Genomic DNA, 46,780 nt, shown 5'->3' on the forward strand with positions numbered 1-46,780 from the left:
AAGGTACTGTAGATATCAATCCTGCGAGTGCCCACACAGATTGTCTGATAAATTGTTAAAGAGCAGTGCGACTGTGCTTTTCAGCTTGCTGTCGCGAGGTGGCGTATATTACGCTTTCCTCTTTCAGAGTCAACCCCTAACTTCAGGATTTTTAACTCTTATCGTTCACGTTAATTTGTGAAGTGATTCACATGTTCCGTGTCGATGGAGGCGCATTATAGGGAGTTATTCTCAGCTGACAACCCCTATTTTAAAATAATTTACCGAGTGGGTTCTTTTTCAACAATATGCTCATTAAGCCCGCACATTACGGGTTAATTTGGCTATTTCAGCCGCAAACTGTGAGACTTGCTGCCAGTCGGTATAAACCACCTCTTTACTGGTGTCTGTTTCGCCATCTGTCATTTTCATAATTAGGCGAATCATTAACTTGTCCAGCCAGCCATAACGCGGATAACGCAGAGCACCAGCGAAAACAGCACAGTAACTTGGATGCCACGGGGAGTTTTCCAGAAACTTACGCGTATAGGCGTTGGTCTCCGGCGTACTCTTCTCCGGCTTGCGTGCGACCAGGTTTACAGAGAAAAAGGCACTGGGTACCTTATTAAGCTGCTGCTGATACTTTGCAATAAATTGATTTACTGAACGGTTAAAATGGCCGTAATGAATAGAAGCACCGATCACAACCAGGTCATACTCCCCCCAGGGAATATCATCACACCCATGCAGATTGAGAACATCACTTTCCCGGCCCAATGCTTGCAGCTCAGTACCGAGACGGGTTGCTATCTCACGAGTTTGACCTTCACGGGTCGAATACAGAATTAAGGTTTTCACATATGCTCCCTTTATTCTCGCCAGAATGTTGGCGTGAATAGCACTAATAAAGTAAAGACTTCAAGGCGTCCAAATAGCATGTTCACAATCAGGATCCATTTTGCCGTCGAATTCATACTGGCAAAGTTATCCGCTACTACGCCAAGGCCAGGACCAAGGTTATTCAGCGTAGCAACCACTGAAGCAAATGCCGAAAAATTATCTATGCCCGTGGCAATAATCGCCAGCATGCTAACGATAAACACAAGTGCATAGGCGGAAAAAAAGCCCCATACAGCTTCAATAATACGTTCTGGCAATGCCCTGTTACCCAGCTTAATGCTGTAGACCGCATTTGGGTGAACCAGTCTTTTCAATTCACGGTTTCCCTGTTTGAATAACAACAGGATACGAATAACTTTTAAGCCTCCCCCCGTTGAACCGGCACAGCCACCAATAAAAGCTGAACAGAGCAACAGCATTGGCAAAAAGAGCGGCCAGCGCGAGAAGCTATCGGTAGTAAAGCCGGCGGTGGTTGCCATCGACACAACCTGGAAGAAGGCCTGATTAATTGTTTGCACTGCCAGTTGATAAGTATTGTGAAACCACAAAACCAGAGTACAGACCGCAACCAGTGTCAGCTGCACCGTGATGAACATCCGGAATTCGGGGTCACGCCAATACACCTTCAGGCTGCGACCACTGAGTAAAGAGAAGTGCAAACCATAATTACAGCCAGAAATGAGCAGAAAGATGGCAATGATAGTGTTAATTGTCGGGCTATCAAAATAGCCTACGCTGGCATCATGGGTAGAAAACCCACCTATCGAAATCGTCGCAAAACTGTGCCCAATAGCATCAAATGCCGACATACCCGCAAACCACAGTGCCAGTGCACAGGCGATGGTGAGCAAGACATAGATAAACCAGAGTGTTTTTGCTGTTTCGGCTATTCGTGGGCGCATCTTATTATCTTTCAGGGGCCCGGGCATTTCTGCGCGATAAAGCTGCATCCCCCCGACACCTAATATAGGAAGAATTGCCACCGCCAGTACGATGATCCCCATCCCCCCGAACCACTGAAGCATCTGGCGATAAAACAAAATCGCGTGGGGTAAAGTGTCAAGCCCCACTAGGGTTGTCGCTCCCGTGGTGGTTAAACCGGAAAACGATTCAAAAAAAGCATCGGTAATCGTCAGATTAGGTCGTTCAGCAAAAATAAAAGGCAACGCACCGACGCTACCCAGCACCGTCCAGAACAATACAACGATCAGGAAGCCTTCCCGGGGTTTTAGCTCGCTTTTACTGCGTCTGTTAGGCCACCAGAGAAAAGTACCGATAATAATAGCGACCAGGAAGGTCTGCGTAAAAGCACGGCCGGCCCCATCACGGTAAATGAGCGCCACTAAGCCAGGTAATATCATGGTGCCAGAAAAGAGGATAATGAGCAGGCCGACAATTCGGGTTATGGCACGAAAATGCATTTTTCAGCCGCGTCCTTAAACATGAGTAAATATAAGAAGAGATATGATGATCATCGCGGCGATAATCGCAGTGAACCGCGGCTCAGGTCGCCAAGTTTAGCATTGAAGATTGCCAGCTGAGTCTGCGGTAATGCAACCTTCAGCATAATCATTGCCTGGAAATCGCTTTCGACGATAAGCCCCCCCGCCTGTTTTAACAATGCTTCGATACCAGTCAGCTGAGAGTAGTCACACTGCAAAGTATATTCAGTTAACGCGACTTTGCGCTCCGTCGGTAATTGACTAAGCGCCTGTTGTACCCCACCACCGTAGGCTCTTACCAGGCCACCCGTACCCAGTTTAACACCGCCATAATAACGTATTACCACGGCGGTTATTTCGCCAATGCCACTGCCCTGCAATTGAGCCAGGATCGGTTTTCCGGCTGTACCGGCGGGCTCTCCATCATCCGAAAAGCCCAGCATTTGAGAGTCATTCGGAATACCTGCCACCCAAGCCCAGCAATAATGCCGGGCATCAGGATAGTCGATTCTTGTTTGTTCAAGAAACGCTTTACACGCTGAAATCCCATCTGTATGGGCCAGTCGCGTGATAAAGCGGCTCTTCTTTATCTCCTCGCTAAACGTGACAGGTCCAGCAGGTATCAGCCAGCTTTCCATTATGCAAGCTTCAGGTCACGTGTCATATTTTCGACCCCATGGGCATGGATAATCACATTATCTTCAATACGAATACCACCGAAAGGTTTCATGGCATCAATACGCTGCCAGTCAAAGTGCTGACGGTATTGGCCTTCACGCCATGGGGCTAATAACGATTCAATAAAGTACATACCAGGCTCAATGGTCAATACCATCTGTGGCTCAAGAATACGTGTGCAACGCAGGTAAGGATATGCCTCCGGTGCGGCAAGATGCGTTCCACTGTCATCCTGCATAAAACCACCCACATCATGTACCTGTAAGCCCAGCATGTGACCGATACCATGAGGCATGAAAGGACTGGTGATACCTGTTTCGACCATGGCCTCTTCACTGATACCCGTCACTAAATGATGACGGCTCAATAATTTAGCGATGCGCTGATGGAACTGAAAATGGTATTCAGTGTAACGAACACCGGCTTTCATTGTGTCTATCAGTGCCAACTGTTCAGCATTCATGTCTTTGATTAACTGAGCATAGTCACTACCGTCCTGCATGGCCCAGGTTCGAGTCAGGTCGGCGGCATAACCATGATACTCAGCACCAGCATCCAGTAAGAAACTGCGTATTTTGGCAGGTGGCTGATTGTCCAGACGGGTGTAATGCAGAACGGCAGCATGCTCATTGAGCGCCACAATATTGCCGTAAGGTACATCAGTATCACGATGCCCTGTCGCGGTAAGATAAGCCATATTAATATCGAACTCGCTCATCCCCGACAAAAAAGCTTCATGAGCAGCACGATGGCCTGTCACCGCAGTTTTTTGAGCCGCACGCATACAGGAGAGCTCATAATCCGTTTTAAAAGCACGATAATAATGCAAAAAATCGATAGTCGCTTTTGGATTAATATTGCTGGCGCGAATACCCAGTTGTGATGCACGTTCAGGCACCGGACCAATATAACCAACGTTGCTACGATCGGCAGGTAATAAACGATCAATGCCCTCTGCTTTAGGTAAAGCAACAACCTCAATTTCTTCAGTCCAGAAGGCTGTAGGCAAAGGCTCAACACAATTCCAGTAATCAACCGGAAGATAGAACCACAGCTTTGGCTTATTCACACCATCCACCAGTAACCAGCAATTAGGAACCTGCGTAACGGGTACCCAAGCTTTAAATTGCGGATTGACTTTAAAGGGGTAAGGATGGTCATCAAGAAACACATTAATCAACTCCCCTGAATGAATCAGCAGAGCATCAAGATCAGAACGCGCAAGCGCATCGCGGGTTCGTTGTTGTAAGGTTTCAATATGATGGTGATAAAGCGTAGCCAGCGATTCCATAATTTACCTTTCTATTCTGTGAACTGAACATATTGCATATTAACACACCGCGCCAGACACCGAGTTATTTCCACTACCTGTGACCTGGCCAGCAATTATTTAAAGATGAAATTGCATTTTATTAACACAAGACACACACTACATTTACCTGGTATGACCAGTAATTATGACTGGCTTCAGGAGACTGACAGTTGCTGTTAAGGTGGAGTATTACATCTCGACTGGCTAAAGAAAGGATTGCAGTACTGGTATTGGATGCCTCAGGAATAGTGAATATATTACATACGGATCCCCTTAACCGCTTTAGTGACGAACCAACGATACTTGGCAATCAGTCATCCTTTAATGGAGGGTCATCGTGTTCAGCTAAGTCTGCTTTTGTTGTTGACGTCGATATTAGTACGCTCTTCTCACCTTTCCCGTTTCCAACCCCGCAACCTACCATCTGGTGGCATACCACCAGCAGGCTTTCTGATCGTCCCGAAGCGTTATTCGTACCAATTTTTTTAGTGATAAGACACCATTCATTCCCCGGGTGGTGAATGTGTGTCTGGCTGGTCAATGGATCTGATTTATCTTCTGGTTACCCAGAACAGATGTAAATCATAGCCCTGGCCAATAAACCTTATTACCTTACCCACCAGTTGAACCTATTCACCTGGCTATGACTTAAAAAGTATCTCAGGAATATCAAGGAATGATGATGGAGAAAGTGGTTATTGTTGATGCTATTCGTACCCCTATGGGGCGATCTAAAGATGGAGTATTCCGTCATATTCAGGCTGAAGACCTGTCCGCTCATCTTATGCGCGCCCTGCTCACCCGTAATCAGTCGCTCCCTGCCGCCGAGGTGGATAATATTTATTGGGGCTGTGTTCAGCAAACGCTTGAGCAAGACTTTAATATTGCTCGCGATGCGGCACTGTTAGCAGATATTCCCCATACGGTTCCCGCTGTCACTGTTAATAGACTTTGTGGGTCATCAATGCAAGCCCTGCACAATGCCGCCAGAATCATTCAGACAGGTGGTGCCCATGCCTGCCTGGTCGGTGGAGTAGAGCATATGGGGCATATCCCCATGAACCAAGGTGCTGGCTTTCCTCCAGGGCTCAACCGTGAAATAGCGAAGTCTACTGGGATGATGGGCTTAACCGCAGAAATGCTGGCTTACATGCACAAAATCAGCCGTGAGATGCAGGATCAGTTTGCGGTCCGCTCCCATCAGTGTGCCTGGACCGCGACACAAACAGGCCGCTTCGCCAATGAAATTATTTCCACCCAGGGACATGATGCCAGTGGGGCTCTGACGATGGTCAGTTTTGACGAGGTCATTCGCCCACACACCACAATAGAAGAACTTGCAGAATTAAAACCCACCTTTGATCCACGAAATGGAACCGTGACAGCTGGAAACACCTCCGCCCTGGCTGATGGGGCTTCAGCAATGCTGGTGATGAGCGAACATCGGGCGAAATCGCTGGCGCTGCCAGTCCGGGCCTATATTCGTTCCATGGCTGTAGCTGGGTGCAGCCCGTCAGCCATGGGATATGGTCCGGTACCTGCCTCACAACAAGCATTGAAAAAAGCGGGGCTGACAATACAGGATATTGGATTGTTTGAAATGAATGAGGCCTTTTCAGCACAAATTCTGCCTTGTATTAAAGACCTTGGGTTGATGGAACAAATAGATGAACGAATCAACTTGAATGGCGGTGCTATTGCACTGGGTCATCCGTCAGGCTGTTCAGGCACACGGATCACGACGACCTTGCTAAACCTGATGGAGTACCGTGACACACAGTTTGGTCTCGCCACTATGTGCATCGGTTTGGGTCAGGGAATCGCCACGCTGCTGGAGCGCGCAGTATAACCTACATCAGTGAAGCGGCACCGGAGTGTTAACAGGACGTTTAACACTCCGGAGGAACATATAACAGGCAACCCCATGTCAGATAAAAGCAAACGCATCGCTAAACATGTGATCAGCCTGAGCGCCGTGTTCACCGCAGAAGAGATCACGAGCAATTTTTGCCATTTCAAAACGACCGGCAATATAAATGTCATACCCGGCCAGGGTGTCGTAGTCCTGCAATACTGCCGTTAATACCGTACCCGTCCGCCCAGTCCAGCCAGCTTCCGGTTGTTCAACAACACCTTCAATACGCAGATTCTTGTGCTTTAATGCCAGTTCATTCAGTTCTGAAATATCATAGAGGTGTTTGTCTTCCCGTCCTCCCCAGTAAATCGCGATTTCACGATCTGGATTACGCTCAAGTGCCGTCAGCAAAATCGAGCGAACATAAGAAAACCCGGTACCACCAGCAATCAAAATCAGCGGGCGATCAGCATCGTTACGCAGCCAGGCTTCACCATGTGGGAGGTCAACAACAACTTCTTTCGTTGTCAGAATACGATCCATCACAGCCATGGCATAAAGGTTAATTTCAGAAGCACCAATATGCAGTTCAATAAACTCGCTTTCACTTGGAGTCGATGCGATTGAGAACGGACGTTTGTCCCGCTCATCCATCACTACCATCAAGTACTGCCCGGCTTTAAATGAAAAAGCCGATTCTGGCAGTAAGCGGACACGGTAAACCGTATCCGTTATCGCTTCTACTGAGGTCACTTTACAGCTTAAGGTTGTCATGCGCTCCCTCTATCGGGTCAATAATACTAAGGTGTAAAGGGTATCTCTCAGCTGCCTTTACGGTTCTCGAATATAGCCAGTTCATCCCAAATTGCATCTATATGCGCACAAACCTGAGGGTCTTTCTGAATAGGACGCCCCCATTCGCGCTGAGTCTCACCTGGCCATTTATTGGTGGCATCCATTCCCATTTTTGAGCCTAACCCGGAAACCGGTGAGGCAAAATCCAGATAATCAATGGGAGTGTTATCAATCAATACTGTGTCACGGGATGGATCCATACGTGTGGTTATTGCCCAGATAACATCGTTCCAGTCCCGTGCATTGATATCGTCATCGCAGACAATAACAAACTTGGTGTACATGAATTGACGCAGGAACGACCACACGCCCATCATGACGCGTTTTGCATGGCCCGCGTACTGCTTTTTGATAGTAACAACAGCCAGACGATAAGAACAACCTTCTGGTGGAAGATAAAAGTCGATAATTTCCGGAAATTGCTTCTGTAATATAGGTACGAGCACTTCATTCAGTGCAACACCCAGAACAGCAGGCTCATCCGGCGGACGACCGGTATAAGTAGAGTGATAAATCGCATCACTCCGCTGAGTTATATGTGTGACAGTGAATACCGGGAAATTATCTATCTCATTATAGTAACCCGTATGGTCACCATAAGGCCCCTCTGGGGCCAGTTCACCCGGTTCAATGTAACCTTCGAGAATGATTTCAGCACTGGCCGGAACTTCCAAATCATTGGAAATACACTTCACCACTTCCGTTTTCGTTCCGCGTAACAGCCCGGCAAACGCATATTCAGACAGGGTGTCGGGAACGGGTGTTACCGCACCAAGAATCGTCGCAGGGTCAGCTCCTAATGCAACAGAGACCGGAAAACGCTCCCCAGGGTTTGCGGCACACCATTCCTGGAAATCCAGTGCTCCTCCCCGGTGGGATAGCCAGCGCATAATCAGTTTGTTCTTACCAATCAGCTGCTGACGGTATATGCCAAGATTCTGTCTCTCTTTATGAGGGCCTCGAGTAACCGTTAATCCCCAAGTAATTAGCGGGGCAGCATCATCAGGCCAGCAGGTCATAATCGGTAAGCGGGTTAAATCGACTTCATTCCCTTCAAAGATACGCTCCTGACAAGGCGCGCCACGCAAACGCTTAGTCGGCATATTGAGCACTTGTTTAAACTGGGGAAGCTTATCGAACAAGTCCCGGAACCCTTTCGGGGGCTCTGGCTCCTTCAAAAATGCCAGTAGCTTACCGACTTCCCGTAATGCTGAGACGTCCTCCTGCCCCATCCCCATGGCGACGCGTTTTGGCGTGCCAAACAGGTTACACAGCACAGGCATCTCAAAACCTTTAGGATTTTCAAATAGCAACGCAGGCCCGTTCGCACGTAAAGTACGATCAGCAATTTCAGTCATTTCCAGATGTGGATCGACGGGTAATTTGATACGTTTTAGCTCGCCTTGTTGCTCAAGCAATTCCAGGAAGTCACGTAGATCGTCGTATTTCATGTGATTTATTAAGATAGGGATGTTACTGCTATTATACGGACTTACTTCATTGGCACCATGCTGTATTTTTGTCAAATTAGCATCAATACTCCCCGACAGGTGGCTAAAAAGTGCCATTTATTGAGGGGATACCCCATGAGATACGGTGTATTATTCGTCTGATGGCATGGTGAATCAAAAAGAGAATTTATGAAATCCTGGTATCTTTTGTACTGTAAACGTGGCCAGCTACTACGCGCCAAAGAACATCTTGAACGGCAGACGGTCACATGCCTCACGCCCTTTATATCCATTGAAAAAGTCGTGCAGGGCAAAAGATCCGTGGTCAGTGAACCCTTGTTCCCTAATTACATGTTCGTTGCCTTTGATCCCGAATCGATTCATACCACCACCATAAATGCGACACGGGGTGTCAGCCACTTTGTTCGATTTGGTACACAACCGGCAACAGTTCCAGAAGCCGTTATTGAAGAATTGATGCAGGCAGAACACGATACGATCATTGATCCAGAAACGCCCTGTCCAGGGGATACCGTCATGATCACAGAAGGGTCATTTGAAGGAATACAGGCTATTTTTGCTGAAACGGATGGTGAGACACGCTCTATGTTATTGCTTAATCTGTTAAACAAACAAATTAAACAAAGTATAAAAAATACTGATTTTCGTAAGTTATGATCAAAAAAGCCCGGGTACTAACAGATGCCCCGGGCTTATCGCTTAATTAACAGCTTACTGCACTATCAACGCTGTTGCATATGCTCTTCATGCAGCCACTGGGCAACGCGCTTTGAGAAATAAGTTAATACCCCATCCGCCCCGGCGCGTTTAAAACACAGTAACGATTCCATAATGGATTCTTTTTCTGCCAGCCAGCCATTCTGAATCGCAGCCATATGCATGGCATACTCACCAGAGACCTGATAGGCAAAAGTGGGAACGCCAAATGTATTTTTAACCTGACGTACAACATCCAAATAAGGCATGCCAGGTTTAACCATTACCATGTCAGCCCCTTCCTGAAGATCCTGCGCGACCTCTTGCAGAGCCTCATCGCCATTGGCCGGGTCCATTTGATAGTTCTTTTTATTGCCGCCTTTCAAGTTACCGGCAGAACCAATTGCGTCACGGAATGGACCGTAATAGCAGGAAGCATATTTTGCCGCATAAGACATAATTTGGGTATTGACCAAACCTTCGGCTTCCAGCTGCTGGCGAATAGCACCAATACGCCCGTCCATCATATCGCTTGGCGCGAGAATTTCGGCCCCGGCTTCAGCGTGTGACAGAGCCTGGCGAACCAGAATATCCCGCGTGACATCATTAATGACATAGCCTGTCTCATCAATAATACCATCCTGCCCGTGAGTGGTATAAGGATCGAGAGCGACATCCGTTAACAGGCCTAACTCAGGCACTGCGTCTTTAAGTGCCCGTACAGCACGTTGCACCAGGCCATTCGGGTTATAAGCTTCTTCCGCATGGAGTGATTTGCCATCAGCTTCAATCACCGGAAACAAAGACAGTACCGGAATACCTAATTTTGCCACGGCTTCCGCTTCTTTAATGAGTAAATCCAGGGTTAAGCGATAAACCCCCGGCATCGAAGCAATTTCCTGCTTTCGATTATGTCCTTCCATGACAAACACCGGATAGATAAGATCATTAACCGTCAGCTGGTTTTCCGCCACCAGGCGACGACTAAAATCATGACGGCGTACCCGGCGCATGCGGCGGCCGGGGAAAGTACCGGGAAATGCGTAACTCATTTAACTCTCTCCTGGTTAAAAGCCCAGTCTGAATAAACGACGGGCATTATCTTCTGTTACCTGCGCAAGCCAGGCGGGGTCTTCCCCACGCCATTCAGCAACGCGATTCACAATGTGAGGCAGGTAGCAGGGTTCGTTGCGATGGGATGACGGTTTAGGGTCAAGATCCCTGGGCAACAAAAACGGCGCATCTGTTTCCAGTAATAGTTGATCGGCGGGGATAAGTGGTAATAACTCACGCAGTTCTAAACCACGGCGTTCATCACATACCCAACCCGTAATCCCGACGAATAAACCTCGGTGCAAGTAATCATGTAATTCAGATGCCGTACCGGTAAAACAGTGCACCACAACCCCCGGTAACCATTCAAGCCAAGGGTCGAGCAAAGCAAGGAAGCGGTCATGGGCATCACGACAGTGTAAAAAAACCGGCATCATCATCTCGGTCGCCAGCGCCAGCTGTTCCGTGAATGCGCGTTCCTGGTCTGCGGGAGTCGAAAAGTTACGATTGAAATCAAGCCCACATTCGCCAATGGCTACAACTTGTGGGGCATTTGCCATCTGACGAATGGCCTCAGCAGTAGTTTCATTCCAGCTACTGGCTTCATGGGGATGGATGCCCGCTGTCGCCCAACAATGCTCAAACTCCTGGGCCAGAGCCAGGGATTGAGCACTATCTTCAAGACTGGTTCCGGTTAATATCATGCCGTTAACACCCGCTCCATGAGCACGGGCAATGACTTCTGCATAATCTTGAGTAAATTGGGAATTGGTAAGATTGATACCGATATCAAACATGACATTCTCCAAACGACAACTGTTCCATTGAATAGTCTCGGTCTGTTGACAACGTATTGAATAATAAGATTTTTCAACACAAGAAAAATAGCCAGCGAGGGGCTGACCGTTGATCCTCCCCTCCAGCTCTATTTAACCGTAATAGTCAGGTTATTTTGCGCTCTCTTCAGAGCTGTCTTCGTCCGCGTCAGCCCGTCCCTTACCGACATAAAAACGTGAGAACAGAATACCAACCTCAAACAGGCAATACATCGGGATAGCCAGTAGCGTTTGTGAAAATACATCAGGTGGGGTCAGTAACATTCCAACAACGAACGCCCCGACCAACATATATGGACGTTTTTGTTTCAGTGACTCCGGGGTTGTCACACCCATCCAGCATAACAGGATAATGGCGATAGGGACTTCAAAAGCGACACCAAACGCCATAAAAAGCGTCATTACAAAATCAAGATACTTGGCGATATCAGTAGAAACGACGACCCCAATTGGCGCTGTTTTCGTTAAGAAACCAAAGGCCAGAGGAAACACCACAAAATAGGCAAAAGCGATCCCGATATAGAACAAAAAGGTACTTGAAAAAAGCAAAGGCATTAATAGCTTACGTTCATGCCGATACAGTGCCGGGGCGACAAAAGCCCAAACTTGATAGAGAATAACAGGCGCAGCCAAAAATACGGATACATATATGGTTAACTTGATTGGCGTAAAGAACGGTGACGCGACATCCGTGGCTATCATTGTCGAACCGAGAGGCATTTGCTCAATCAGCGGGGCTGCCACTAACTGATAGATATCATTGGCAAAGTAAACCAGTGCCAAAAAAACCACCAGTACCGCGATGATACTGTTTAACAGACGTTTACGCAGCTCTATCAGATGACTGATGAGCGGCTGAGTTTCTTCTACGGCCATGATTAACGTTTTTCGCTCAGTGGTTGCGTTGGCTCAGGATTTTTTGTGGGCTCAGGAACCGACACCGCTTGCAACGGAGGCCCGGCAACGGGGGATTCTGAGTCTTCCTGTGCGGCGGATGATACAACCTTATCTGGGTGAGCTTCCGCTACAGCGGCCGACTCCATCTCTTCACTGGGCTTTGCTGTTGCCGGATGATGAATGGTATGAGCCTCATCGCTCTCCTGCTCAGGGTCCCGTGCTGAAGGTGAATAGGCGCGCTTCATGGACTCTGTCGCTTCGCGCAACTCATCCATTGATGCTTTTAATTCCGGCGTCAGGTTGTTCATGCTGGCCTTTTCAACCTTTTTCAGGCTGTCCTGTAGCTCTTGCAGCTTAAGCTCATGCGCCAGCTCATGTTGTACACTCGTAGCCAGGGAGCGTAAAGCACGTATCCAGCCAACCACGGTTTTGACAGCCACGGGCAAGCGCTGGGGCCCCAGAACAATCAAGCCCAGCACGAAGACGACTAAGAGTTCGCCAAAACTAATATCGAACACGGTTTATGCCTGTTCTTTTTTATTCTTAGCGTCGTCTTTTTTCACGTCGCCAGGATTATCAGATAAAGACTTAGCTGCAAAATCAGCATCTGGTGCTGGTTTATCTTTCACTTCATCTTTGTCTTTTGCATCATCTTCGCTCATTGCTTTTTTAAAGCCCTTAATCGAAGCGCCTAAGTCGGAACCAATCGAACCCAACCTTTTGGTGCCAAACAGTAACACCACAATAACGGCAATAATAACGAGCTGCCAAATACCGATACTACCCATAATGTTGCCTCAATTTGATGTTAGAGAAGATAGGAATGACGCCACCATTATACGGTAATATTGCGTCATCATAGCTTAAATTTTAGACTGAACGTTTCCAGCCAACAATCCAGGTACCCACACCTGCCACCATCAACCATGCGGGCATCATATTCAGCTCGGGTTTATTAATCAGTAATAATGTCCCACTCAGAATCAGTGTGGCACCGACCCCAAACAGATAACGCGACTGCCCCTGTCGTACATGACTGTGCTGCAATTCATGCTGAATTTTATCAATGCTCAGTTGTAAGTTTTTGCTCTGGCGCAAGCTGTTATAAACAAGCTCAGGTAACTCTGGCATTTTTTCCACCCAGAACGGAGCTTTGTCCTTAAATGCACGTAACAATGAAGGGATCCCAACCTGATCTTTGATCCAATTTTCCAGAAAAGGTTTCGCGGTTTTCCACAAATCGAGCTGTGGATAAAGCTGTCTGCCAACACCTTCCACATACAGCAGTGTTTTTTGCAGCAAAACCAGTTGTGGCTGAACTTCCATATTAAAACGACGCGCCGTGTTAAACAGATTCAGCAACACGTGACCGAATGAAATTTCTGCTAGCGGCTTCTCAAAAATGGGTTCGCACACGGTACGGATAGCAAACTCAAACTCTTCCACATTGGTATCTGAAGGAACCCAACCAGAATCCACATGCAGTTCAGCCACTTTACGATAATCCCGGTTAAAAAAGGCAATAAAATTCTCGGCCAGATAACGTTTATCATCACGATTAAGTGAACCCACAATGCCACAGTCAATACCGATATATTGTGGATCTTCTGGATGCTCGTAACTGACAAAAATATTACCCGGGTGCATATCAGCATGGAAAAAACTGTCCCGAAAGACTTGGGTAAAGAAGACCTGAACCCCACGCTCCGCCAGCAGTTTCATGTTCGTGCCCTGTGCTTCCAGCGCTACGGTATCTGACACTGGAATTCCATAGATACGCTCCAGCACCATCATATTTTCACTACAGTAGTCAGAATACACTTCAGGAATGTACAGCAGAGGGCTATTTTCAAAATTACGTCGCAGCTGAATGGCGTTAGCCGCTTCACGCAGTAAATTGAGCTCATCGAGGAGCGTTTTCTCGTACTCACGCACCACTTCTACAGGGCGTAAACGGCGACCGTCAGGGAGTAAACGCGGCACCCAACGGGCGAAACGATAAATCAGTTTCATATCCGCTTTAATCACTGGCAGGATATCCGGGCGGATCACTTTGATCACTACCTCTTTACCGTTTTCCTTCAGTCGCGCAGTGTGCACCTGGGCTATGGAGGCGGAGGCTAAAGGCTCTATATCAAAATCATCAAACCACGTTTCAACGGGTATATCCCCCATCGCGTGCTCTATCTGTTTTTTCGCCAGCGCACCATCAAAGGGGGCAACCCGATCCTGAAGCATCGCCAGTTGATCAGCAATCAAGGGGGGAAAGAGGTCGCGCCGGGTAGAAAGCATCTGACCCAGCTTAATCCAGACTGGCCCCAGTTCTTGCAATGCAAGACGCAGACGTTCGCCCAATGGCTTATTACGATGACGATTAGGGATCCAGAACAAGCAACGCAGCCACAAGCGTAGAGGCAAGGTCAGGCGGCTTTTAGGGATTAACTCCTCAAGACCATAATTCAGGAAAATACGGATGATAAAATAGAACCGACGAAATTCTCCGGGCGTCATTTGCCCTCCAGTTTATCCAGTCTTGCACCCAGTGCAGACGTCGCACTGGCGAGTGCCTCGGCTTCTTCACTAAACCAGGCCACTTCTAAGGAACCTGGTGCCAGGCGCCATTCTTCAACAACAGCCTCAGAGAGATAACGCTGATTGCTACTGAAAGTCTTTTTTAACCACCGAGTGCTGCCCTGTACGACTTTATTGATACTTTCAGCCGCAATATCACCCAGATAGGGTGCGAGCAGGTCAGCAAAAGAGAACTCTGCCAGGGACGTAAGCGCCACCAGGTTTTGCACCAGTTGCAGATCCCCTAACACCTCCAGCTCCCCCTGACGAATGAGCATCATGAGTTGCTGACGGTCCCGCAATTCAGTCAGCACGCCTAAACGCGTGATGACGCAACAATCAGCCTCACCTTCCCAGGCACTTAACACATCCAGTCGTTGCTCGCTAAAAACCAGTACCAGAGGGGTGGAAAACTCTTTTATCTCAATGCGTAAAACTTTCCCATACAACCGTTGCCGGGCAGATTTAAGCGCACTGTCTTGCCAGAGAACAGTGTTCAGTACACCTTCAAGACTGGCATTAATAAGCGGTATAAATGGCATCACGACTTCCCGGGTTAGAATTTATAACCACGGTGGAGTGCAACAATACCCCCCGTCAAATTGTTATAGGTCGTGTTTTCAAAACCCGCCTCTTCCATCATCGCTTTCAGCGTTTCCTGGTCCGGGTGCATACGAATAGACTCAGCAAGATAACGATAGCTTTCTGCATCGCCCGCAATCAGCTGTCCCATGCGTGGTAAGATATGGAAGGAGTAAGCATCGTAGACTTTGTTCAGCGGTTCCAGTACTGGCTTACTGAACTCCAGCACCAGTAGACGTCCGCCAGGCTTAAGTACGCGGTACATAGAACGCAAGGCTTTGTCTTTATCGGTGACATTACGTAAACCGAAAGCAATGGTAATGCAGTCAAAGCTATTATCCGGGAATGGCAGTGCCTCAGCATTAGCCTGAACATAGCTGACGTTACCGATAATACCGATATTCCGCAGCTTTTCCCGGCCCATTTTCAACATTGATTCGTTGATATCTGCCAGTACCACTTCACCGGTTTCACCCACCAGGCGTGAAAACTTCGCCGTCAAATCGCCAGTACCGCCAGCAAGGTCAAGCACTCGCTGCCCACGACGGACACCACTGCAGTTAATGGTAAAGCGCTTCCACAGGCGATGAATACCCAGCGACATCACGTCATTCATCACATCATATTTTGCTGCGACAGAGTGAAATACATCAGCCACCATATCCGCTTTTTGGTCTGTTTCTACAGTACGATAGCCAAAATGCGTTGTATCTCTGGATTTATCAACCATCTCAGTGCCTGCTTTATCAAAAAATGTCGGTAAAGTGTAACAGAAGGGAGGGCAATACCCTACATTTCAGCGGCAACCCAATGACAGGATTCGTTGCGCCAGATTCTGTTACCCGTATAGGGAAAATAGTTACTGTGGCTACTTTATCACATCTTCGTTTTCGGACTCGGTCAACAGGTGATTTTCCGATGTGTCCGACTGCGCCTGCTCCACCAGCTCTGGGTTGATTTCACGTTTAACCTCAACCCCCAGATTGCGTAATGATTCAGCCAAAACCAGCACATTTCCACGCCCGGAAGCCAGCTTCTTCATCGCCTGCCGGTAGTTATCCTGAGCTTTATCAAGGCTTACCCCCAGCGCTGACATTTCATCAACAAACAGCCTGACCTTGTCATATAAACGCCCCGCACGCTCTGCAATATGTTGCGCATTACGGCTTTGATGCTCATAACGCCAGAGATTAGCAATGGTTCGTAATGCGACCAGGAGCGTCGTCGGGCTGACTAACATAATATTATGTTTCAGTGCTTCACTTATCAGTTCTGGCTGTTTATCAATAGCCAGTAAAAAAGCCGGCTCCACCGGAATAAACATCAAAACATAGTCCAGGGATCGTAACCCCGGCAGTTGCTGGTAATCTTTGCGCCCGAGCAACCTGATATGGTTCCGAATCGCAACAATATGCTCATTTAACGCACTTTCACGCAGCCGGTCATCGTCAGCGTTAAAGTAGCGTTCATAGGCCACCAGCGTCATTTTGGCATCAATCACCACATCCTTACCTTGTGGCAAACGGATGATGACATCGGGTTGCATGCGGCTGCTATTCTCAAGCTGAATATTAACCTGTGTCTGGTATTCATGCCCTTCACGCAGGCCAGAAGCTTCAAGCACACGGGCCAGAATAACTTCCCCCCAGTTCCCTTGAGTTTTATTATCCCCTTTTAACGCTTTAGTCAGGTTTAATGCTTCCTGTGCCATTTTTGCGTTAAGTTGCTGCAAGTTACGAATCTCATGGGTCAGTGTGTGACGTTCCCGGGCCTCCTGCCCGAAGCTTTCCTGCACCTGGCGACGGAAACCATCAAGCTGTTCACGCAGGGGGGAAAGCAGTCCATTCAGGCTCTGACGATTCTGTTCTTCAACCTTACGTCCACTCTGTTCAAAAATGCGATGGGCAAGATTTTCAAATTGTTCACTCAGCCGCTGCTCACTGTTCATCATCTGTCGCTGTTTATCATCAGCATTCAGTCGAGTCTGTTCAAGCAGGGTCGTCAATTCGCGAATATCAGCCTCCTGACCACTGTTTATTTCAAGCTGAGTACGCAGTTCACGATTCAGTTGTTCACATTCATCACGCCAGTGCTGGTTGAGTTGTAATTCCTGGCGTGCTGCAGTCAGTTCGCCATAAATTTCACGCTGATTTTCTTGTTGTAAAGCCTGACGCTGTGCAGCACGTAAACTGGCTCCGAGCCAGCCCGTCAATACCCCCAGAACAGCAATACCTGATAATACCCATATATCCATGCAGCCTCCTCTCCTCACTCTGACTACTCTACAGCCAGGTCTTTTTCAACATCAACATCCACGATGCGATATCAGACGCTTTATACTGGCAGCCGGTTAATGCAACACAAACCCTTGCCATTTCCCATATTAGAGATATTATCTCATATATGGACAACACGATAACCACTCAACATCAGGCTCTTGCCGGGCACCTGCGTAAGCTACGCACCGATCGCGGTTTAAGATTACAAGATCTTGCTAACCACAGCGGTGTCAGTCGGGCAACGCTTTCGCGTATAGAGAACGGCGAAGTCAGCCCAACAGCGGAAACTCTGGGTCGGTTAGCCTCGGCCTTAGCGCTGCCCCTTTCGCAATTGCTGGCCCCGATGGAGCCCGGCTTTCCCCCTTTGATCAGACGCGCAGAACAAAACGTCTGGGTCGACCATACCCATGGTTTCTCGCGGCGAACCCTTTCTCCCCCCAGTGGGCAACTACAGCTTGAGATGATTGAGTGCATTATTGAGCCGCATCAGCGTATCGCTTACACGTCTCCCGCCGTGCCTAACCACGAACACCATTTAGCCCTGCTTTCTGGGGCGCTCTCCCTCACGGTTGATGGCATTAAGTACGATCTGAGTGTGGGAGATTGTTTGAGGTACCGGCTTCAGGGTGCTTCGTTATTTGAAACTGGCCAGCAACCAGCACACTACATTATCTCAATGATCTGAGGTGCATACCATGGGAATACACATTGTAGAACTCGATGCCACGGCAATAACGCAACGACTGACAGCACTCTCGCACATTCTTGCTGACAGCGTGAATGCAGGGGCATCAATCAGTTTCATGTCACCCATGACCTATGGTCATGCCAGTCAGTTTTGGTCGCAGAACGTTCTCCCTGAAGTGGCTGCAGGGCGAAGAATCGTGCTGGGGGCACTGCGCGGGGACGAACTTCTCGGTACCGTACAATTGCTCACTGACATGCCTCCCAATCAGACTCATCGCGGCGAGGTAGCGAAGATGATTGTGCATCCAGACGCTCGCAAAATGGGAATTGGCCGTATGCTTATGGGCCATGTGATCCAAAAAGCAGATGAGTTGGGGAAAAGTCTGGTTACCCTTGATACAAGAACCGGTGATATAGCAGAGGCCTTATACACATCATTAGGGTTTGAAATCGCAGGAATGATCCCTGACTTTGCCTGGGATCCTGATGGTAAGGCACGGCATTCCACCACTTATATGTTTCGTCAACTATCGCCCTGCTAAACAGCAAAGGGAGAAAACCCTGTTTCCCCCTTTGTTTTAATTCACGCGTTTGAGTGTTTACAGCAGACGACGGGCTGCTTCAACAACGATTTTTACCGCATGACCTTCAGTTTTTTTCATGGTTTCAACGTCAGGGATCTCTTGCTGGGTACGATTCACAATCACCCCGGCAACCATCCCCGCACGTAGTCCCTGGCTTGCACACATGGTCAACAGCGTAGCAGACTCCATCTCATAGTTCATGACGCCCATTTGTTGCCACTCTTCCATAGAGTTTCTGAAACGGCTAACTACACGTCCAGAGAAGGTGTCATAACGCTCCTGACCTGGGTAGAAGGTATCAGAAGATGCAGTTACACCAATGTGAGTTGTCGCACCAATCGCTTTTGCGGCATCAACCAGAGCGGTGGTACAAGCAAAGTCAGCCACTGCCGGGAATTCCATTGGCGCGAAATGCAGGCTGGCACCATCCAGACGCACCGCTGCGGTAGTTACCAGAACATCACCCACATTGATATTTGGCTGAATTGCCCCAGTAGTACCAACCCGCAAGAAGGTACGAATACCCAATTGTGCCAGCTCTTCCACAGCAATGGAGGTGGATGGCCCACCAATACCGGTTGAACAAACAATAACAGCTTTGCCATCCAGTTCTGCACGCCAGGTAGTAAATTCACGGTGAGAGGCCAGTTTGACCGGATTATCCATCAGTGCCGCGATTCTCTCCACACGTTCCGGGTCTCCCGGGACAATGGCAAGTGTCGCACCCTGGAGATCGCTTTTAATCAGACCGAGATGGAAAACATCAGACTTGGACATAACAGACTCCTCTGTAGAGTAGGCTTCAGGAGAAGCAAAGTAATACTTTACCTAACCCCTGCGAATAATTTCGTGATGACCGTCACCATGAATGAAACAAGTTACATTATTCATTTCACGAATAGTGATCACGGTCACAATTCAATGACTTTCAGTTCAATAATTAATCATTGGTAGCGCTTTTTGCTCATCAAATTTGCTACTAATTCCTGACTCGTGTTTTCAAAACGCATTGATGCTGCTTTGGAGAAACCATGACTCAAAAAACAACAACACAAGAAAGAGTAGCAGCTGATTCGCTTTCCCTGCTTTCAACTGTGGTACATCCCCCGACAGATGTCATCTTATCGGGTGAAAAAATGATTCCGACCCAGGGTGAGAATATGCCGGCTTACTATGCAAAGCCGCAGAATTCTGCAGGCCCGCTACCGATAGTCATGGTTCTTCATGAAATATTTGGCGTTAATGAACATATCCGGAGTCTCTGCGATCGACTCGCTCACCAGGGTTACCTCGCGATTGCGCCTGAACTCTATTTTCGCCAGGGTGACCCGCAAGGGTATCCTGATATCGCCAGCCTGCTCAGTGGGCTTGTGTCCACAGTACCTGATATACAGGTTCTGGCTGACCTGGACCATGTTGCCAGTTGGGCATCACGTCATGGGGGAAATGCACACCGTTTAATGGTGACAGGATTTTGTTGGGGCGGACGTATTGCCTGGCTTTATGCAGCTCATAACCCACAGTTAAAAGCTGCGGTGGCATGGTATGGGAAGCTGGTTGCCGAGAAGACACTCAACTCACCACATCACCCTATAGATATTGCGACCGGGCTCAACGCTCCCGTTTTAGGCTTGTATGGCGGGCAAGATACCAGTATTCCTCTGGACAGTATTGAAGCGATGCGACGCGCCCTACAGATGGCAAATACAACGGCTGAAATCATTGTTTATCCCGAAGCCGGCCATGCTTTTAATGCGGACTATCGACCAAATTACCATGCGCCATCAGCGCAAGATGGCTGGCAACGCATGCTGAAATGGTTTACACGATATGGTGTTGACCATCGAAATCAAGCGACTCAGGACGAGTAGCCAGTAGGCTACTCGTCACGCATACTACTGTGCGCTACGCAGATTTTGCGCCGCTTTAACCATATTCGCCAGAGCTTGACGCGTTTCGCTCCAGCCACGTGTTTTCAGGCCACAATCCGGGTTTACCCACAGACGTTCAATGGGTATCCGGTTTGCGGCTTTTTTCAATAACGCTTCAATCCACTCAACATCTGGCACGTTAGGGGAATGAATATCATACACGCCAGGCCCAATTTCATTCGGATAATCAAAAACTTCAAACGATTGCAGGAGCTCCATATCCGAGCGTGATGTTTCAATGGTGATAACATCCGCATCCAGCGCAGCAATTGATGCCATAATGTCGTTAAACTCGCAGTAACACATATGCGTATGGATTTGTGTATCATCATTTACTGCAGCAGCACTGAGACGGAAAGCTTCAACCCCCCAATCCAGGTAAGCCTGCCAGTCAGCTTTACGTAGTGGTAGGCCTTCACGTAAGGCCGGCTCATCAATCTGGATGATACCAATACCAGCGGCCTCTAAATCTGTCACTTCATCACGCAGGGCAAGGGCTATTTGCCGGGCAATGGTTTCACGGGAAACATCCTCACGTGGGAAAGACCAACACAGGATAGTGACCGGGCCGGTGAGCATTCCTTTGACTGGTTTGTCAGTCAGGGACTGGGCATATTTCGCCCACTCAACTGTGATGGGTTCCGGGCGGCTAATATCACCAATAATAATCGGGGGTTTAACACAACGTGAGCCATAGCTCTGCACCCAGCCATTCTGGGTAAAAGCAAAACCATCCAGATGTTCACCGAAATATTCAACCATATCGTTACGTTCAGCTTCACCATGCACCAGTACGTCCAGCCCGAGGCGTTCTTGTTCCACAATGGCCTGCTTAATATGTTCAGCAATACCGGTACGATAATGATTACTGTCGAGGTTACCTTTCTTAAAGTCTAAACGCAGGCTACGAATTTCTGTGGTTTGTGGAAAGGAACCGATAGTGGTAGTCGGCCAGGCAGGAAGGTTAAAACGCTCACGCTGGGCAATGGCCCGGGCGCTATAAGCACTTTCGCGCTGGCTATCTGCGGCAGTAATTTTTGCCAGCCGCTGTTCAACCTCCGCATTATGTACCCGAGTAGAGTGACGGCGGGCCTGAACAGGCGCACTCCATTCCGCAATTTTGGTCGTATCGCCGCTATTCAAAGCCTCCGTCAGCAAAGCAAGCTCAGAACATTTTTGCAGTGCAAAGGCAAACCAGCCCTTCACTTCACTATCAAGGCGCGTTTCAACACTTAAATCGATAGGACTGTGCAACAGCGAACAAGAAGAAGCGACCCAGAGTGAACGTTTATCCCCAATACCTTTCAGCTGCTGATATTTTTCACTCAGATCTGCACGCCAGACGTTACGACCGTTAATGACTCCTGCAGAAAGTAACCAGTCAGCAGGTAGTTGCTGATGAAGAACATTGATATCATCCTGCCCGTGGACAAAGTCAACATGTAGCCCCTGTACTGGCAGAGTTTTGATAGTGCTCAGGTTCGGCGTCACACCTTCAAAGTAAGTAGTGAGCAACAGTTTCACATTACCCGCAAGAGCGTCGTAAGCCAATTTAAAGGCATCCAGCCACTCAGGAGGTAATTCCAGAACCAAGGCAGGTTCATCAATTTGTACCCACTCAATCCCTCGCGCGGCAAGTTCAGCCAGAACTTGCTGATAAACAGGCAAAATATCTGGCAACAGACTGAGACGGTCAAAGGATTCGCCTTTCACTTTACCTAACCACAAGTAGGTGACGGGCCCGAGCAATATAGGTTTAACGTTATGACCCAGCGCCAGCGCTTCATCCACTTCATCCAGTAACTGGGTCCAGGTCAGCTTGAACTGTTGACCCAGGCTAAATTCAGGCACCATGTAGTGATAGTTGGTATTAAACCACTTGGTCATTTCAGCGGCAGCAGCGGGCTCCCCCGTGGGTGCACGGCCACGACCGATACGAAATAAAGTGTCAATATCAACGCTACCCTCTTCATTTTGATGACGAGCAGGCACGTTACCCAGTAACAAGCTGGTGGTCAGGACATGATCATACCAGGCAAAATCTCCCACCGGGAGTAACTCCACACCCGCCAGTTTTTGTTGCTCCCAATGGCGAGCACGTAACGCTTTACCCACGGCCAGCAGTTCTTCACGGGAACTATTACCTGCCCAGTAGCTCTCCTGCGCTTTCTTCAGTTCACGCCTAAGGCCAACACGTGGAAACCCGAGAGTATGATTATGGATAGTCATGATATTGCCTCATTTTAAGTGGTTATCTGGCTAAATTTCCGCATCTTGCAAAGGGCGAGTCACTTGTTTGCCTGAGCTGACTGAAGTCACTAACCGGTGTGAGAAGCTATGATTGTCATTTTCTGAACTCGAAAATATAGTTTATTTAGCCATCCAGATGTTTACACATCTATAATCCGCAGGTACTGTATGTTCCTCAAGCGCAAATTGTTCATGGCGAAATGAAGGATCTTCATGATAGAAATAAAACACCTGCGAACACTGCAAGCTCTGCGGAGTAGCGGCTCCCTCGCTGCTGCTGCTGCTGCGCTGCATCAGACCCAGTCAGCCCTTTCCCATCAGTTCAGTGATTTGGAACAGCGACTTGGGTTCCGTTTGTTTGTGCGTAAAAGCCAGCCGTTGCGTTTTACACCACAAGGCGAAATCTTGTTGCAGTTATCCCAGCAAGTATTACCGCAAATCACCCAGGCACTGCAGGCGTGTAACGAGCCCTATCAAACTCGACTACGTATTTCTATCGAATGTCATAGTTGTATTCAGTGGCTGACACCCGCACTGGAAAACTTCCGCCAGCACTGGCCCCAAGTAGAAATGGATTTTAAATCTGGCGTTACCTTTGACCCACAGCCCTCATTACAGCAAGGTGAGCTGGACTTGGTGATGACTTCCGATATCCTGCCCCGCAGTGGGCTGCATTATTCGCCAATGTTTGATTATGAGGTTCGTTTAGTTCTGGCGCCCCAGCATCCGCTGGTAAATAAGGGACGAATTGAGCCTGAAGATTTACAGGATGAAACGGTATTGATTTATCCGGTACAACGCCAGCGCCTTGATATATGGCGTAATTTCCTTCACCCTGCAGACGTTAACCCATCATTAAAAAGCGTAGATAATACCTTATTGCTGATTCAAATGGTGTCAGCGAATATGGGGGTTGCAGCCTTACCACATTGGGTGGTGGAAAGTTTTGAACGTCAGGGGCTGGTCGTGACGAAACCGCTGGGAGACGGGCTGTGGAGTCGGTTGTACGCTGCTGTTCGTGATGGGGAGCAGCGTCAACCTGTTACTGAGGCGTTTATTCGCTCAACACGTCAGCACGCTTGCGAACGTCTGCCGTTTGTTCGCAGCGCGGAGCGACCCAACGTCGATTCACCCACAATGAAGCCACTATCACCGACCCCCCAATAAGAAAACTCGGCCATTGTGGCTGAGTTTGCCAAATAACCAGGTTAACCAGCAACCCTGCGGGAATAAGCACATTATTCATAATACCCAGGGTACCTGCATCCACTTGGGTTGCACCATAGTTCCACATAAAGTACCCCAGCCCGGATGCCACGACACCTAACCAGACCAGTATCCCCCACTGGAGCGAAGTGGTCGGCAGCTTTTCGGGATTTCCCAGCATAAACCAGGCTACCATCACGATAAGAAACGCGCCAAGATAGAACCAGGCAAAGGCCGAATGCTGTGGCATTGGGTGAGTTTCCATTAGACGTTTATAGCCAACCATACCCACAGCAAAGCAGATATTAGCGCCCTGGATTAATAACAGCCCGGTCCAGAAATTTGCACTCACCTGGTCATAGCGAATAATCGCCGCCCCAATCACTGCCAGCAACGTGCTGAAAGCATAGCCCCAGCGTAACCTGGTCCCTCTGAGCAGGTCATAAACCAGCGTAATATATAAGGGTGTCATCACCGTAAACAGCAAAAACTCGGGAACAGACAAATAGAGATACGCCTGGAAACTGAGCAGATACATGATTCCCAGTTGCAGTGCTCCCAGTAGCATATACAGCAACAGTGTTTTTAATCTGTACCCTTTAAAACGCAGGAATGGCAGGAATACCAGTGCCGCTAACCCGACTCGCATTAGCACAGAAAAGTAGCTATCAACTTGTCCGGCCAGGTATTCACCGATAAGACTAAACGAAAAGGCCCAGAGCAGGGTCGATATGATAAGTAATGGCACAGTCTATAATCCATAAGTAAAGAACTGTGCCATTGTAACCAGAATAGAAACCGTTTTTCCTATTATTTGGTTTACATGTGATTAGTAATTAACCTTCCGGTTAATTACTCTTCGTTCAGATACAGCTTACGCAGGTAGTGAGGTACTGCATCATCGGCATTGCTCCCAATCACTTCCAAATGAGGAAACTGATCTTTAAGACGCTGATGGGCGTTGCGCATAATGCAACCTTTCCCTGCCATACTGAGCATTTCTGCGTCATTCATCCCGTCACCAAAAGCAATGCAGTCAGCAAGCTCATGTCCCATCGCTTTGGCAACAGCTTCCAGGGCATGGCCTTTAGAAACGCCACCAGCCATAACTTCAAGGCAGGTCAGCGTCGAAAAGCTGACGTTCACCCTGTCACCCCAACGCTGGTTAATTCTCTCTTCCAGTACCAGTAACTCTTCATGGGTCGCCCCAGTGAAGTACACTTTGCTCACATCATCCGTCGGTAACGTAGCTGGATCATCAAATAAGGTGTAGCCGAATTTCGCTTCCTTGAAATACTCAAGGTCCTCCGGACTATGACGATTAATAAACCAGATGTCGCCACGATAGACGTTAGTAATCATCGTTGGGTGATCATGTACGACCCCGAACAAACTGCGGGCAATATCTTCTGGCAGGTTGTGGGAAAACACCAGGTTATTATCGAGGTCATGAACTCGCGCCCCGTTGGACGTAATCATGTACGCCTGAATCCCTAAATTGTCACGGATTTGCCCCACATCGACATAGTGCCGCCCTGTAGCAAAAACGAAGTTGATACCTTCCGCGGTAAGCAGTTTTAAGGTGTCTTTGACATATGCAGAGAGTAAATGATTGGGTGATAGCAAAGTGCCATCTAAGTCAGAAGCAACCACATGGTACATAGGATTTGTGAACCTCAGTCAATAAATAGGAGTCAGTGATATCGTTCAAAAAAAGCAAGAATGGCATTCAATGCTTTGGCTCGCATATCGTCCTTTTCAAACAGGATCTCATGATACGCACCTTCAATGACGTGAGGTATGTCCCCCTCACAAGGGCAGCCTGCCGCAGCCTTAAGTTGACAGAAACGAAGATGTGCCCGGTTATCCACCACGCGATCCTCTTCTGCCTGTAATAAAAAAATCGGCGTCATGATAGCAGTTGCCCCTGCTAACACTCTTTCTCCCGCAATAATCCCTTCGCGTACCCAGTGAAAGGTAGGTCCACCCACCCGCAATGCTGGCTCGTCAACATAGAAACGTAAATTACGCCGATATCGCTCTTCGCTATGCGTCAACACATTGATATGAAATGGTAACGCTCGCCAGCGTCCAGTACCAATAGCATAGCCTTCTCGTACCCGTGGGTAGCCCTCCGCCCAGTTAAGAATATGGCGAACCATCCATTCAGGCCAGCGTAGCACAATACCAAACATCGGAGCACAAAGTGCAACGGCATCAAAGACATTGGGATTTTTTTCAAGCCAAAGAGCGGCGATGGTTCCCCCCATTGAATGGGCCAGTAAATACTGTTTTTCCCACTTACCAGGAACCAGTTCATGCTGATAAAAACGATCTAAGTCATCAACATAGTCGTCGAAATTAACCACATGTCCACGATGAGTATCGGAAAGTAAACGCCCTGAACGCCCCTGCCCACGATGATCGATAATTAAAATATCGTACCCACTGTGGAATAGGTCATAAGCCAGTTCCGCATACTTTACATAGCTTTCAATTCGGCCCGGACATACCACGATCACACGTTGGTGGTGCGGTGCACAAAAACGAACATAGCGAACCCTGACTTGATCGACGCCCGTAAATTCACACTCCTCACGGTTTTGCCAAAAACGGGCCAGTGGCCCCATCGCGAAAGAGTCTAAGGAACGCTCACGTTTTAACCATTCATTTCTTAGCAAAGACATAAGGAATCGCACCACCTATCAGGTGTTTTTGAAGTAGATAGCGTCTATTTACACAATAGCGTATTGTGGCATAAAAGTCCGTTTTCAGGGAATATTGTATGACTGCTGAGTGGTGGCTAACCTACCTTATAACAACAATAATATTAAGCCTTTCCCCTGGTTCCGGGGCCATCAATACCATGACCACTGCGATAAGTCATGGCTACAACAAAACTTTTGCTTCGATTGCCGGGTTACAGGCAGGTTTAGTTGTTCATATCGTACTGGTGGGTGTCGGTCTGGGGACGCTCTTTTCCCATTCAGTGATAGCTTTTGAAATACTGAAATGGGCCGGGGCAGCTTACCTGATTTGGCTTGGTATCCAGCAATGGCGAGCTGCAGGATCCATCGAGCTTAACGCCCACAGTCACAGTCAGCCTCGTAGCAAACTGTTTAAACGTGCAGTGCTGGTCAATCTGACCAACCCTAAGAGCATTGTCTTTCTTGCTGCCCTGTTTCCACAGTTTATTAACCCTGCCGCCCCCCAGGTGATGCAGTACGTTATTCTCGGCACCACTACTGTCGTGGTCGATATCATTGTGATGATGGGTTATGCAACGCTGGCAACGCGCATCGCCGTATGGATAAAAGAACCACATCAAATTAAGGCACTAAATCGGCTGTTTGGCTCGTTGTTTGTGCTGGTTGCTGCACTACTTGCCAGTGCACGCCATGCCTGAAACACAGCAGTGAAATGTCTGATGGCGATGAACTCAGGGGCTAACCAGCCCCATAGCCCCTGTTCTTTCCCATAATACACACGGCCTAATCTTAATCGTCATCAACACCATCAAGATGGGAACGGATAAGCGTCATAAACGGACGACCAAAACGCTCTAGTTTTTTACTGCCAATACCATTGATACCCAACATGGAAGCAGCTGAAATTGGCATTTGTTCAGCCATTTCCACCAATGTGGCGTCACTGAATACCACATAAGGCGGGATGTTTTCTTCATCAGCAATAGACTTACGCAACTTACGCAGCTTGGCAAATAACCTGCGGTCATAGTTACCACCAAGGGTTTTCTGATTCGTGCGCGCTTTCATCACCACTATACGCGGTACCGCCAGCATGAGCGGAAGTTCACCACGCAGATAAGGCCGGGCCGCTTCCGTGAGCTGGAGCGCTGAATGCTGGGCTATATTTTGTGTGACAACCCCAAGATGGATCAACTGGCGCAGGACACTGACCCAATGCTCAGTGGTTTGATTACGTCCTTCCCCATAGACTTTGAGTTTATCATGGCCCAAATCACGAATACGCTGGCTGTTAGCCCCACGCAACACTTCAACGATATAGCCCATACCAAAACGCTGGCCAACACGATAAATACAAGACAGTGCTTTTTGCGCCTCCACAAGGCCATCATAACGCCGGGGAGGATCAAGACAGATATCACAGTTACCACAGGCTTGTTGCCGCCCTTCCCCAAAATAGTTGAGCAGCACCAGACGACGGCAGGTCTGGGCTTCAGCAAAAGCCCCCATGGCATTAAGTTTATGACGTTCAATATCCTGTAACTGCCCTACCGGCTTTTCTTCCAGACATTTTCTCAGCCATGCCATATCCGCAGGGTCGTAAAACAACATGGCTTCAGCTGGCAAACCATCACGGCCAGCACGACCAGTTTCCTGATAGTAAGACTCAATATTGCGCGGAATATCAAAATGGGCAACAAAACGAACGTTTGGCTTATTAATACCCATACCAAAAGCCACCGTTGCCACTACAATTTGTAAGTCATCACGCTGAAATTTTTCCTGTACTTCAGCACGAATCTGGTGCTCAAGTCCGGCATGATAAGCACCAACGCTGAAACCTTTACTCTGTAACCGGGCGGCGATGTCTTCTACTTTCGCTCGGCTATTACAGTAGATAATGCCAGGTTTACCACTTTGTTGCTGGATATAGCGCATCAGCTGATCAAGGGGTTTGAATTTTTCCATCAGCATGTAACGGATATTCGGTCGGTCAAAACTGCTGATTTGAATCAGTGGATCTTGCAGCCCCAGCAGACGCACAATATCGAGCCGGGTCGTCTCATCAGCGGTTGCTGTCAGAGCAATAAACGGGACATTAGGAAGGTGCTGACGTAACTGCCCCAGAGCCGCATATTCAGGACGGAAGTCATGCCCCCACTGGGAGATGCAGTGTGCCTCATCAACCGCAACCATAGCCAGTGGCCAGTGGCTAAGGTGGTCGATAAAGTTATCCATCATCAAACGTTCAGGGGCGATATAGAGCAAACGGATACTACCAGTACGGCATCCTGCCATAACTTCAAGCTGCTGTTCCCGATTTTGGGTCGAATTGAGGCAAGCCGCGGGGACGCCATTTGCCAGTAGCTGATCCACCTGATCTTTCATTAAGGAAATCAGTGGGGATACCACCACAGTGAGGCCACCTAAAACAAGAGCCGGAATTTGATAGCATAACGATTTTCCGCCTCCCGTCGGCATCACGACCAAACAGTCGCGACCTTCCAGTACCGTATCAATGATAGTTTCTTGGCCCGGACGGAATTGCTGGTAACCAAAAATTTCTTGCAGAACCTGCTTTGCCAGCGACGCCTGATCGATTACATCCGCCTGTGTCACAATATCCCCGTTTGCAAAAAAGCCGACATACCTTTCAGACTGTGCTGATAAAACGGTGATGCCTTAAAAAAGAGCACTAAGCATAACGCCTACATGAACTGGTGTCTGGTTAAAGTTTCCATTGTCAGGTAATCCACCGCAAATCTGTAGATTTTTCTTTGCGATAAAAGTGTTATCACCATCACCCTTTTCATTCCCCTTCCCTGTCACAGTAAACCCACGGTTAACAATTTAAAAACTAAAAACATACAACTGGTTAACCATGATATCGGATAAGGGAAAGGATAATGTCTCAGAGACTATTGACCAACGATGACGCACTCAAACTGGTGGGTGATATTTTCGTTTACCAAATGCCATTTAACCGTGCTCTGGGCCTTGAGCTGGAGTGTCATGAGAAGACATTTGCCCAGCTGAGTTTTAACAATCAGCCGATGATGGTCGGTAACTGGGCCCAGACCATTCTACATGGGGGAGTGATTGCCTCCGCTCTGGACGTGGCTGCCGGTTTAGTCTGTGTCGGCAGTACACTGACACGCCATGAAACCATTACCGAGGAAGCACTACGTCAGCGCCTGGCAAAAATGGGAACGATAGATTTACGCGTCGATTATCTACGTCCGGGGCGGGGAAAACGTTTCACAGCTACCAGCCGTCTACTACGGGCCGGAAATAAAGTTGCGGTTGCCCGCGTTGAACTGCATAACCAGGACCAGATTTACATTGCCAGTGCCACCGCAACTTATATCGTTGGCTAGTCGGTATGCCCGCTCCCGGAGGCGGGCAAAAACTATCGTTCTTAATCGCCAGCAGCTCACATACCTTCATAAAAGAATACTTTTCTATCATGAAGTTACAATGCCATTACGCACTGATAATAGAATCTCATGCCCGGGGCCTGCCAGTCGATAAAAACGATTATGATTAAAGGCACAACCTTCAGATCTGAACCTCATTATGTCGACGAGATCACAAAATAACTATGTTACTATGATCAGTCTATTTTATAGCGTGTTAATGAGTTTTCTATGAATGCGACAGAGACAGGTAAAGGTGTATTGCTGGCCCTGACAGCCTGTATTATTTGGGGAATAGCTCCCGTCTATTTCAAGTTGATCCAGTACGTTCCGGCAATAGAAATTCTTACCCATCGTGTCATCTGGTCATTCTTTTTTATGCTGATTCTGATCAGCCTTTACCGATTGTGGCCAACACTTAAACAGGCATGTCAGCATCCGAAGAAGCTCCTCGCCCTCGCGCTAACGGCTGTGTTAATTGGCAGTAACTGGTTACTTTATATCTGGGCTGTGAATAACAATCACTTGCTGGAAGCAAGCCTGGGTTATTTTATTAACCCGCTCGTGAGCGTGTTACTGGGTATTATTTTTCTGGGTGAGCGTTTCCGTGCCCTGCAGTGGTTTGCGCTGTTACTGGCAATGTGTGGGATCTTGGTTCAGCTCTGGACCTTTGGCTCAATACCCGTTATTGCTCTTGGGCTGGCGTTTAGTTTCTCTTTTTACGGGTTATTACGTAAAAAGATTGGGATCGATGCACAGATAGGTATGCTCGTTGAAACCCTCTGGCTCTTTCCGCTGGCCACTGTTTACCTGTTTGTGATAGCTGACAGCCCAACCAGCCATATGACACAGAATAGCCTGTCGCTAAATCTGATGCTGATGTTTGCGGGTATTCTGACGACAGTTCCTTTGCTTTGTTTTACTGCAGCAGCAAACCGCCTACGTCTTTCAACGCTGGGCTTTTTCCTCTACACCGGGCCAATACTGATGTTTTTGCTGGCGACACTGCTCTATGGCGAAACAGTGACCAAAGATAAAATGGTTACCTTCAGTTTTATCTGGGCAGCTCTGGCACTGTTTATTGCCGATGCTATCTACACTCAGCGAAGGACTCGAAAAATACCGAAATCGTAAGTCCATAGCAGAAACGGATAATGAAAAAGGCGCCAATGGCGCCTTTCTTTATAACCAGTTACGGCTTTTAAAATAGAGATAGGGGGCTAATCCTGCCAGCATCATAAAAATAATTGCGGCGGGGTAACCAAAGCTCCAGCTGAGTTCTGGCATAAATTCAAAGTTCATTCCGTAGCTGGATGCCACCAAGGTTGGTGGCAGGAAGACGACTGAAACGACAGAGAATATCTTAATGATCCGGTTTTGCTCGATACTGATGAAACCCATCGCCGCCTGCATCAGAAAGTTAACTTTTTGGAACAACGATTCGTTGTGTGGCAGCAGTGACTCGATATCCCGTAAGATTTCCCGCGCCTGCTCTAGCTGACTGACAGGTAAACGCGCTTTGCGTAACAAGAAATTCAGGGCGCGCTGGGTATCCATCAAGCATAAACGAACCTTCCAGCCGATATCTTCCTGTTCAGCCAGTGTGGATAGTGCCGCATCGTATTCCTCACCCTGACGTCCTTCCATGATGACACGGCTCAGTTTTTCTAAATCGCTGTAGATGTTTTCTATCTCATCAGCTAACTGTTCAATTTTAGTTTCAAACAGATCCAGCAACAGCTCATAAGGATTACCATCAACCATTAACTGCTTGCGAGCACGCATACGGTAAAGGCGAAAAGCCGGTAATTCACGCTCCCGCAGGGTATACAGCCGCCCTTCGCGGATAGTGAAAGCCACCGTACTATTTCCGGCGTGGTCATCGGTATCTTCAAAAAAGAAAAAGGAGTGAATGTGCAGGCCATCTTCATCTTCAAAAAAGCGCGCAGAGGATTCGATGTCTTCAAGTTCAGGCCGGGTGGCCAGGCTCTGTCCAAGTTCTGTCTGAACACGCTCTCGTTCGGTCTCTTCTGGTTCAACTAAATCTACCCATAATGAATTGGACAGATCATCATTTTCATCCAGTTCAATACGATTCAGCCGACTGTTTTCCAGTTGAAATGCGCTTAGCATAACCGTAACTCCCAATGCAAAAAATATCAGGGACAGTTAACCTGGTACACCGTTAGAAACGACAATTGTTTCAGACCATTCAATAATCTGACTCAACATGCGCAAAGATAGCACTGACAACTGCAAAAGCTATCAGCACCTGAGGATAGCCTTAGAAGTTGAACCTGGAGGGCAGGTCATTGAGCCAGTATCTACTGGGTGTGTCCAAGGCGAGTGTCCTGTTAGCGTAATCGTGCCCGCATGTTACGCGAGCAAAAATAAAGCGTCAACATACAGTAAGATACCGTTTCAAAGAGACTGGCTCACTGCTATCAACGTAAATAAACGTCATAAAGTCAGTAAGAATGTCCTGGTTATCATACGACTTCCAGTCGTGCGTAAGCAGCAACCAGCCACTTAACCCCTTGTCCTGGAAATGCTATTTGCAGGCGGCTATGTTCACCACTGCCTTCCAGATTAACCACAGTCCCCTCACCAAACTTAGGGTGCCGAACACGCTGGCCCAGACTAAAGCCAGAATCGTTGCTGGAAACCGGTGTCCCCATTCGCTGATGGCTCACCGGGCGACTGATGCTGGCTCGTAATCGCACCTCCTCGACGCAGTGTTCTGGTAACTCTCCCACAAAACGTGACGGACGGTGATAGACTTCTTTGCCATATAGACGGCGAGTTTCAGCATAGGTAAGGGTCAGTTTTTCCATGGCCCGAGTGACGCCCACATAGGCCAGACGGCGTTCTTCTTCCAGACGACCGCCTTCATCGAGCGACATCTGGCTGGGGAACATCCCCTCTTCCATGCCAACGATAAAGACCTGTGGAAACTCAAGCCCTTTGGCTGAGTGCAGTGTCATTAACTGAACAGCATCCTGCCAGGTATCGGCCTGACCTTCTCCCGCTTCCAGCGCCGCATGGGAGAGGAATGCCTGTAATGGCATCAGATCCTGGTCTTCATCCTGGTAGCTAAATTGTCGGGTTGCCGTTACCAGCTCTTCTAAGTTTTCAACACGAGTCTGACCTTTTTCACCCTTCTCCTGCTCATACATCATAAACAGGCCCGAATCTTTAATCACTCGGTCAGTCTGGACATGCAGGGGCATTTCTGCGGTCTCATGTGCCAGGGCATCAATCAGTTCAATGAAACGTTGTAGTGCTGAGGCAGCACGCCCTGCAAGGGCCTTTTCTTGCAGCAATGCCCTTGAGGCTTGCCACAGGGTGAGCTGACGATCGCGGGCGGTCTGACGCACCACATCAAGGGTACGATCACCGATGCCGCGGGTAGGCGTATTCACCACGCGCTCAAATCCAGCATCATCATTGCGGTTAGCAATCAAACGCAGATAAGAGAGCGCATCTTTAATTTCCTGACGCTCAAAAAAGCGCATTCCCCCGTAAATACGGTAAGGCATATTGGCCTGTAATAACGCCTCTTCGAGTACTCGCGACTGGGCATTACTACGATAAAGAATGGCACACTTCTCTAACGCCCCTCCCTGCTCTTGCCAGGTCTTGATACGGTTCACCACAAAACGGGCTTCATCAAGCTCGTTAAAAGCACAATAAAGAGAGACCGGCTCACCGTCACCTCCTTCTGTCCATAACTCTTTACCCAAACGCCCCGCATTATTGGCGATCAATGCGTTGGCCGCACTGAGAATGGTATTCGTAGAGCGATAGTTCTGCTCCAGGCGAATCGTCTGTGCTCCAGGGAAGTCAGTGAGGAAGCGTTGAATATTTTCCACCTGGGCTCCACGCCAGCCGTAAATAGACTGGTCGTCATCACCGACGATCATCACTTTACCGCTGTCCCCTGCCAACAGGCGGATCCACGCATACTGAATATTGTTAGTATCCTGAAACTCATCCACCAGGATATTCGTAAAACGTTCCCGATAATGGTTAAGAATATGGGGTTTGTTAAGCCAAAGTTCATGGGCACGCAATAATAGTTCGGCAAAATCAACCAGCCCAGCACGATCGCAAGCCTCCTGATACCCCTGGTAGATTTGTAGCCACGTTTGCTCAACCGGATTACCGTAACTTTCAATATGTTGAGGACGTAAACCTTCGTCTTTTTTGCCGTTGATGTACCACATGGCCTGGCGTGCAGGCCATTGCTTTTCATCAAGGTTCATTGCTTTAATCAACCGTTTCAGTAAACGGAGTTGATCTTCGCTGTCGAGGATTTGAAAATCCTGAGGCAGATTGGCATCCATATGGTGGGCGCGTAACAGGCGATGAGCGAGACCATGGAAAGTCCCTACCCACATTCCCCCCTGGCTGGTGCCCATTAGCTGGCCAATACGATGGCGCATTTCTGCCGCGGCTTTATTGGTAAAAGTCACCGCCATTATTGAGTAAGGTGAACACTGTTCAACACTTATCAACCAGGCAATACGGTGTACTAATACGCGTGTCTTACCACTGCCAGCCCCAGCCAGTACCAGCATATTGCTACGCGTCGCGGCGACTGCTGCGCGTTGTTTATCATTGAGGCCATCAAGCAGGTAAGAAACGTCCATGGGTACCGCCATTAAAGAGGTTATAAAAAACCCCTGGTGTTTTATACAGAGTTACAACAATTATATCAGCGTGTTCAGGGATGCCAACCGTGAAATTTCCAGATGAGGTAATAAGCGACTGTCCTTTATCTGCATTAAGTCCCCATCTCGCAGGTTTATCCAGCAAGCCTGCATTCCACAACGGATTGCGCCACCGACATCTGTCGTTAAATCATCCCCCACATGCAGAATCTGCTCTGGCGGAAGATGGAGTTTATGCGCTGCCAGCTGGTACATATCCGCAAAAGGCTTGGCACGCCCGTCGGGACCCGCGCGCAATACAAAGGAAAAATAGGTATCCAGGCCACATAAGTGCGGCTGGGCATTGCCATTGGTGATGGCTACCAGTGGCCACCTCTTTGCAAGTTTCGCCAGTGTATCATGGGTTTCCTGGGGGATATCTATCCGACTTCGCCACTGCGCAAAGTTATCCATCGCTCGATGAGCCCCCTCATCAGCCTGCGATGCCGATAAACCCGCCTGTAGCATGGCCAGCTCAATAGTACGCCGCCGCCATTCAGTCACATCATGATAAATATCAGGTTCACGGCGCAATAACGCCTGGCGATGATGTTCAAAATCAGCCGAGGTAAAGTCACTCATACAGTGATGATAGCCTTTAACAAATGCAAGCATCTCCAGGGTGGTACGGTGAATTACGGGGCGATTATCGTAGAGGGTATCATCCAGGTCAAAAGTCAGGGCAGAGATCGGCCCCAGTGGACGGTAAAAATGCATTAGGATTTCCCCCGTTTAGCACGTGGATGTGCAGCATCGTAGATGGATGCTAAATGTTGAAAATCGAGATGGGTATAGATTTGCGTCGTTGAAAGATTGGCATGCCCAAGTAATTCCTGCACCGCACGCAGGTCACCACTGGACTCCAGCATATGAGTCGCGAAGGAATGACGGAGTTTATGAGGGTGAACATGGCTGTTTAGCCCCTGTTTAACACCCCACTCGGCAAACCGTTTTTGTACGTTACGGGCTGAAATACGCTTGCCTGTTTTTGCCAAAAAGAGGGCATCATCATCTGGCCCAAAGAGTTCCCGTAGCAGAAGCCAGTGCTCAACCCAGCTGACGGCACTGCGCCCCACGGGTACACGGCGCTCTTTACTGCCTTTCCCGGTAACCCAGACATCTCCCGTCGCGAGATCCAAATGACGGCAATCCATATTCACCAGTTCTGACAGACGCAATCCCGCGCCGTACATCACTTCAAGCATGGCTCGATCGCGCACAGCAAGGGGATCGTTAATATCGATATTCAGTAACTGGTTAATATCGTCCACATCAATGTTCTTGGGCAACAGACGGCTGGTTTTCGGGGTTACTATCCCTTTAGCGGGGTTGGCTGATAACAGCCCCTGACCTATCTGCCAGTCGAAAAAGCTGCGCAGTGCAGAAAGGCGTAGCGCCAGGCTTGATGCTTGCAATCCTGCTTTTCGACTACGTACCGCAATAGAACGTACGGTTGCCGCATCACACTGTGCCCAGCTTTTGAGTTTCATCTCATCAGCCAGATGCACGATCGCCGTGAGCTGACGCTGATAATTCAGTCGAGTCAATGGACTGAGCTGCCTTTCCACTTTCAAATAACGCAGAAAATCGTCCACACTCGGCAGTAATGGAGAGGTGTCCGTCATTGCCGTTCAACCCAGCGTTCAAGTAACTCCGGGAGTATCAGTGCCAGTTCATCCAGGAGTCGGGTTCCCTGTCCTTGATAATAATGTTGAGGATCACGACTGCTAAAAATCACCACCCCCACATCAGCCTTCCCACCCATCATGGACATAGCCACTGACCCCACTGACTTGGCCTCTGGTAGTAACAACAACAACTCAGGACCATTCAATGGGCCAAGGTAGTGCTGCTGCTCTCCCAGTCTCTGAATACGTAGCTGTTCAAAGGCCTGGCGATTCAGTCCTAAGTGAGTAAAGCCAGAAGGTGCACCAATATGCCAGCTATCGTTAAAGAGCCTGACATTGGCACCCGCCAGCCCTATTTGCCTTGCCCAACGGTGCAGCCGGTCCAGCATATCTTGCAAGCTGGAAGCCGCGACGAGGTTGCTTTGTAGCTGCAGTAAACGACAGAAGAGTTCTTCGTTAACCCTGGCCTGATCCAATAGCTGGCTAATATTCTCTTCCAACGCATTAATATGGTTACGCTGGCGTGCCATATGCCACTCCACCAGCGAAACGGTGCCACGAATCGGGTGCGGCACCTGCAATGCCTCAACGTGTTTAGCATTACGTATAAAAAAGCCGGGGTTACGCCGTAAATAATCAACGATAGTCAGATCGTCTAATTCTGGTCGTGTGTCTTGCTGTTCCCCAACTTGTTTCATAGATGTATAAACCCGTCATAAACATGTGTTGCCGGGCCCGTCATAAATAATGGCGATCCCGGCCCTTTCCAGGCGATATCAAGACGCCCACCTGGCAGATCTACGCGAACTTGTTCGGACAGAAGGCCCTGAACAATGCCCACGGCGACGGCACCACATGCGCCACTGCCACAGGCCATGGTTTCTCCTGCCCCGCGTTCATAAACCCGTAAGCGAATATGCTCCCGGCTCACGACCTGCATAAAACCGATATTGGCACGTTCAGAAAAACGTTCATGGCTTTCCATCACTGGCCCTAACGTTTCAACTGCCGCTGTATCAATATTCTCCACTTGGATCACACAGTGAGGATTACCCATCGAGACCACGCCACACATCACGGTTTGTTCCGCCGCACGCATAATATAGGTCTTTTCAGCTTTATTTGCCCGAAACGGGATCTGAGAGGGCTCGAAATTGGGCTCACCCATATTGACCCGAACCTGATCATCTTCCGTAACACTCAGTACCATGCGTCCGTTGGCAGTACTGACATGGATATCTCTCTTATTCGTCAGCCCTTTAAGACGTACAAAACGGGCAAAACAGCGGGCACCATTCCCACACTGGGAAACTTCACTGCCGTCGGCATTAAAGATCCGATAATGAAAATCAAGATCCGGATCATACGGCGGCTCGACGATCAACAACTGATCAAAACCCACGCCAAGATGACGATCCGCCAGACGACGGATCAACTCAGGGGAAAAATAGATGCTCTGGGTTACTGCATCCACGACCATGAAATCATTACCGAGGCCATGCATTTTAGAAAACTGCATTTTTTGCTCCAAAATCGCTGGGACAAAACACGATATAGCTAGTAAACAACCTGCGTTGGGCCATCACCCGTCCCGCGATTATTACGCACTGGTGCTGTTTGTATGGAATCCTCTTTTGGAACACTTTTGGTCGTTGGTGTTTGCTCTTTATCAGTAGGAGGAAAATAAAGTGGCCCTTTCAGCCCACAGCCAGTCAGTGCAGTCAGCGTCGTGACGACAACCAGCGCGCAGAAAATTTTCTTCATTATAACGTTGCCTGTGATTCGCGAGTCTTTCGTCTATCATCGCAGGTGAAGTCTGAAAAGCAATACTCTTTCTTTATCCCTTACTGCTGAAATGTCGCTGGCCTTATCAATACGGTAAAGCGGATATCTCTTCAAATAACCGTAAAATAAGGGATACTGTGTAGCATATAATACGCTTCATCATGTGGATGTTTCTAAAAAACCACAATTTTTATACTGCCTTAAAACCCAAACAGGAAGCAGATATGAACGACAGTGAATTTCATCAACTGGCTGATGGTCTCTGGTTGACCATAGAAGAACGCCTTGATAACTGGGACGGCGATAGTGATATTGATTGTGAGATAAACGGCGGCGTATTGACGCTTAGTTTTGAAAATGGCAGCAAAATCATTATTAACCGTCAGGAACCGCTTCACCAAGTCTGGCTGGCAACGAAAAATGGCGGCTATCACTTTACTTTACAGGGTGAAACCTGGATTTGCGATCGCAGTGGTGAGGAATTCTGGAAACTGCTGGAGCAAGCCAGCTCCGAACAAGCAGGTGAAACCGTTAGCTTTCGCTAATTAAGATTCATACTGCCGTTGACGCTGGGACTGTGCCGTATCGTCATGATTTTTGTCATTCGGTGCAGCCAGTGTTGAGTTTAGTGGCTGGGGACGAAAGGGAACCACCTGAACACGGTCATTGACTTTCACTATCTGATAGAACTGAGGCAAGTTGAAGTTGATAAAGCTCGACCCATAGGTCAGGCGGTCATGAGAAGAGGAAAAGAAACGACTGACATCACGAATTAGCTCTTCTTTACTGCCCTCACAATGGTGATAAACTTCAGCCCGGTTACTCTCATCAAGAATGTAAATATTAAAACCTTGTTCCTCCTGAGTATCTTCAAAGAAAAACTGGATAATACCTTCACTGGCGAAACCATCAACTACCGGGGGTAACGTCACTTGGTTGGTTTCCACCTGTACTGATAACCCATGCAATTTGTTATGTGAAATGGCCCCATAAAACTCTACGGCATTTTCCAGTTTCTGAACGGAAACATTTACCCGTTCAAAGAACAGTCCCCATGTTTGTCCGGCAACGCGTAAGGCTTTAAAACGGCCGGGATCCTGCCGTGTACTGGAAAGACGAAATTCAATACATTCTGAAACCAATTGCTGTACACGAGTACGAATCAGGCCTCGCAAATGCTGGCTATAGCAGAAGACTTCCACACTATCCGGGGGGGAAGCATCCTGGTGCATTTTCCCAAGAATAGTTTTCAGTGCTTCGATCATCGCTTGCTCACCGTTAAAATGCAGGGTTCGCACTTCATTCCATGAGTTGCGGTAGAGCAGGTCAATGCTGCCAATCAGGCACTGTTGCTCTTCGCCAAAGCTGAGTACATCAAGCTTACGAAAATCAAAATGAACCACCTGATCACGGAATGCCGCAGTAGGGTCATATTCCAGATTAACAATAATCGCCAGATGGCGAATTTCACATGGGCTGTATAACGCTTTCGGCGTCGGTGCAGGTAATCTCAGTGGGAAGCTGCTGGATACATCTGACACCATTTCCTGCAATTTAGGCAGGTCACAAATTCCATTGCCCTTAATAAACAATTGCGTACGTGAAGTCAGCAGGCCATTAAAATAAGCCCACGCAATCAGTTTATTAAGATAACGGTTATATTCCAGTGGCTGATGGCTCACGATTGAGTCCATATTCGGTGCCCGATTGTACAGGTACCAGCCAGAACGATTCGTACGCCCGGGGGGAACATAAATAAACGTCAGATTAGGTTCACTCAGATCAGGTGAAATTTGTGGGTTCACCAGTGTGACTTTACCCGGCAACGCTTCAAAGGCAGCGTAAAGTTTACGAGTCAGAACCCCAATATCCTGCGGGCTTGCAGAAACACTGAGGTTATTACGACGTGCAAAACGGATCAGATTACGGTAGCTCTGCATCATTGCATCAAGCAACTCATTATGAGCCTCACGCACTTGATCTATCTTCCAGTTTGCTCGGTTGTCCAGCATCACCAGGCGTTCATGATCCCAGCCCCAGTCCTTAACCAACTGACCAAGAATTTCACGCCGCCAGCCGACACAAGCACGTTCACGGGACAATTTTTCGCACACTTTCAGATAAAAGCAGCGCCGTACTAGATCAAGACGCGTAGTATCTTCCAGCTGAGTAAGATAGTCGGTGACGCGTTCAAGCATCATGCAATAAGGATCGAGACCAAAAGAGACGATTTCACCATCATGCAGGTGCTGTTTAATATCTTTTGCCAGCAGGCGGGTATTAGGGTATTCCCAGGAGTAAGCTTCCAGCAGCAGTGTTTTCATCACCGCTTTATAAGGCGAGTCGATACTTTTATAGAGCTGCCACAAGCTGGCACCAAAGTACTCTTCTGCTGACAAGGAGCTTAATCCTCCCAAATCCAGCCACTCATTTGGCGTCAGTACCCCCTGGGCATAGAGTGTCATGACATATTCGTCATAATGCTCTTCCTCAGAGCAAGGCACCATATTCCATAGAATACGTTTCCCCGCCAGGCGTACGGCGGTGCGATAGAACTCATCCAGCAATAAAATATGCTGGGTTGAACCGCAGTCTTCTCCACCCAGGCTACCACTCGCATTATGGCGAAAACGGTTTTCATCAATCAGGAAAAAACTCACCTCGACACCCAGTGATGCCGCCCAGCTTTCGAGTAAATGACATTTTCTTTGCAGTAATTGCCGTTCTTCCTGATCAAGCCAGGACTGGTGACAAACCCAAATATCAAGGTCAGAAGAACAACTCTGACCGACAGAAGAGGTACTCCCCATGGAATAGAGGCCGGTTAATGGCAGTTCACCGTCAGGGGTGTCTGGTACTTCCAAACCATACCGCAGTTCAAGGCCATTCAAATAATGACGTTGGGTTTCATCAGGCGTGTACATGCAGATGCCCTTGGGAACGTTACCTTCGAGGTAACCCGGCATCAGTGGGTGATTATAATGTAACAGTATCGGCAGTAAACTGTAGACCTGCTGGAAAGCAGGGCCCATAGCAGCAAGAGCGCGCTCAACACGCAATTGGTTTATGGCATCCAGTCTCTGCTTAAGAGTCTCAATATAGAGGTACAAGACGTATCGCCTGATAGTTTCAAGATGACGAAGAATCCGCTTTCCGGTGATTCTTTTCAGCACTATAAATGATCTGAAAAACAATTGCTGGAAACGTGATCAATTTAACACCTCGCCTGTTGACCGTAAAGCCAGATACACTGTTAGTCGCACTATCACGTCATGCATCGACTTTATTTACCTCATTCCAGGTAGATATCTCCCATGGTCACCAAACCACCAACACTGACAGCTTTCCACGAACAATGGTAGGATGGTCAGTAATTGATAATGACGGTAACAAGCATGCTAGACAATATACTAAGAATTGCGACTCGCCAAAGCCCCCTTGCACTCTGGCAAGCACATTATGTTAAGAGACAGCTGGAAATCTTCCATCCCCAACTGCAGGTTGAGCTGGTATCCATGGTCACGCGTGGTGATATTCTATTGGATACCCCGTTGGCTAAAGTCGGTGGAAAGGGTTTATTTGTCAAAGAATTAGAGCTTGCTCTGTTAGATGGTCGCGCAGATATTGCCGTTCACTCCCTGAAGGATGTCCCTGTTGCTTTTCCGGAAGGTCTGGGATTGGTGACAATTTGCGAACGTGACGACCCTCGGGATGCGTTTGTGTCAAACAAGTATGAAAATCTGGATGCGCTGCCTGTCGGCAGCATCGTCGGAACCTCCAGCCTCCGTCGACAGTGTCAAATTGCGGAGCAGCGTCCGGACTTAATTATCCGCTCGCTGCGAGGTAACCTCGGCACTCGTCTGGGTAAACTGGATAGTGGGGAATATGATGCGATTATTCTTGCGGTCGCCGGGCTCAACCGTCTGGAAATGCAGTCGCGTATTCGCTATGCGCTGCCGCCAGAGGTGTCATTACCCGCTGTCGGCCAGGGTGCTATAGGCATTGAGTGCCGTCTGAATGATACCCACACCCAGGCACTGCTTGCACCGTTGAACCACACAGAAACAGCTGTTCGAGTCAGTGCTGAACGCGCTATGAACATCCATCTGGAGGGTGGCTGCCAGGTTCCTATCGGCAGCTATGCAGAACTCACCACGGATGGGTTATGGCTACGGGCTTTGGTCGGAGCGCCAGACGGTTCCGTCATCATCCGTGGTGAACGGCTGGGTAAACCCGAAGATGCCATTACTATGGGTATATCACTGGCAGAAGAATTACTGGCCAATGGGGCCAGGGAGATCCTCTCTGAAGTTTATAAAGGGGAAGCGTCTGCGTGACTATCCTTGTCACTCGCCCTTCGCCTGCCGGGGAAGAGCTTGTAAGACGCCTGCGCCTGACGGGGAAGACTGCATACAGTTTTCCCCTGATTGAGTTTGCTCCGGGCAAAGAATTAGCACAGTTGCCGACGATGCTGGCCGCTCTGCCACCAGACTCTCTGGTCTTTGCGTTATCGCAACACGTTATCCATTTTGCCGGCCCATTATTGCGTCAAAGTGGTATCGGCTGGCCGAAAGAATTGAACTGGTTTGCTATTGGGCGCACAACAGCGCTCGCTTTACATGCAGCCAGCCATTTAACCGTTCACTATCCCCATGACAAGGAAACCAGTGAAGTCTTGCTACAATTACCAGAGCTACAAAATATTAGTGGTAAGCAAGTACTGATTTTACGAGGTAATGGCGGAAGAGAATTACTGGGTAAGACACTACAGGAACGTGGTGCTAAAGTTGATTTTTGCGAATGTTATCAACGCAATGAAATAAATTACAATGGAATGGAAGAGGCCTGGCGATGGTCTGAGAAGAACGTGTCTACCCTGGTCGTCACCAGTGGCGAGATGTTACAACAACTCCATACGCTCATTCCAGCCTGGTACCGTGAAAACTGGCTGACCCAGTGTCAACTACTTGTGGTCAGTGAACGACTGGCGAGCCTTGCCAGAGATCTGGGCTGGCAAGATATTCGGGTCGCTGATAACGCGGATAATGACGCGCTGTTGCGCGCGTTACAATTAACCTAAAAATACAGGACGCCACAATGACGGAACAACAGAACAACTCCGACACGGCCGCTGAAGAAAACACGCCAGCGATCAGTACGACGCAATCGTCTGAACCCGTGGCACAGAAAAGCCGGGCTGGCCTGGCAGGCATTGCTCTCGGGGCTATCGCTATTGCTATCGCGTTAGCGGTAGCAGGTGGCGTCTATCACTACGGCACATCTCAGGCTACATCACAAACTGCGGCGAGTGAAAGCCTCGCGAACCAGCTACAAACGTTGCAACAACAGCAAGCAACTCAGCAGCACGCATTTTCCACTCAGTTAGCCCAACAAACGGCGGCATTACAGAATGCGTTAAAACAGCAGGCTATTTTGACCAGGCAACTGGATGAAGTTCAGGACAAAGTCGCCAGTCTTTCGGGGAGTGATGCTCAGGCCTGGCTGCTGGCTCAAGCTGATTTCCTGGTGAAGATGGCCGGGCGTAAACTGTGGAGCGATCAGGACGTCACCACAGCGGCAGCATTACTTAAAACAGCGGATGCCAGCCTGAGCGATATGAATGATCCGAGTGTCATCCCCGTGCGTCGGGCCTTAACGGACGATATTGCCAACCTGGCAAAGGTGTCACAAGTTGATTATGACGGCATTATCCTCAAGCTAAACCAGCTTTCTAACAGTATCGATAACTTACGGTTGTCAGATAACTATAGCGATGATTCGCCAATGGACTCAGATAACGGCGAACTGTCAGGCACGCTTACTGAATGGCGTCAGAATCTGGTAAAAAGCTGGGACAGTTTTATGGACAGCTTTATCACTATACGCCGTCGCGATGAAACTGCGATTCCCCTTCTGGCACCCAACCAGGATATTTACCTGCGGGAAAATATCCGCTCCCAGTTACTGGTAGCGGCCCAGGCCGTTCCTCGCCATCAGCAGGAAATCTACAAACAGGCACTGGAAACGGTATCCACCTGGGTGCGTGCCTATTACGATACGGATGATGAATCAACCAAAGCTTTTCTTGCTGAGTTAGATACGCTACTTGATCAGAATATCAATATGGACTTACCAGAAAGCCTGCAAAGCCAGGCGTTACTAGAAAAACTGGTACAAACTCGGGTGCGTAGTTTATTTGCTCAGCCCACCGAGTCTAAATCAGAGGAGCCGGCAGTGTCTGCGAAGCCCCCTCATACGGATGAGGCCACCTCAAAATCTGAAACAGCCCCGACAGCCAGTAAGGGAGAATAATGATGATTAAAGTCTTGTTATTATTTCTCTTATTGATTGCAGGTGTGGTGCTCGGACCAATGCTGGCCGGCCATCAAGGCTATGTCCTTATTCGCACTGATAATTATGATATTAATACCAGTGTTACTGGGCTGGTCATTATCTATATTCTGTCAATCATCGTGTTATTCCTGATTGAGTCCCTGTTCCGACGTATTTTTCGTACAGGGGCCCACACTCGGGGATGGTTTCTTAGCCGTAAACGCCGCCGCGCAAGCCAGCAGACCAAAGCTGCTCTGCTAAAACTCGCCGAAGGGGATCACCGCCAGGTTGAAAAACTCATGAGCCGTCATGCGGACCATGCCGAACAACCTATGGTGAACTACCTGATGGCAGCAGAGGCAGCCCAACAGCGTGGCGACGAAATTCGTGCTAATCAACACTTAGCACGCGCTGCTGAAATGGCAGAGAATGATGATCAGTTGCCCGTTGAAATTACCCGTGTTCGTTTGCAGCTAACACGGAATGAAAATCACGCTGCACGGCATGGTGTCGACAAGTTGCTGGAAATTGCACCCCGTCACCCAGAAGTGCTTCGCCTGGCTGAACAGGCCTACTTACGTACCAATGCCTGGAGTTCTTTACTGGAGATTCTGCCTGCGCTGGAAAAAGCCCAGGTTGCTGACGCAGACCACGCCGCCGATATCAGACAACAGGCCTGGATGGGCTTAATGAACCAGGCAATGGCCGAGCAGGGCAATGATGGTCTGAAAGAGTGGTGGCGTAACCAGAGTCGTAAAACTCGCCAGCAGACAGCGCTGCAGGTAGCAATGGCTGAACATCTGATTGAGTGCAATGACAGCGATGCTGCCCAGGATATCGTACTGGAAGGGCTTAAACGCCACTACGACGATCGCCTGGTGACAGTGATGCCACGCCTGAAATCAGGGACACCAGAGAAACTGGAAAAAGCCCTGCACCAGTTGTTAAAAACTCAGGCGAGTAATCCCCTGTTACACAGCACGCTGGGGCAGCTGTTAATGCAGCATGGTGAGTGGCAGAAGGCCACTGATGCTTTCCGCGAAGCACTTAAAATTCGTCCTGATGCCTTTGACTACGCCTGGCTTGCTGATTCGCTGGACAGGCTGCATCAGCCGGAAGAAGCCGCTTCAATGCGTCGGGAAGGGTTACTGCTCACGTTAAAAAATAATCCAGGTGCCTGATTAGGCACCCTGTTAGCCCCCGTAAGCCTGCACAGGTATCAGCGGGTAACTTCTCATTTTCAGGCGACGCTATGTCGCCTTTTTATTTGCCTGACGTAAAAAAAACACCTGCCAGGGCAGGTGTTAAAACAGGTCGATTTGACAACTAATTGGTGCTTCACTCAACGTTGTGTCCATGGTGTCGGATGAGGTCCGTGAGGACGACATCTGTCGGTGGACGATAAGCACCGTAATTGGCTCTGCGTCATTCCTGGGTTTATGAAGCCGGAGCAAACATAAGAAGTGGAATGAGCATCTACACCGTTATTATTGCACAATGCATGCCAATAATTCATCCCCATCGTGACCCCTTACTAACATATAGCGATCAGTATGTTAGCAGTGAAACAGCCCGGGCTTACGCGACAGCGTCTCTTCCCAGACCACGAACCTGTCTCATTTTGGCGACACTAATTCAGCATGATGGTGAAAACTAATATTTATCATCATGTTAAATGTCTCCATCTGACAACAATCCCCTGGCCTGCCGTCTCACTGAGGCAACACTGAGGCGTGCCGTCACTGCCACGGACATATTCAAGAGAAATCAGTGAGTAAAAAGTAAAAGAGAAGAAGAGAAGAGAAGAGAAGAGAAGAACGGCATTATTTTCGGGAATGCCAAAAAGCAAAAACCCCGCCTGAGCGGGGTTTTCTAAATGTGGTCGGCGAGAGAGGATTCGAACCTCCGACCCACTGGTCCCAAACCAGTTGCGCTACCAAGCTGCGCTACTCGCCGATGTACTGCTTTTCTTATGTTGTCATTTGAATGATACAACACAAGTAAATACTAATCTTAAGAGCGAAAGTACGCTGATGTGATGCTTGCTGAAGGTGGTCGGCGAGAGAGGATTCGAACCTCCGACCCACTGGTCCCAAACCAGTTGCGCTACCAAGCTGCGCTACTCGCCGATAC

General features: G+C 48.6%; 43 protein-coding genes and 2 tRNA genes. 14 read left to right on the forward strand and 31 right to left on the reverse strand.

Going from position 1 to position 46,780, the window contains the following annotated elements; all coding sequences use genetic code 11:
- Window positions 1-294: 294 nt before the first annotated feature.
- Genes hemG through pepQ form a run of 4 tightly spaced genes read right to left on the reverse strand, consistent with a single transcriptional unit; the run spans window position 295 to window position 4,290 of the window.
- Window positions 295-837 carry a menaquinone-dependent protoporphyrinogen IX dehydrogenase gene (hemG, locus tag JK154_RS16075; protein ID WP_211993580.1) on the reverse strand — a complete coding sequence of 181 codons (543 nt, stop codon included), beginning with the start codon at window positions 835-837 and terminating at the stop codon, window positions 295-297.
- An 11-nt stretch (window positions 838-848) separates the two neighbouring features.
- Window positions 849-2,300: a Trk system potassium transporter TrkH gene (trkH, locus tag JK154_RS16080; protein WP_211993581.1), complete on the reverse strand. Its 1,452-nt coding sequence runs from the start codon at window positions 2,298-2,300 to the stop codon at window positions 849-851.
- Between the two features lie 50 nt (window positions 2,301-2,350).
- Complete coding sequence (locus JK154_RS16085) at window positions 2,351-2,959, reverse strand: IMPACT family protein (protein ID WP_211993582.1); 609 nt, start codon at window positions 2,957-2,959, stop codon at window positions 2,351-2,353.
- Window positions 2,959-4,290 carry a Xaa-Pro dipeptidase gene (gene pepQ, locus JK154_RS16090; protein ID WP_211993583.1) on the reverse strand — a complete coding sequence of 444 codons (1,332 nt, stop codon included), beginning with the start codon at window positions 4,288-4,290 and terminating at the stop codon, window positions 2,959-2,961. Before pepQ ends, JK154_RS16085 begins: the two co-directional genes overlap by 1 nt.
- Window positions 4,291-4,993: 703 nt before the next feature.
- Between pepQ and fadA the strand changes: the two genes are divergently transcribed.
- Window positions 4,994-6,160: an acetyl-CoA C-acyltransferase FadA gene (gene fadA, locus JK154_RS16095; protein WP_211993712.1), complete on the forward strand. Its 1,167-nt coding sequence runs from the start codon at window positions 4,994-4,996 to the stop codon at window positions 6,158-6,160.
- 78 nt (window positions 6,161-6,238) lie between these two features.
- Here fadA and fre read toward each other — a convergent pair whose 3' ends face one another.
- Together fre and ubiD are read right to left on the reverse strand one after the other, a co-directional pair.
- Window positions 6,239-6,940, reverse strand: a complete 702-nt coding sequence (gene fre / locus JK154_RS16100; protein ID WP_211993584.1) for an NAD(P)H-flavin reductase — start codon at window positions 6,938-6,940, stop codon at window positions 6,239-6,241.
- A gap of 47 nt (window positions 6,941-6,987) precedes the next feature.
- Window positions 6,988-8,481, reverse strand: coding sequence for a 4-hydroxy-3-polyprenylbenzoate decarboxylase (ubiD, locus tag JK154_RS16105; RefSeq protein WP_211993715.1), 1,494 nt, complete (start codon window positions 8,479-8,481; stop codon window positions 6,988-6,990).
- Window positions 8,482-8,661: 180 nt separating this feature from the next.
- On the opposite strand from ubiD, the gene rfaH reads away from it, so the two are divergent.
- Window positions 8,662-9,150 carry a transcription/translation regulatory transformer protein RfaH gene (gene rfaH / locus JK154_RS16110; protein WP_211993585.1) on the forward strand — a complete coding sequence of 163 codons (489 nt, stop codon included), beginning with the start codon at window positions 8,662-8,664 and terminating at the stop codon, window positions 9,148-9,150.
- A 65-nt stretch (window positions 9,151-9,215) separates the two neighbouring features.
- Here the strand turns inward: rfaH and hemB are convergent, their stop codons facing one another.
- The 9 genes from hemB to rmuC all read right to left on the reverse strand — a co-directional run bounded on the left by hemB (window position 9,216) and on the right by rmuC (window position 17,382).
- Window positions 9,216-10,241, reverse strand: a complete 1,026-nt coding sequence (gene hemB, locus JK154_RS16115) for a porphobilinogen synthase (RefSeq protein WP_211993586.1) — start codon at window positions 10,239-10,241, stop codon at window positions 9,216-9,218.
- Window positions 10,242-10,256: 15 nt separating this feature from the next.
- Window positions 10,257-11,039, reverse strand: coding sequence for a 3'-5' ssDNA/RNA exonuclease TatD (gene tatD, locus JK154_RS16120; protein WP_211993587.1), 783 nt, complete (start codon window positions 11,037-11,039; stop codon window positions 10,257-10,259).
- A gap of 150 nt (window positions 11,040-11,189) precedes the next feature.
- On the reverse strand, window positions 11,190-11,954 hold the full coding sequence (gene tatC, locus JK154_RS16125) for a Sec-independent protein translocase subunit TatC (protein WP_211993588.1): 765 nt from the start codon (window positions 11,952-11,954) through the stop codon (window positions 11,190-11,192).
- A gap of 2 nt (window positions 11,955-11,956) precedes the next feature.
- Window positions 11,957-12,493, reverse strand: a complete 537-nt coding sequence (tatB, locus tag JK154_RS16130; protein WP_211993590.1) for a Sec-independent protein translocase protein TatB — start codon at window positions 12,491-12,493, stop codon at window positions 11,957-11,959.
- A 3-nt stretch (window positions 12,494-12,496) separates the two neighbouring features.
- Window positions 12,497-12,763 carry a Sec-independent protein translocase subunit TatA gene (locus JK154_RS16135; protein WP_211993592.1) on the reverse strand — a complete coding sequence of 89 codons (267 nt, stop codon included), beginning with the start codon at window positions 12,761-12,763 and terminating at the stop codon, window positions 12,497-12,499.
- An 82-nt stretch (window positions 12,764-12,845) separates the two neighbouring features.
- Window positions 12,846-14,486 carry a ubiquinone biosynthesis regulatory protein kinase UbiB gene (gene ubiB / locus JK154_RS16140; protein WP_211993596.1) on the reverse strand — a complete coding sequence of 547 codons (1,641 nt, stop codon included), beginning with the start codon at window positions 14,484-14,486 and terminating at the stop codon, window positions 12,846-12,848.
- Complete coding sequence (locus JK154_RS16145) at window positions 14,483-15,088, reverse strand: SCP2 domain-containing protein (protein WP_211993598.1); 606 nt, start codon at window positions 15,086-15,088, stop codon at window positions 14,483-14,485. Before JK154_RS16145 ends, ubiB begins: the two co-directional genes overlap by 4 nt.
- 14 nt (window positions 15,089-15,102) lie before the next feature.
- Complete coding sequence (gene ubiE / locus JK154_RS16150; RefSeq protein ID WP_211993600.1) at window positions 15,103-15,858, reverse strand: bifunctional demethylmenaquinone methyltransferase/2-methoxy-6-polyprenyl-1,4-benzoquinol methylase UbiE; 756 nt, start codon at window positions 15,856-15,858, stop codon at window positions 15,103-15,105.
- A gap of 138 nt (window positions 15,859-15,996) precedes the next feature.
- Window positions 15,997-17,382, reverse strand: coding sequence for a DNA recombination protein RmuC (rmuC, locus tag JK154_RS16155; RefSeq protein WP_211993605.1), 1,386 nt, complete (start codon window positions 17,380-17,382; stop codon window positions 15,997-15,999).
- 149 nt (window positions 17,383-17,531) lie between these two features.
- Here rmuC and JK154_RS16160 point away from each other — a divergent pair, with 149 nt between their 5' ends.
- Both JK154_RS16160 and JK154_RS16165 read left to right on the forward strand, forming a co-directional pair.
- The gene (locus JK154_RS16160; RefSeq protein ID WP_211993606.1) at window positions 17,532-18,092 is read left to right on the forward strand and encodes a helix-turn-helix transcriptional regulator; all 561 of its coding nucleotides are present in this window, start codon (window positions 17,532-17,534) and stop codon (window positions 18,090-18,092) included.
- Window positions 18,093-18,102: 10 nt separating this feature from the next.
- Window positions 18,103-18,636, forward strand: coding sequence for a GNAT family N-acetyltransferase (locus JK154_RS16165; RefSeq protein ID WP_211993607.1), 534 nt, complete (start codon window positions 18,103-18,105; stop codon window positions 18,634-18,636).
- 57 nt (window positions 18,637-18,693) lie between these two features.
- Here JK154_RS16165 and udp read toward each other — a convergent pair whose 3' ends face one another.
- Window positions 18,694-19,455 (reverse strand): uridine phosphorylase, encoded by a 762-nt coding sequence (gene udp, locus JK154_RS16170; RefSeq protein WP_211993608.1) that lies wholly within the window; start codon window positions 19,453-19,455, stop codon window positions 18,694-18,696.
- A 254-nt stretch (window positions 19,456-19,709) separates the two neighbouring features.
- On the opposite strand from udp, the gene JK154_RS16175 reads away from it, so the two are divergent.
- Window positions 19,710-20,549 carry a dienelactone hydrolase family protein gene (locus tag JK154_RS16175; protein ID WP_211993609.1) on the forward strand — a complete coding sequence of 280 codons (840 nt, stop codon included), beginning with the start codon at window positions 19,710-19,712 and terminating at the stop codon, window positions 20,547-20,549.
- Window positions 20,550-20,573: 24 nt separating this feature from the next.
- Here the strand turns inward: JK154_RS16175 and metE are convergent, their stop codons facing one another.
- Window positions 20,574-22,838, reverse strand: coding sequence for a 5-methyltetrahydropteroyltriglutamate--homocysteine S-methyltransferase (metE, locus tag JK154_RS16180; RefSeq protein WP_211993610.1), 2,265 nt, complete (start codon window positions 22,836-22,838; stop codon window positions 20,574-20,576).
- 234 nt (window positions 22,839-23,072) lie between these two features.
- On the opposite strand from metE, the gene metR reads away from it, so the two are divergent.
- Window positions 23,073-24,026, forward strand: coding sequence for an HTH-type transcriptional regulator MetR (gene metR / locus JK154_RS16185; RefSeq protein ID WP_211993612.1), 954 nt, complete (start codon window positions 23,073-23,075; stop codon window positions 24,024-24,026).
- Here metR and JK154_RS16190 read toward each other — a convergent pair.
- The 3 genes from JK154_RS16190 to pldB form a co-directional block, all read right to left on the reverse strand.
- Window positions 23,914-24,813, reverse strand: a complete 900-nt coding sequence (locus JK154_RS16190; RefSeq protein ID WP_211993614.1) for a carboxylate/amino acid/amine transporter — start codon at window positions 24,811-24,813, stop codon at window positions 23,914-23,916. The two genes, metR and JK154_RS16190, sit on opposite strands and share 113 nt — an antisense overlap.
- 104 nt (window positions 24,814-24,917) lie before the next feature.
- Window positions 24,918-25,727 carry a sugar/pyridoxal phosphate phosphatase YigL gene (gene yigL / locus JK154_RS16195; RefSeq protein ID WP_211993616.1) on the reverse strand — a complete coding sequence of 270 codons (810 nt, stop codon included), beginning with the start codon at window positions 25,725-25,727 and terminating at the stop codon, window positions 24,918-24,920.
- A 32-nt stretch (window positions 25,728-25,759) separates the two neighbouring features.
- A complete protein-coding gene (pldB, locus tag JK154_RS16200) occupies window positions 25,760-26,752 on the reverse strand; it encodes a lysophospholipase L2 (RefSeq protein ID WP_211993618.1) in 993 nt (330 codons plus the stop codon).
- A gap of 98 nt (window positions 26,753-26,850) precedes the next feature.
- Here pldB and rhtB point away from each other — a divergent pair, with 98 nt between their 5' ends.
- Window positions 26,851-27,471, forward strand: coding sequence for a homoserine/homoserine lactone efflux protein (gene rhtB / locus JK154_RS16205; RefSeq protein WP_211993620.1), 621 nt, complete (start codon window positions 26,851-26,853; stop codon window positions 27,469-27,471).
- Window positions 27,472-27,562: 91 nt separating this feature from the next.
- Here rhtB and recQ read toward each other — a convergent pair whose 3' ends face one another.
- Window positions 27,563-29,392 (reverse strand): ATP-dependent DNA helicase RecQ, encoded by a 1,830-nt coding sequence (gene recQ, locus JK154_RS16210; RefSeq protein ID WP_211993622.1) that lies wholly within the window; start codon window positions 29,390-29,392, stop codon window positions 27,563-27,565.
- Between the two features lie 287 nt (window positions 29,393-29,679).
- Between recQ and JK154_RS16215 the strand changes: the two genes are divergently transcribed.
- Both JK154_RS16215 and rarD read left to right on the forward strand, forming a co-directional pair.
- The gene (locus JK154_RS16215; RefSeq protein ID WP_211993624.1) at window positions 29,680-30,150 is read left to right on the forward strand and encodes a thioesterase family protein; all 471 of its coding nucleotides are present in this window, start codon (window positions 29,680-29,682) and stop codon (window positions 30,148-30,150) included.
- Between the two features lie 270 nt (window positions 30,151-30,420).
- Entirely contained in the window at window positions 30,421-31,323 is a 903-nt protein-coding gene (gene rarD, locus JK154_RS16220; RefSeq protein ID WP_211993626.1) for an EamA family transporter RarD, read from the forward strand.
- Window positions 31,324-31,371: 48 nt separating this feature from the next.
- Here the strand turns inward: rarD and corA are convergent, their stop codons facing one another.
- From corA to JK154_RS16255, 7 genes are all read right to left on the reverse strand, one after another.
- Window positions 31,372-32,322 (reverse strand): magnesium/cobalt transporter CorA, encoded by a 951-nt coding sequence (corA, locus tag JK154_RS16225; protein ID WP_211993628.1) that lies wholly within the window; start codon window positions 32,320-32,322, stop codon window positions 31,372-31,374.
- Between the two features lie 356 nt (window positions 32,323-32,678).
- The gene (uvrD, locus tag JK154_RS16230) at window positions 32,679-34,841 is read right to left on the reverse strand and encodes a DNA helicase II (protein ID WP_211993630.1); all 2,163 of its coding nucleotides are present in this window, start codon (window positions 34,839-34,841) and stop codon (window positions 32,679-32,681) included.
- 60 nt (window positions 34,842-34,901) lie between these two features.
- Window positions 34,902-35,618: a 5-amino-6-(5-phospho-D-ribitylamino)uracil phosphatase YigB gene (yigB, locus tag JK154_RS16235; RefSeq protein WP_211993632.1), complete on the reverse strand. Its 717-nt coding sequence runs from the start codon at window positions 35,616-35,618 to the stop codon at window positions 34,902-34,904.
- Complete coding sequence (gene xerC, locus JK154_RS16240; protein ID WP_211993634.1) at window positions 35,618-36,526, reverse strand: tyrosine recombinase XerC; 909 nt, start codon at window positions 36,524-36,526, stop codon at window positions 35,618-35,620. Before xerC ends, yigB begins: the two co-directional genes overlap by 1 nt.
- Entirely contained in the window at window positions 36,523-37,227 is a 705-nt protein-coding gene (locus tag JK154_RS16245; protein WP_211993637.1) for a DUF484 domain-containing protein, read from the reverse strand. Before JK154_RS16245 ends, xerC begins: the two co-directional genes overlap by 4 nt.
- Window positions 37,224-38,048 carry a diaminopimelate epimerase gene (gene dapF, locus JK154_RS16250; protein WP_211993639.1) on the reverse strand — a complete coding sequence of 275 codons (825 nt, stop codon included), beginning with the start codon at window positions 38,046-38,048 and terminating at the stop codon, window positions 37,224-37,226. The genes JK154_RS16245 and dapF overlap by 4 nt, the downstream gene beginning before the upstream one ends.
- Before the next feature lie 38 nt (window positions 38,049-38,086).
- On the reverse strand, window positions 38,087-38,293 hold the full coding sequence (locus JK154_RS16255; RefSeq protein WP_211993640.1) for a lipoprotein: 207 nt from the start codon (window positions 38,291-38,293) through the stop codon (window positions 38,087-38,089).
- Between the two features lie 245 nt (window positions 38,294-38,538).
- On the opposite strand from JK154_RS16255, the gene cyaY reads away from it, so the two are divergent.
- Complete coding sequence (cyaY, locus tag JK154_RS16260) at window positions 38,539-38,859, forward strand: iron donor protein CyaY (RefSeq protein WP_211993646.1); 321 nt, start codon at window positions 38,539-38,541, stop codon at window positions 38,857-38,859.
- On the opposite strand, the gene cyaA is transcribed toward cyaY, so the two are convergent.
- Entirely contained in the window at window positions 38,860-41,424 is a 2,565-nt protein-coding gene (gene cyaA, locus JK154_RS16265) for a class I adenylate cyclase (RefSeq protein ID WP_211993647.1), read from the reverse strand.
- A gap of 285 nt (window positions 41,425-41,709) precedes the next feature.
- On the opposite strand from cyaA, the gene hemC reads away from it, so the two are divergent.
- Genes hemC through hemY form a run of 4 tightly spaced genes read left to right on the forward strand, consistent with a single transcriptional unit; the run spans window position 41,710 to window position 45,828 of the window.
- On the forward strand, window positions 41,710-42,651 hold the full coding sequence (hemC, locus tag JK154_RS16270; RefSeq protein WP_211993654.1) for a hydroxymethylbilane synthase: 942 nt from the start codon (window positions 41,710-41,712) through the stop codon (window positions 42,649-42,651).
- Complete coding sequence (hemD, locus tag JK154_RS16275; RefSeq protein WP_211993655.1) at window positions 42,648-43,394, forward strand: uroporphyrinogen-III synthase; 747 nt, start codon at window positions 42,648-42,650, stop codon at window positions 43,392-43,394. The genes hemC and hemD overlap by 4 nt, the downstream gene beginning before the upstream one ends.
- A gap of 17 nt (window positions 43,395-43,411) precedes the next feature.
- Window positions 43,412-44,626 (forward strand): uroporphyrinogen-III C-methyltransferase, encoded by a 1,215-nt coding sequence (gene hemX, locus JK154_RS16280; RefSeq protein ID WP_211993656.1) that lies wholly within the window; start codon window positions 43,412-43,414, stop codon window positions 44,624-44,626.
- A gap of 2 nt (window positions 44,627-44,628) precedes the next feature.
- Window positions 44,629-45,828, forward strand: a complete 1,200-nt coding sequence (hemY, locus tag JK154_RS16285) for a protoheme IX biogenesis protein HemY (RefSeq protein ID WP_211993717.1) — start codon at window positions 44,629-44,631, stop codon at window positions 45,826-45,828.
- 698 nt (window positions 45,829-46,526) lie between these two features.
- On the opposite strand, the gene JK154_RS16290 is transcribed toward hemY, so the two are convergent.
- A tRNA-Pro gene (locus JK154_RS16290) sits at window positions 46,527-46,603 on the reverse strand.
- Window positions 46,604-46,699: 96 nt separating this feature from the next.
- Window positions 46,700-46,776 (reverse strand) — tRNA-Pro (locus JK154_RS16295).
- Between the last annotated feature and the right edge of the window lie 4 nt (window positions 46,777-46,780).

This window comes from Citrobacter sp. JGM124, assembly GCF_018257795.1.
Classification (GTDB): Bacteria; Pseudomonadota; Gammaproteobacteria; order Enterobacterales; family Enterobacteriaceae; genus JGM124.

What these genes read in the sequence shown, in the direction of transcription:
- fre (WP_211993584.1), bottom strand. Translation starts at nt 6,940, where the DNA reads ATGACAACCTTAAGCTGTAAAGTGACCTCAGTAGAAGCGATAACGGAT.
- cyaY (WP_211993646.1), top strand. Translation starts at nt 38,539, where the DNA reads ATGAACGACAGTGAATTTCATCAACTGGCTGATGGTCTCTGGTTGACC.
- pldB (WP_211993618.1), bottom strand. Translation starts at nt 26,752, where the DNA reads ATGTCTTTGCTAAGAAATGAATGGTTAAAACGTGAGCGTTCCTTAGAC.
- tatD (WP_211993587.1), bottom strand. Translation starts at nt 11,039, where the DNA reads ATGTTTGATATCGGTATCAATCTTACCAATTCCCAATTTACTCAAGAT.
- corA (WP_211993628.1), bottom strand. Translation starts at nt 32,322, where the DNA reads ATGCTAAGCGCATTTCAACTGGAAAACAGTCGGCTGAATCGTATTGAA.
- JK154_RS16245 (WP_211993637.1), bottom strand. Translation starts at nt 37,227, where the DNA reads ATGAAACAAGTTGGGGAACAGCAAGACACACGACCAGAATTAGACGAT.
- udp (WP_211993608.1), bottom strand. Translation starts at nt 19,455, where the DNA reads ATGTCCAAGTCTGATGTTTTCCATCTCGGTCTGATTAAAAGCGATCTC.
- trkH (WP_211993581.1), bottom strand. Translation starts at nt 2,300, where the DNA reads ATGCATTTTCGTGCCATAACCCGAATTGTCGGCCTGCTCATTATCCTC.
- metR (WP_211993612.1), top strand. Translation starts at nt 23,073, where the DNA reads ATGATAGAAATAAAACACCTGCGAACACTGCAAGCTCTGCGGAGTAGC.
- JK154_RS16145 (WP_211993598.1), bottom strand. Translation starts at nt 15,088, where the DNA reads ATGCCATTTATACCGCTTATTAATGCCAGTCTTGAAGGTGTACTGAAC.
- rmuC (WP_211993605.1), bottom strand. Translation starts at nt 17,382, where the DNA reads ATGGATATATGGGTATTATCAGGTATTGCTGTTCTGGGGGTATTGACG.
- JK154_RS16085 (WP_211993582.1), bottom strand. Translation starts at nt 2,959, where the DNA reads ATGGAAAGCTGGCTGATACCTGCTGGACCTGTCACGTTTAGCGAGGAG.
- JK154_RS16160 (WP_211993606.1), top strand. Translation starts at nt 17,532, where the DNA reads ATGGACAACACGATAACCACTCAACATCAGGCTCTTGCCGGGCACCTG.
- ubiE (WP_211993600.1), bottom strand. Translation starts at nt 15,858, where the DNA reads ATGGTTGATAAATCCAGAGATACAACGCATTTTGGCTATCGTACTGTA.
- JK154_RS16215 (WP_211993624.1), top strand. Translation starts at nt 29,680, where the DNA reads ATGTCTCAGAGACTATTGACCAACGATGACGCACTCAAACTGGTGGGT.
- hemB (WP_211993586.1), bottom strand. Translation starts at nt 10,241, where the DNA reads ATGAGTTACGCATTTCCCGGTACTTTCCCCGGCCGCCGCATGCGCCGG.
- JK154_RS16255 (WP_211993640.1), bottom strand. Translation starts at nt 38,293, where the DNA reads ATGAAGAAAATTTTCTGCGCGCTGGTTGTCGTCACGACGCTGACTGCA.
- JK154_RS16165 (WP_211993607.1), top strand. Translation starts at nt 18,103, where the DNA reads ATGGGAATACACATTGTAGAACTCGATGCCACGGCAATAACGCAACGA.
- yigB (WP_211993632.1), bottom strand. Translation starts at nt 35,618, where the DNA reads ATGCATTTTTACCGTCCACTGGGGCCGATCTCTGCCCTGACTTTTGAC.
- hemY (WP_211993717.1), top strand. Translation starts at nt 44,629, where the DNA reads ATGATTAAAGTCTTGTTATTATTTCTCTTATTGATTGCAGGTGTGGTG.
- yigL (WP_211993616.1), bottom strand. Translation starts at nt 25,727, where the DNA reads ATGTACCATGTGGTTGCTTCTGACTTAGATGGCACTTTGCTATCACCC.
- uvrD (WP_211993630.1), bottom strand. Translation starts at nt 34,841, where the DNA reads ATGGACGTTTCTTACCTGCTTGATGGCCTCAATGATAAACAACGCGCA.
- JK154_RS16135 (WP_211993592.1), bottom strand. Translation starts at nt 12,763, where the DNA reads ATGGGTAGTATCGGTATTTGGCAGCTCGTTATTATTGCCGTTATTGTG.
- dapF (WP_211993639.1), bottom strand. Translation starts at nt 38,048, where the DNA reads ATGCAGTTTTCTAAAATGCATGGCCTCGGTAATGATTTCATGGTCGTG.
- fadA (WP_211993712.1), top strand. Translation starts at nt 4,994, where the DNA reads ATGGAGAAAGTGGTTATTGTTGATGCTATTCGTACCCCTATGGGGCGA.
- metE (WP_211993610.1), bottom strand. Translation starts at nt 22,838, where the DNA reads ATGACTATCCATAATCATACTCTCGGGTTTCCACGTGTTGGCCTTAGG.
- hemC (WP_211993654.1), top strand. Translation starts at nt 41,710, where the DNA reads ATGCTAGACAATATACTAAGAATTGCGACTCGCCAAAGCCCCCTTGCA.
- rarD (WP_211993626.1), top strand. Translation starts at nt 30,421, where the DNA reads ATGAATGCGACAGAGACAGGTAAAGGTGTATTGCTGGCCCTGACAGCC.
- tatC (WP_211993588.1), bottom strand. Translation starts at nt 11,954, where the DNA reads ATGGCCGTAGAAGAAACTCAGCCGCTCATCAGTCATCTGATAGAGCTG.
- xerC (WP_211993634.1), bottom strand. Translation starts at nt 36,526, where the DNA reads ATGACGGACACCTCTCCATTACTGCCGAGTGTGGACGATTTTCTGCGT.
- rhtB (WP_211993620.1), top strand. Translation starts at nt 26,851, where the DNA reads ATGACTGCTGAGTGGTGGCTAACCTACCTTATAACAACAATAATATTA.
- pepQ (WP_211993583.1), bottom strand. Translation starts at nt 4,290, where the DNA reads ATGGAATCGCTGGCTACGCTTTATCACCATCATATTGAAACCTTACAA.
- rfaH (WP_211993585.1), top strand. Translation starts at nt 8,662, where the DNA reads ATGAAATCCTGGTATCTTTTGTACTGTAAACGTGGCCAGCTACTACGC.
- ubiB (WP_211993596.1), bottom strand. Translation starts at nt 14,486, where the DNA reads ATGACGCCCGGAGAATTTCGTCGGTTCTATTTTATCATCCGTATTTTC.
- JK154_RS16175 (WP_211993609.1), top strand. Translation starts at nt 19,710, where the DNA reads ATGACTCAAAAAACAACAACACAAGAAAGAGTAGCAGCTGATTCGCTT.
- hemX (WP_211993656.1), top strand. Translation starts at nt 43,412, where the DNA reads ATGACGGAACAACAGAACAACTCCGACACGGCCGCTGAAGAAAACACG.